This is a genomic window from Thalassobacter sp. 16PALIMAR09 (assembly GCF_000765485.1).
GTDB lineage: Bacteria > Pseudomonadota > Alphaproteobacteria > Rhodobacterales > Rhodobacteraceae > Thalassobacter > Thalassobacter stenotrophicus.
Window position 1 is genome coordinate 1 of the sequence record NZ_JHAK01000006.1, and the last position, 57,175, is coordinate 57,175.

The following is a 57,175-nucleotide window of genomic DNA, read 5'->3' on the forward strand; positions in this document are numbered from 1 at the left end:
CATCAGGGAGACGCGCGCGGCACAGCCCCCCTCTTCCCACAGTATGCCCGTCCAAGAGGAAGCGATGCGGCCTCGGCCATGCTCATGAAGCGGTTGAGAACCCAGATCAACGACAAGAAGATCACCATCCACTCCCTGCGTCACCGCATGAAAGACAAGTTGCGCAACACGGGCTGTCCTGAGGCCATCTCCCTGGCCATCCTCGGCCACAGCACCAACACCGTCGCTGCAAACTACGGCTCAGGCTATGCGCTGGACATCATGCGAGAGCATATGGAGCGGGTGTGGTAGCCCCCCATACACTTAATTATCAGCCCTAAAAAACGGGCGCGTTGGGGAGGTGCCCTCATTTCATAAGCCTAAGGAATTGAACCCAATTAGAAACCCTTCCATCAAGCGTGCCTTTCAATGCTGATTGGTCTCTCCTCATTGGAGTGATTTGTGATGTGCTAAAAACCAAACCGCGTATGTTGATCTGTTCCTCGCCCAGCCACTACTCTGGACCCGCAATCTCTGAAAAGGAATTCCGTCAAGTCCTTGCTTCGATCATGTCGGAAGCGCTCATCTGTTTTGATGAGGCTTATGTCGAGGTCGTCGAATCTTCAAACCGGTTCAGCGACCTCGTAATTCTCAAAGATTCCGGGAAGCCCTTCATTGTTCTGCGCACGTTTTCGAAGGCTTATGGATTAGCAGGTGTTCGGGTCGGTTTTGGAATCATGACCGAACCTGCGTTGATCACGTCATTGATGAAAACCCGCACTCCGATCGGCGTTAGTGCGATGGCCGCCTGAGCAGCAGCGCAGTCCATCGACGATGTCGATCATTTTGGCCCATGTTATGGGGCAGGTGACAAACGAACGGAGGCGCGTGACTCCATTATTCCGCCGATCTACGACAAGGTTATCGTCATCACTTTATTCACATCACTTGTAATTGCTCTTGAACAGTTATGCCACTGATCTACCGCGTATTTCCATGCCTGCTATGGGTGTATTTGGCGTTGCACTGTCGCTATTTCTGAAGTTAGCAACAATCCAGCATACGATCGCTGGCAGGAGGCACGAAAGCAGTGGGACAACATCATTACTAACGTCCAAATTCTAGATCGACATCTATACGCTTTCCTAGACGAGCGCGCAGAAAAGAAGCGGATCCTGTCACACCTTGTCGCATTCGCGCATCTTCACTGTGCATTCCTGAACGGAGATAACGTAAGAGCAGACATTGTCGACTGGATCGACGATGACCTTGCCAGCGTATTGGTCGCGAATCGCAACCCGGCAGATGTAGTCTTGTGTACTGTAGTCGATCAGGTTGGAGCCTTAGCTAAAGAAGGCGCACTTAACGGTTTCGGCCAGAGGACAATCTCAAAATTTCTATCCTTGAGTGAATTGGCGCACGCCGCGAATGAACGGATATTCACAACCTCGATGCCATTTGTGTTTTCGCTTCTCATCCATCTCACGATTTATCTCTACTGTGGGCTTCTGTCCTTCATCCTGATCGGTCCGACCCACTGGCTTGCAACACTGTTTGCCGCAGTTGGCGCCTATATTTTTTGGGCTTGCAGGCCGTCACAAATGAGCTGGAATGGTCGTTTTATGTTACACTCATAGACTACCATTAGTGCACTGTGCCGCACAATTGAGATTTCTGTGTGTGAAACAATCGACAGTCCTGCACCAGAAGATCAGTTACCGGATTATGGCGTCTTGCGCCGAAGTGCAGCCCACTATGGTAGATATTTCTCAACAAACGATCACACAATGTTTAAAAAACTTGGATCACGCTTCAGCCCCAAAAGTTCGGCCTTGCCCGTCTCCCCTGAAAAGTCCGGTGTTTTGAGTGAGCCTGAGCCTCAAGAAGTAGATAGACGATGAAGAGACGCCGCTTCACTAAGCAACAAGTTGGACGTTCGAATGCGCTAACACAAGGTAACTATTGCGCCGCCGACACTAAGCATCGGGTGAGAAAAGCCCTATCGCTTGCGAACTAGAGCTTGCTCAAGCGGGGCGGCCAAAGGGTTTTGTGTCGCAAAGCAGCGCCTTGAGTTCAGGGCTACGGCAGCGCCGCTCAGACTGGTCACGGTGAGACCCAAGCCTCAAGAGCAACTCGCTCATCTGCTGGCTGTACGCCCGAAAAATCAACGCCCGGATGGCGCGTGACCCCGCCATCAACGTGTCTATCCCCTCCCGTGTAACCACGATCGCCTCTATTTCAGCATGCGGGATTTCAGCAGGTTCAAAGGCCTCAAATTCCATCAAATACCCCGTCGAAAGCACGCATTGGGCAGCCTGGTGACTGCAGGAAAGCACCAATGCCGCCCCGCCAAAATCCGCGTCATCCACCGCTTCCGGCACCAGCGTCAAAAGCCACCTGTCCCGCGCAAACGGCCGCGTAATCACCCGCCCCATTCCAATCGAAACACGTGGGGCGCAGGCACCAAAAACCTCAGTAACTGTGGCAGCCAATCTAGAGGACCGAGGGGATTGATCATGCCACATAGTGGGTCGTGCCTTCGAATTACATCGGCCCAAGTATCGCGGTTCCACCAGGCGAAACCTTGATATTTATCAATCTAGAATGGGCGATGTGCAGGCAGACAAAGCATATGAGCCAGAGGCGATCATGTTTGCAAATGCGGTAAAGCTATTCTCGATTAACAATTTTGACATCAAGATTGCTCCCGGCTGGGTGCTGATTGCTGCCCTCATCACTTGGAGCCTTTCGCACCAATACTTCCCACAAACACTGCCCAACGCGCCGCCTGCTGTGCATTTGACGATGGCGATCTGCGCAATGCTTGGGCTCTTTGCCTCTTTGTTGCTGCATGAGTTGGCTCACTCCGTCATCGCTCGTCACTTAGGGATAGAAATCAAAAGCATCACGCTCTTTCTATTCGGCGGTGTAGCCGAAATGACCCAAGAGCCGCGCTCAGCACGCGCCGAGTTTTGGATAGCGGTGGCAGGGCCAGCGATGTCATTCTGCCTTGCGTTTGGATTTTGGATAATTGGGGCATTTGCGGCAGGCACCAACGCGTCCGAAGCGGTTATAGCGGTCCTGTCATACCTCGGAGCCGTTAACCTTGTACTGGCGCTGTTTAACCTTTTGCCCGCCTTCCCTCTTGATGGCGGACGCGTCTTGCGCGCGGTGATTTGGCACCAAACCGATGATGCGCTCAAAGCCACACGCATGGCCACGCAATCCGGCACGATCTTAGCCTACGTGCTCATGTGGCTTGGCGTTATGGCACTGTTTCGCGGGGCGGTTATCTCTGGGCTATGGACCATCCTGATCGGCACTTTTGTGCTGCTCGCAGCACGCGCAAGTTTGGCGCAACACCTACTTAAGTATGCATCAGATGGCCGGACTGTTCGCTCATTCATGACCCACAACCCGACCACTGTAAGCCCCGATGCAATGTTATCCGACGTGATCCATGATATCGTTTTAGGCGCGCGCAAAAGCTTTGTTCCTGTAACTGAAACAGGGGTGTTATTGGGTCACATAGATATGTCTGTCATTGCGGTAATTGACCGTGAAAACTGGGCGAATACGCGCGTCGGTGACGTTTTCGTCGGGCTCGATCCAGCCGTCATGCTCGACCCCGATTTAGCCATCTCACAGGTTACGGACATCATTACCCAAACCGGGCGGCGCAAATTTATGGTGGTCAAAGATCACGAACTTTTGGGTGTGTTAACCATGGCGGATCTGGCGCGCCATATGACCACCCAAACCCCAAATACCTCCACAAGCGTGAAACACTCCAAGATTGAAAAATGAACGATTTCGGTTTGTACTTGGTCGGCGTGTTGGGCGGATCGGGACAAAGGGATAATACTGTGAACCAGGCCAATAAGGACGAACTCACGCAGACGGATGCAGTCCTAAAGGCCATTATGGACGCCGCCGTTGATGCTATGGTGGTGTCGGATCGGGTCGGTAAAATCCTTAGCGTTAACCCTGCTGCAATTAAGATGTTTCAACATACAGCTAACGAAATGCAGGGGCACAACGTTCGTATTTTGATGCCTGACGGACTGGCTCATTTACACGACGGGTTCATGTCAGACCACATGACCACCGGCGAAAAACGGATCATTGGTTTAGGCCGCGAAGTTGAGGGTAAGCGGAAAGACGGTACCGTTTTTCCCCTGCACCTATCAGTGGGCCGCACAGGTCACGATGGTAATGAAATTTTCATCGGCATTATGCATGACCTCACACAACGCAAATCTACTGAAGCCGCACTTTCTCGATCACAGCGACTAGACGCTATTGGTCAAATGACTGGCGGCATTGCCCATGACTTTAACAACATCTTAACAATCGTGACCGGCAACCTTGAGCTACTTGAAATGCGGAACAAGGATGATCGTCAAACAGCCCTGATCCGTGATGCGCTCGAGGCCGCTGAACTTGGCGCCGACCTGACCCATCGGTTGCTGATGTTTGCGCGCCGAACCACCCTGCATCCGGTGAAATCCGACCTAAGTGAGATCTGCATCGACGCACTGCACCTGCTCGAACGGACCTTGGGCGCAACTTATCGGATCAGTACAGATTTTGCGGCAGATGCAGACCCCGTCATGATAGATCCAACGCAACTCCAATCAGCGTTGATGAACCTTGCGCTCAACGCACGTGACGCGATGCCCAACGGGGGAGAATTGATGGTATCGGTTGCCAATGTCACGATTGACGACGATTACATTGCCCAAGAAACCGACATAAAATCAGGTCATTACGTGCGGCTTTCCGTCATTGATAACGGAATTGGCATGCCACCCGAGGCTCAAAGCCGTGCCTTTGAGCCATTCTTTACCACCAAATCTGATGGCAATGGGACAGGGCTTGGCCTTGCGATGGTTTACGGATTTGTGCGCCAATCGGGTGGCCATGTCACTTTGTATAGTGAGCCCGGGCATGGCACCAGTTTTGGCCTCTATTTCCCCTCTGCCCACGCGGCGGCAGCAATAGAAACCGCGCCTAAACCCGATACACCACTCGCGCCTTGGCATGGCAACGGAGAGCGCATTTTGGTCGTCGAAGACAACGCATTGGTGCGCAAAATCTCGATTGAGCGTATCCGCGATTTGGGCTTCGCAACCGAAGAGGCCAGCTCGGGTGATGAAGCTTACCAAATGCTTAAAGGCGGGGTTGCCGTTGACTTGGTATTCTCAGATTTGGTGATGCCCGGTGCACTGAACGGCTATGATCTCGCCGCGCGTATCCGCACAGAATTTCCAAAGCTAAAGGTCCTGTTAACCTCTGGCTACGCCAGCGATGCAGTTACGGGTTCAATGTCGGGCGCTACACCGCAAGAAATCCTTCACAAACCTTACCGCCAAGCGGACCTGATCGAGCGGCTTCATGCCTTGCTCGGACCTAGCTCGGGGGCGTGAACCTCCGTAACCGTGCAGGTCAGCGTATAGCCCACACCGCGCACCGTTTTGATCAGCTTAGGGGTCCCGGGATCACGCTCAATCTGTTTACGAAGCCGCGCTATCTGGTTGTCAATCGTGCGATCCATGGGCGTCCAAGAAGTCCCGCCCGTTAGATCCAACAACTGATCACGCGACAGGACCCTCTTGGGCCGCTCAAGAAATATCATCAACAGCTTAAAGTCACCAACTGTCAGATTACATTCGATATTATTTCGATCCAGAAGCTCCAGTTGCTCCGGTATTGCGGTTAGCCCATCAAAACGAAACTGCAAAACACGATCCGCCGAAGATGCTTCGGCAGAGGACACAGGCGCAGCATCCGTACGCACTGACCGCCGTAAAACGCTCCGAATTCGGGCAGTTACTTCGCGAATATGGAACGGTTTGGTAATGTAGTCATCCGCCCCAACCTCAAGCCCGACAACCCGATCAATTACATCATCCTTGCCTGACAGCATCACAATCGGCACCGCAGACGTACGCCGTATTTCGCGCGCCAGATCAACACCGTTATCTTTACCAAGATTAATATCCAGCGTGATCAAGTCGATGTGACCCTGCGCTAGCGCCTCATGGACGCCGGCCGCCGATGCGGTTTCACACACTGCGAAACCGTCGCCCTCTAACACGTTTCGCAAAAGCGTCCGTATCTTGGGGTCATCATCCACAATCAGAATTGTCGGATCACCCATGTTCATATCTCACAATGCATAAAACGGGTCGCGGGGGGGCCTTACCTGCGCCCCAAAACCGATGACCCAACGTTACAAAAAATTACAAAAAGCTACATATATAAATTAATGCATATTACACTCGTTAACCAATGTCACTCCGACACGAGCGCGGAGGACACATTGATGTACGTCACAATTCCTGATCCCGGCACGATCGCCGCCCCCCTTGCCCCCTTGGCCAGCAGTACTCCAAAACCGGCTGAGGCCCGCCTGCGCCCCGGCGCGTTTTTGTACTATGAGGGCGATAAAGTGGACTGGCTCTATCAAGTCACCAGTGGGGTTGTCCGTCTGACCCGGCTGCTTGCAGATGGGCGGCGGCAGGTTATCGCCTTTGGCTATCCCGGCGATATCATTGGGTTTCCCGCTGATGGTCAACACCACACCGATTGCGAAACCCTTACGGATGCCCGCTTGCAACCGTTCCGCCGTGCACACCTTGAAACCGGCGAAGGCGACCCTGTGCTGCATAGCGCACTATTGCAGGCCGCCCTGCGCGAAATCAGCGCCATGCAAGACCACTTCATGATGCTTGGGCGAAAATCGGCGACCGAAAAGCTGGCGTCGTTTTTATGTGTGTTAACAGATCGTGTCGGGGAGGACTTGGGCAACTATCGTCAGGTCAAACTACCGATGTGTCGGTCTGACATCGCGGATTTTCTCGGTTTAACGACCGAAACCGTCAGCCGCACGTTCACGCAACTGCGCAAAAGCAAGATCATCGCGATTGATCAAAGCCATACAGTCATCATCCAAAAACCCACTGCCCTTCTAGGGCTTTCGCTGGGTGACCTAGACTAACACACGGATTCTTAGCCTTACGGCACCACCGTAGGGCTGTTTTCACGTGCCGGGCACAGGCCATAACGCGCGCAAATCCTGCGGTAGACAGGCGCGAATATCCTCAATCTCACCGGGGCTTAGGCGCGCGTTCAACAGATCAAACACACAGCGGATATCCTCACGCCCGCGATATTCACTGCTGTCGGTCATTAACGTATCAATCGCGGTGATAAACGCACGGCCCGAATGCTCTTTGAAAAGGGTCCGTTTCGGCGCCCAACCCTCGAACAGGAACCCCCGCACAAACACGGGCATCTGGGCCGAAAACTGCGCCAGCTCATCGCCCGGCAGATGGTCACGCACACGTTGCAACGTGACCCGCAACAGCCGCAATGCATTCCGTTTTGAGGCCCAGTCCAACCGCTCTGCCAACTCATTGATCCATTCATGGGTCAGCTGCACGCTGTGGTCGATCACTTCCAACCCTTGCGTTGTCATAGTCCTGTCCTTTCTTGGTTTGATCCGTCCCCACTCGGCCCGGCATCAAGGTCCGAGGCCTTCATAATCCGCCGACACGCGGCCCGGGTCATCGCGCCGACCCCCAGTAAAACAAGCGTGTAATTGATCACCCAGCCAACAAAGGGGATGAAATTCAGTAGCGCGACCACACTCAACGCCGCCGCAAAAACCAACAGGCGCGCAGTGCTGCTTGGGTCTGCCTCGCGGCCAAATCCGGACCAAATCCGCATGGCCACGCCATATGTCCCAAGCGCGTAGCCCAAAATCCACGCCACCACGATGGCCAACAAAACGACCGGCACAAACGGCAGGCCCACCACCGTTAACGCGGTAACGGGCACCAAGCCGCACAACACGGACAGGCCCCCAACGCCCAACAATATCGACCGTCCCAGCGCATCTGATACGCTACGGCGCAGGCGCGACACCCGCTCAGGCATAAAGCTGAGCATCACCGCCCCCAGCGCAACAAAAAACAGCAGCGAAATCACGAAACCCATCACCATCGAGGCAAAGGGTGGCACCCCGGGCAGGTCTTGGCCGAACTCGTCCCACTCCTCCCACATGTCCGCGTGTGAGAGACGTTCAAACACGACCCGCTCTGCGGCGGCCACGCGGCCGGGCACCGTGATGCGGTCCGGGGTCGAATACGTCAGGGCACCGCTGATGACAGCATCCGCGCCAAACGTCAGGGTCTGCGCCATGATCCGAACGTCGCCCGCAATGGCGGCATTCACGATCACGTCGCGGCCCGTGACCATTAAGGCCCCCTCGATTGGCCCCTCAATCGTGACCGAATTGCCAAACAACCGAACGTTTCCTTGGGTGATTGCCTCGCGCTCCGTGCGCAGCGATAGCCCCGCGACCGTGAGGTCTTGGCCCACGTTGCCCCGCACCACGACGGTCATGCCGGCGGCGTAAACATCCCCCGCAACATCCGTCCCAATCGACAGATCCAGTCCAGCGACATGCAAATCCTGCCCCGCCTCGCCGCTCGCCTCAACCGTGCGCCCAGAAACAAAAGTATCACCCGGACTGCGGATTGCCTGATGCACCTGCCCGCCCGCAATATAGGTGTCACCGCCATGCGTGATGCTCGACACCTCGCTGCCATCCGCACGGGCCACAGCGGCCCCGACCATCAGGGCAATCGCCAAGACAATGCTCCCGGTTTTGGCATGTTTGGTCATCTGATCGCTCCTCGCAGCCCGCACATAGGAGCACCCTACGCGACCCGGCCCGACCCCAATTGATAGGGATCAATCAAGGACGCCCACGCGCTGTTAACCTTTTGCGTAAACCCCAAGCCGCAAAAAGGAGCACGCCATGCGACCCAAGACCATTCTCGTCTGTCTCACTACGGCCGAGCAGACCGCGACCATTCTAAAAGTCGCCGTGCCCCTTGTCCGAAAACACGGAGCGCATCTTGTGGGCCTGCGCACCGTAGAAGCGATCTTGGTCTATCCCGGCATCGCCATGCACATTCCCGAAGACACGTTTTCGGCCTTTCGCAGTAGCCAAAACAAAGAAACCGCCGAAATCGAAGATATATTCGAACACCACACCAGCCCCGAGGATTTCGTCAGCGAATTTAGGGTTGTACGGGCCGATACCCGCTCCGCCACCGACCGCATGATCGAAAGCGCCCGCGCCGCTGATCTGGTGATTATGGCCCAAGATGGCCAAGACACAGACCCCCGCGATATGCGTCAGATGCAGCGCGACGTGATCCGCGAATGTGGGCGGCCGGTGCTGGTAATCCCCGCTGATTATCAAGGCCCCGAGATCGGCGAAAAGATCGTCCTTGGCTGGAGCGAAACCCGCGAAGCCGCGCGCGCCGCACATGATGTCCTATGCATAGCCGAGCCTGATGCGCGCCTGACCGTGCTAAGCGTGGGCCGCACCGCTGAGGACCTGATGGCCGCCGATGACGCCATCGCCATTACCGAAATGTTCGCGCGCCATGGGTTGCGCCCAACCCTAGAACATCGCGATCCCTTGGGCCAAAGCATCGCATCGGTCCTCGGCGCCGTGGCCTTTGAAAAAGGCGCTGACATGATCGTAACAGGTGCGTTCGGCCATTCTTCGACCTATGATTTTGTGATCGGCGCGACCTCGTATGAACTGCTGCGCGATCACAAAGTTCCCATCTTGTTCAGCAAGTAGCGGGCGGGATTTCGATGTCCGACCAGATCGGCAAATGGTCCGAGGCGATCTTGGCCAACGGCCCTTCCTCAACCCCGGCGTCGCGCAAAATGACACCCGGCGTCATCGCAAACCTGTCCAGCGCCGCAATAGGACGCCGCGCATGGAACGACCGGCCCGGACTGTGGGTGTTGAACCGCGCGGCCAAGGGTTCGAGCCCTTTGCTCACCGACCATTCGTTAAAATCACCGCCAATGATGCAATGGGTATCATCAGCCGTGGCCGCAGTCAGCGCGGCCAACTGCGCACGACGATCTCGCCGTCGCAGCCCCAAATGGGTGGCCACAAGCGTCAGCCCCGGCCCCACGTTCAGCCCCACGCGAACCGCGCCGCGTGGCTCCAACCCCGGCAAAGACACGCGCTGCACGTCACCCGCGCTCAGCCCCTTGCGCACCAAAACCGCATTGCCGTGCCACCCAAGGCTCAGCCCATTGTCGCACACCTCAACCACGTCAAAATCAGTTTCCGCTGCAATCATCTCTCGCGATAGCGCGGGCGGCCGCAGCCCCAGCCGCCGATCCGCCTCTTGCAAGACCACAACATCCGCCCCCAAAGTATTAAGAACCGCGCAGGTCCGCTCGGGGCGACGTCGTTGATCAAGCCCACGGGCCTTGCGCATATTATAGCTGGCGATACGGATGAAATGTGACGACATCCCACATAAATAGTGTCTAACACGTGCGATTTTAACACCTACGGAGCGATTTACCCCCATGAAAGTGATCCCAAATACCAGCAGTACAATGCTGACCATCTGGACACTTTTACTGTTAACTGGGTTAATTTCTTTGGGCCTAGCGCGCTGGTCCCTCGCCTTCGTCAGCCTCACCACCCTCAGCCTCGCACTAGTCCCCCCGCTACTCGCAGCCCGCTGGTCCCTGACCCTTCCACTACCCTTTTTGCTGTTCACCACGCTGTTTTGCTTTGCCTCCATCTTCCTAGGCGAGGCGTTTGATTTCTACGAACGTTTGTGGTGGTGGGACCTCGCGCTCCACGGCTCTTCGGCGGTAGGATTTGGCCTCATGGGGTTCTTGTTCGCCTTCATGTTGTTCGAAGGCGACCGCTTCGCCGCGCCCCCCTCCGCCATCGCCCTCATCAGCTTTTGCGTTGCCATGACCGTCGGCGCCACATGGGAAATTTTTGAATTCACGATGGACGCAGGCCTTGGGATGAACATGCAAAAATCCGGTCTTAGCGACACGATGGGCGACCTCATCCTCAACGCATTCGGCGGTCTGATCGCTAGCGTCACAGGCTATCTCTATCTGCGCCAAAGCCCGGCGGGCCTGTTGGGGCGCGGACTGTCACAGTTCATAGAGGTAAACAGCCGCCTCTATCGGAAATACAAAAATCGCCTGAAATAGAGCCTACTTTATGGAATTTCATACCGCGCAAGCCGCCGACGCGCCGCATCCCGTTCCTCTATTAACTCCAACACAAGCGCCAGACCCGGCGCGTTGATCCCCAGATCACGGCTCAACCGACCGGCCTTTTTCGCACGCACGATACTCGCCCCCACAAACCGCCAATTCCCGCGATGACTGCCCACGGGGGTCAACACGCCCTCCTCTACCAACTCGATAACCCAATCTTCATCTGCATGAACAAACCGGCACAGATCCGGCAGCGATAGCGCGTCCGCCGTCTCCCTCCGTCGTGTGGTCTTCTTCATCCACTTCTCTCCTACTTGGGCGTCAACACCCGCGGTCCAATCCGTTAACCCTCTTCCGATGCCACAGCCCGACCCAAGGTCTATTGATCTTTGTCAGTCCCGGCCCGCGCGCCCGTGTCACGCTCCATTCATGATTTGGCCACAGCCGCCCCCAGAACGGAGACCACCATGAACAGCCGCACCCTTCTTTTCGTGATGAACAGCGCGACCCGAGACGCCGAGATTGCCGCCATGGCGGAGATGACAGGCCGCGACGGGACGCACCTTGTGTGCCTGTTGGTTGATCCCACGCCCGCCCTGCCCGCCTATGCCTACGGCATCCCGCCCTACGGCGCCGTCAACATCCCCGACAACTGGCAGCTACAGGTCCAACAGGCTCATAACAAACAACAAACCCGCGTGGATGAGGTCGAAAAACTGCTCGCGCACCACGGGACTTCGGGGCAAGTCATGGGCACGCTGACCGCCTCTCTACACGTCAAACATCAAGTCGCCCGGTGCGCCCGCGTCAGTGATGAGGCCGTCTTTGCAAACAACCTGCGCGAAACACCCCACCTTCTGCGCGAGGCGATATCTGGCGTGCTGTTCCACTCGCCCATCGGGTTTCAGGTCAACGCCAATACCGCCCACAAACCCACCCGCGTGTTCATCGCATGGGATAGCAGTCCCTCCGCGGCTGCGGCCGTCCACCGCGCCCTGCCCTACCTTAAGAATGCTCAAGAAGTGGTTATCGGCTGCATTGATCCCATCATGACCCCCGAACATGACGGCCAAGATCCCGGCACCGATTTGGCCGCATGGCTCAGCCACCATGGCTGCACCGTCACCGTTTCTCAGTATCCCAGCGGCGAAAGATTGATCTCAGATTGTATCCAAGACCGCGCCCGCGAAACCGGCGCCGACCTGATCGTTATGGGCGCCTACGCCCGCGGCCGCATGATTCAGACTGTGCTGGGCGGGACCACGCGGTCGATGGTTGAACAAACTGAAATACCAGTGTTTTTCGCGCATTAACTCGAGTCTATCCCGGGGGATGCCCTGCCTCAGACAGGTCAGTCCCCGGCACTTCAATCGGCACGTCTGGCGTGGGCATTTCCGGCATTGCCGGAGGCGCGATGGGCACTTCGGTCTGCGGATCCTCGCGCGATGGCGGCATCGGGGTCGGGTCATCCGGCATAGGCGCCTCCTTGGGCGGACCCTCCGGAGCTTGGTTCATTAAGATTTCACACAGATGGGTTAACGCCATGTCCTGTCCTTTCTGCTGTCAGCCCATCGTGCTGCCAAAAGGACAAATGCGATTGATCCGCATCAACCGTGCCTAAACACCGCTTCGGCTGCGCCACCCCAAAAGGTTAAGACACGCAAACAAAATGGCCGCCACGCAAACGATCGACGGACCCGCGGGCGTGTCGAACACATAGGCGCCCTGCAACCCGGCCACCGCCGAGATCGCCCCAATCGCGGCGGCAATCCTCGCCATAGCCTCAGGCGTGCGGGCAAGCCCACGCGCCGCAGCAGCCGGAATGATCAACATCGCCGCAATTAACAAAACCCCAACGACCTTGATCGCGACCGCCACGGTAATCGCCAGCGAAATGGTTAAGATCAGCTGCTCGCGTTTGGGGTTCAGCCCGCTCGCGTAGGCCAATTCCTCATTAAGGGTTGAGGTTAACAACGCCGACCACCGCCACAATATCAGCCCGACAACAAGCGCAGCGCCCCCCCAGATAACCATCAAATCCAGCCGCGAAACCGCAAGGATATCGCCGAACAAATAGGCCATCAGGTCGATGCGCACCCCCGATAGGAACGACACCGCCACCAACCCAAACGCGAGGGCCGAGTGCGCAAGAACGCCCAACAAAGTGTCCATCGCATAGCCACGTCCGGCCAAATGGGTCACCATCAACGCCATGATCAACGCGACCACCATCGCCCCTGCAAACACCGAAATTTGCAAAGCCAACGACAACGCGATGCCCAAAATGGCTGCGTGGGCCGTTGCATCACCAAAATACGCCATCCGCCGCCAGACGACAAAACACCCCAACGGGGCCGCGGCAAACGCCACCCCAACCCCCGCAAGCGTCGCGCGGGTCATAAAATCATCCAACATTATTCAGCGGCCTCATGTTCTTTTGAATGCGCATCTGCGTGCGCGTGGTCATGCCCACACTCATCGCCATGCGTGTGATCGTGATCATGACGATACAACGCCAAGGCCCCGCCCGTTCCGGTCCCGAACAGCGCGCGGTATTCGGGGGCCGAGGCCACAACCTCTGGAGCACCCTCACAACACACATGCCCGTTGAGGCAAATCACCCGGTCCGACGCGCTCATCACGACGTGCAACTCATGGCTGATCATCAAAACGGCGCAGCCCGTGTCGCGGCGCACTGTCTCAATTTGCTGGTAAAACGCGGCTGACCCCGGCTGGTCCAGACCCTGCGTCGCCTCATCGAGCAACAAAACATCGGGATGGTTAATCAACGCCCGCGCGAGCAAAACCCGCTGAAACTGCCCGCCCGAAAGCTGCGACATCTGCCGCTTCAACAAGCCCGGAACACCTGCCGTCTCTAGCGCCGCTTGGCACGTCGCGCGCGGCACCCGATCGGTCAGCTGCATGAACCGTTCAACCGTAATCGGCAGCGTCGGATCGATATGCAGCTTTTGCAGCACGTAGCCGATTTTCAACCCCGGACGCAAAGCAATCTGTCCCGCCGCGGGCGTTGCCGCCCCAATAATTGCGCGCAAAAGGCTGGTCTTGCCGGACCCATTCGGCCCCACAATCGTGACGATTTCACCGGGTTCAATGGCCAGCGAAACGTTGCGCAAAACCGTGTTCGCCCCATAGCGAACCTGCAAATTTTCAACCGAAATCAAGCTCATACTCGGGGTTTATCCTTACACGCGGGGCAAACCCCTTCGGCCTCTAGGACCGTCTTTTCAATCTCAAACCCAGCCGCCTGCGCCGCTGCCCCCAACGCGCCGCGCGTGGGCCCTGACTGCGCCTCTGCCACGGCGTCACACAATCGGCAAATCATAAACGCAGGCGAATGCCGCTCATTGGGATGCGCACAGGCGACAAAGGCGTTCAACCGCTCAATCTTGTGAACAAACCCATGCTCGGCCAGAAAATCCAACGCCCGATAGGCCACCGGCGGCTGAGATCCAAACCCCGCATCCCGCAACAAATCCAAGATCGCATAGGCCCCAAGCGCCCGATGCTCGCGCAACAACAACTCCAACACCTTGCGACGCACCGGGGTCAGGCGCAGACCCTCTGCCGCACAGCGCGCCTCGGCGGCTTCCAACGCACCGCTCACACAGGCCGCGTGATCGTGCGCTTCAAATCCCAATGGGGTCGCGGGGCTTGATGTCATCGGGCGGGCCTCTCTTGTCATGTTATTATATATCATTTATACGACTCGCAACGTTATACAATCACACAGAGGCCCTGATGTCCAGAATCCGCCCCGCCCTCGCGCTTTGTCTCACATTGATCGGCGGCACAGCCATGGCCGACGCCCCGCGCGTTGCGGTTGATATCGCTCCGGTCCACTCCCTCGTGGCGCGGGTCATGGCGGACATCGGCACCCCCGATCTGATCCTGCCCCCCGGCGCGTCGCCCCATGAATACAACCTCCGCCCGTCCGAGGCATCCGCCCTCCAAAACGCGGATATTGTGGTGTGGATGGGCGAAGATCTCGCGCCATGGATGGACCACGCGGTCGAAACCCTTGCGACCAATGCAAGCGTTCTGACCCTGCTAGAGGCGGACGTGACCACCCGCCTCGATGTCCGCGAAAACGCCCTGTTTGAGGCCCACAGCCACGATGATCACGACGACCACGGGCACAAAGAGGACGGCCATGATGACCACGGTCATGACGATCATGCGCACGATGATCACGGGCACGACGACCATGCAGATCACGCCGCACATGACGATCACGATGACCACGCGGATCACGACACCCACGATCACGCGGAACACGACGATCACGCACACGGCAGCCATGACCCCCACGCTTGGCTTTCACCCGCAAACGCGGGCGCATGGCTGAACCTAATTGCGGCGGAACTCTCTGCGGCAAACCCAGAAAACGCGGGCACCTACTTTGCCAACGCCGCCGCCGCCCGCGCCGAGCTGGACGAGCTAAGTGCCGAAATCAGCGCCACCCTCGATCCGGTTCGCAACCGCAACTTCATTGTCTTTCACGATGCATATCAATACTTTGAAGCAGCCTTCGACTTTCCTGCCGCCGGGGCCATCTCACTTAGCGACGCAACAGACCCAAGCCCCGCACGCATCGCACAGGTCCGCGACCGCGTCCGGGACCAAGACATCGCCTGCGTTCTGACGGAGCCACAATTCAACCCCGGTATCCTTGCAACCGTCCTCGATGGGACCACCGCAAAAACTGCCGTCAGCGACCCGCTTGGCGTCGATCTGACGCCGGGGCCTGCGCTTTATCCGCAGCTTATTCGCAACCTTGCGACTGCACTGGCCAGCTGCCTTTAGACTGTCACGAAACTTTCACTCGACTGGTATCTATATTTCCATAAAACGGGAAATATGGATACCACGCTCGCCACCCGCGCCCTCTCGACCCTCGGCCACCCCGGCCGATTGGCCGCGTTCCGCCTGTTGATGCGGTTCGCGCCCCAAGGCGTCCGCCCGACCGAAATCGCAACCGCGCTTGCGGTCAAACAAAACACCCTGTCTCATCATCTGTCCGATTTGGTGGCCAGCGGTCTGGCAAACGTCGACCGCGATGGCCGGTCGTTATTCTATTCCGTCAACATAGAGGTCGCCGAGGCGCTGCTCAGCTACCTCGCGCTGGACATGGGCCGCGCACGGCCGGACCTGATAGCCCCCATTCAGGCCAGCCTCGCGGCCCCGTCCAACGGCCCTTGGAACGTCTTGTTCATCTGCTCCAAGAACTCCGCCCGGTCTATCATGGCTGAGGCCCTGTTGCGCGATCTTGCCCCCAACAGCCCGGTCCAAATACGCGCGGCCTCTGCGGGGACATTGCCCAACAGCACGCTTAACCCATGGGCCGTCGAAACACTGGCGCGCAATGGGCATGACACGTCAAATTTGCGCGCCAAACACATCGCCGAATTCCAACAACCAGACGCGCCGCTACAAGACTTTGTATTCACCGTCTGCGACGCCGCCGCTGCACGCGATTGCGCACCGTGGCCACGCCACCCCTTTACCGCACATTGGGGTGTCCCCGACCCGGTATCAGACCCCGCATCAAATACCACCGACACTGACCACGCCGCCATTTTCGCCCAGGCTTACGCGCTCCTGCGGCACCGGATCACGGCGTTTCTCAACCTCCCCTTCACCGCACTCAGCCCGATCTGCCTCCAAACGCATTTGGACGCCATCGGCACAGACGCTCCTAAACAAGGTTAATCCCATGACCCGCATCGCACTCAACGGCCTCGGCCGCATCGGAAAACTCGTTCTACGCGACCTCATCGACACTGGCGCAGGCGGTGAGATCGTCTTGCTGAACGATCCCGTCGGTGACGCCGAGCAACACGCCCTCCTGCTTGAATTCGACAGCGTCCATGGCCGCTGGTCCCGCCCCGTTACGCACACCGATACCGGCCTCACGATTGATGGCCGCACCATACCCCTCACCCATGAAAAAACCATTGAGGCCCTGCCCCTTGAGGAGATGAACATTGACCTCGTGATCGACTGCACCGGCGTGTTCAAAACCTCCGCCAAGATCGCGCCCTACTACGCCGCGGGGGTCAAGCGCGTGGTCGTCAGCGCCCCGGTCAAGGACGGCGACGCCCTGAACCTTGTCTACGGCGTGAACCACAACCTGTTTGACGGCACGCAACCCCTTGTCACGGCGGCCTCTTGCACGACCAACTGCTTGGCGCCCGTGGTCAAAGTGATCCACGAAAACGTCGGGATCAAACATGGCTCCATCACAACGATCCACGATGTGACCAACACCCAAACCATCGTGGACCGCCCCGCAAAAGACATGCGCCGGGCGCGCTCCGCTCTTACGAACCTGATCCCCACAACGACCGGCAGTGCAACGGCCATCACCCTCATCTACCCCGAGCTTAAGGGCCGCCTCAACGGCCACGCCGTACGTGTGCCGCTGCTTAACGCCTCCCTCACGGATTGTGTGTTTGAGCTGAACCGTGAAACCACCGCCGAAGAGGTCAACCAACTGTTCGCCGACGCCGCAGAAGGCTCTCTCAAGGGCATCTTGGGCTATGAAACCCGCCCCCTCGTATCATGCGATTTCACGAATGACCCCCGTTCCGCGATAATCGACGGGCCGTCCACGATGGTGATCAACGGAACCCAGCTCAAGCTTTATGCGTGGTACGATAACGAGTGGGGCTATAGCTGCCGCTTGGGCGACATCACACGCATGGTTGCTGGCGCGCTATGACACCCGCTGCCGCCAATCCGCTGCGCGCCTACACCGCCGTCACAGCCGCCTATTGGGCGTTCATGCTATCGGATGGCGCGCTGCGAATGCTGGTCCTTTTGCACTTCAACGCCCTCGGCTTTTCGCCGGTGCAACTGGCATGGCTGTTCCTGCTCTATGAGGTCGCGGGCATGGTCACAAACCTCTGTGCGGGCTGGTTGGCGGCCCGGTTCGGGCTTGCGGCCACGCTTTATGCTGGGCTGGCGTTGCAAATCGGCGCGCTGGTGGCCTTGGCACAGCTCGATCCCGCATGGTCCATCGCGGCCTCCGTCACCTTTGTGATGGCCGTCCAAGGCGTGTCTGGCGTCGCAAAAGACCTCGCCAAGATGTCCTCCAAATCCGCCGTCAAATTGCTCGCCCCCACCCAGAACGGAGGCCTCTTTCGCTGGGTCGCCGTGCTCACCGGATCCAAAAACGCGGTCAAAGGGGCCGGGTTCTTCCTAGGAGCCGCACTATTGGGCCTCGCAGGGTTCCAAGCGGCCATCTGGGGCATGGCGGCGGTGTTGCTCACGATCCTGATCGCAGTCGCCGCATTCCTGCCCCCTGGCCTGCCCGGCCCGAGCAAACCGACCAAAGCCCGCGGCGAATGGCGCTCCAGCGACGCACGCGTGAACCGGCTCAGCCTTGCCCGCATGTTTCTGTTCGGCGCCCGCGATGTGTGGTTCGTCGTGGGCCTGCCGATCTACTTCCAAAGCGTGCTCTCCGACGGAACCCCCGATGGCCGCCGTGAGGCGTTCTTCCTTGTCGGCGGCTTCATGGCGTGCTGGATCATCGGCTACGGCGCGGTCCAAGCCCTCGCCCCGCGCATCCTCGGCGGACCCACACAATCTGAGGCGACAATCACCCGCAAAGCGATCACATGGGCGGGCGCGCTCGTCCCAATCCCATTCGCTCTCGCGGCCCTCACGCTCACAACCGACGGCCATGCGCCTTGGCTCACCGCAACTCTCGTCACTTGGCTCCTGATCTTCGGCTTTGTCTTCGCAGTGAACTCCTCGGTCCACTCCTACCTCATCCTCGCCTTTGGCGCGGCTGAACGCATCACCCGTGACGTAGGCTTCTACTACATGGCAAACGCGGCCGGGCGGCTCATCGGAACCCTCCTATCCGGGGTCAGCTACCAACTCGGGGGCCTCTCCGCCTGCCTCGCAACGGCGGGCCTGATGGCACTGGCCAGCTGGCTAGCCGCGCGCCGCCTACTCCTCCGCCAATAGCCGCTCAATCTGAGCCAATAAAGTCTCTAACGCAGGGTTTTCCAGCGCCCTGCCCTCGATCCGAATGGTCGTCACACGGCCCTTGCGCGCAGCACTCATGGCCATCCCATTGCCCGAGCGGGTCACCGCATCCGCCTGCTTGCGCGGGCGCCCCGACCGCCGCGGTGCATCTAACGCAGGCCCCAACGCATCGAGCGCCTTATTCAGCAACGCAACTTCCTGATCGGGGGTATCCGCCAAGCCGTTAATCACGATATCGCGCAGGTGCTCTTCATGCCCCTCGCGCAGCGCATTCGCTATCCGTAGACCCAGCTTTTCCGTGATCAAATCCGCAAAATGGAGAACGTCCCCCAATTCTTCAAAGATCACCGCAAAGGACCGGATCTTCGACCGCTTGGCCTTACTCGCGACCGGGAATAGCGCGTTAACCGCAGCTTCAGTATTGGTAAACACGCCCTGCTGAGCAGCAATCACCGCAATCCGACCCCGCTCATAATGGCTCAGCTGCGCGCGGATCTCGTTTTCCTCGACCATCGCGACAAACGGCCCGCCCAAGGCCTCGGGCGCGCGTACAATCGCTTTAATCGTTGACCATCTCGCGTCGCCCGTGGCCTCGCTGAGACAGTAGCAGAGTGGGATATCCTGGATGAAAAGGGCCAGCAAGAATGAGGCGTCTCGGCGCTCCTATCTTAGGCCAAACTCAAAGGGGGTGTCTGCGAATGCGCCTACCCCCCTGCCCTCGCTCAAAAGCTTCACGATCCCAAAGTCTTTGCCTTAATCAACCTTAACATTCAAAGACACTTCACGTCCGGTCATGCGCTATTTCTCTACGAAAACTGCTATCGGTTAATTCGTACAGGCTCGATTGGTTGGTGGGATCTAGGCCTTTTTCGCCGCCTTATGGCCGTGGGCGATAGCCATTACTATGAGACGTTCAAACACCTTAATGCCGAGATCATTAAGCCCTCGGTCGCAGAAGTGAACAAAATGTCCAACCTTATAATCACACCAGAGCTACGAAAAACGGGACGTGGAGTTAGTCATATTCGATTCAAAATTGCTAAGAACCCTCAGCTTTCAATCCTTGATCTAGACGATAGCGAGGGCCTTAGAAATTCTGATGTATATCCTAGATTACGTGGCCTTGGGGTGACTGATCGTCTTGCAAGGCAATGGATTAAAGAACATGGCGAGGGGGCGTGCGTAACGCAGCTGCCTATTTGGCTCGGTCGCTTGTAGGTTCAGAGCAGGTTTCGCCGCGAAACCAGCCAGCGAAACCTGTTTCTGAACGTAGTGCTAAAATCGGCGGCATCCCAATCTCCAACCAGGTGCGACGCCGATTAACGTCTACTTAGCTGTCGGCTTGAACGCTCCACTCGAACAAACTTTGAGCGCCATGGTTCGATGTCAGCTTTTAATCTTGATGCTATTTAGGCATAGTGGAGGGAACTTTGCCTCGGCCTATTTGATGGGATTGGGGGCAGGCCGAGTTCGAAGTTTACCAGCCGAGTCGCGCATCGGTTCAAGTAGTCGGGGAACTTGCCTAGCAACGCTTCTTCATTCTCCATCTTTTGCAACGGCAATGTGAATTTTCGTTTGAGAGCATCTTCATTTTTGCGGGCTAGATAGGCGCGGCTGTTAGCCGAGCTTTAGGCTGAAACCATCGGTTGGTGGGCCAGCTGGGATGTAAGTAGTCTTGCGATGCGTTAAATTGGTCAGCGCGCGAAAAGTGTTTGGCGCTGTTCAGTGCGGGGCTCAATCAGATGCAAAGATATGAGCAATGAAATTCTGCATCGAAGATATCATGCGGATAAATAACCCTAGTTTTCATGTCTGGCGCAGATTGTTGCGTTTGTTGAATATTTCTGGACAGGCTATCCAGTAAAGTTGTGATTGCTTTTCATTCTTTCCATCACCTTTGTAGTGTTAGGACACATCGGATAGGGCAGGGTGCAATTGAGGAAGCCGACGGACGGTCACTTGCGATCGGTGACCAAGTCGTTGGTCGTGCCTCGAGCTCATCTAATTTTGAAAAAATGTCGAGAAAACCGGTGATTGTAAAAATAACTTTCACAATCGCTAAGGTTTATCTTTGTTTTTGGAAACAGTCAGCTTACGTTAGGTCAACTCATTAATGTGGTTCTTTCAATTTTAAGTCGCCGTCCGACGCTTTGTAACCTGTGGGACGGAGCTTGTGGGATGGTTTGTGTGTGGTTTGTGAGTATCCAGAGGGCGCGAATTGGACGCTTGATCCATGATTGATGTGGCGCTGATCCTTTTGCGCGATCGGTTGAATGCATATTTTTCCGACCGATTTGAAGTTAGTGAAGATCTTGTTGTGATGGCCCCGCTGAGCGATGCGGAGGGCAACCCGACGGCTGAAACACGCAATCGCCTAGCTATATCTGTGACAATTATCGTAGAGGAAAAAACGCCGCGTGGGGCCGCACGTGGTATCCGCACTGCGTTGGCGAGCATGCAGCCGCTGCATTTGGATGTCTACTTTATGCTCGCTTCGGGCCACGATCCTGAAATTTATGGCGAGGGCATTAAGTTAATTTCGAAGGCGTTAATGTTTTTCCAAGCTACGCCGCTTTTGACCCCCCAAAACACGCCTGAAATGCCCATTGGAATAGATCAATTGTCGGTTGAGGTGGTACACCTGCGGGTCGAGGAGGTTGGGCAATTGTGGGGCAATATGGGCGGTCGGTATGTGCCGTCGGTCATGTTCAAAATGCGCTTGGTTTTGATTGATGCAGCTGCAACCGCACAGGTTCTACCCTTGGCGGTGGAGCCTACGGCAGCCCTGCGGCCTGAGCCGGGAGGGTAGGGGATGTTTCAAGAGGTTTTGCGGCTCGTGCTGCGGCACGGATATTACGATCCGGAACCTATTCCTGTGACGGTTGTGCCAGACGCCGCAGGGCTTTTCATGGCGAGTGGGTTGGTGATCCGTGCTTCGGATTGGGGGTGGCATATCTTGACGGATCGGGATGATTTTCCGGAGGAAATCACCTTAGATTTAGTGGCGAAGCGGTCCGATTTATTGACCGTTACGCAAGGTGCACAATGGCAGCGGGTGCCGATCATCGAGGCTTTAATTGATGATGATTTCCCAGTGTTAGACACTAATTCACCGCCAACTTTGCCCCGCGATCCGAAAGGCGCGTTGGTGTTGGCGCAATTGCGCGTGGCTTTGAATGAGGTCGCGCGCGTGATCGAGCTGCGGTTCATGCCGATATTGGCCCATTGGGCGTATCACATTGTGGGCGAGGGGGCCGAAGTGAGCGAAGTTTACGATCCAGACGGGGTCGTCGAATTTGCGGCGTTGCCGTCTACCACTTTGCCAGATGGTCGCCAGGTGACGGTGCTGTGTTCGACCAGGGCACTGCCTGCGCGGGCGCGCGCACCGTATCGATTTACGTTGCAAATCCCGGGGCCTTTCGGTCCCCAAACGCTGATCCCGGTTCTGCCCGCGCCAGGGCCTGATTTTGTATCTTTGGCTGATCCTGGCTCTGCCACGCCGCGTGTTCAGTCTAATATTTATGTCTCAATCGTTTAGGGGTGTCTTTAGACATTTTGGGCTTTTTTGAGGAGCTTCTACTGATTAATTCAGGCGCAGATGGAGTGCCTTTTTCCGAATCTTCAAAGGTGTTGGGGCGGGGGGGTAGGTGGCGCAGTGTTTTTATTTTAGTTAAATTGTTTTAATCAATAGGCTGATGCGTCGACCTTAGCGGGTCCGGTCCGTCAAAGAGATCGAATTTTTGTTCGAATCATGATGAGAGTGACGGTCGGAATCGTCTATAAAAAGGCTATTTAGCGCTTTGCCAGCGCACGGGATGCAAGGGTCGTCTTGTGGTGATGAGTCTTAATATTAAAGCAAAAAGTATCTTCTTGTTTTGAGGCTGTTGGAGACATTTCATCTAGATGTGCGTCTCGTACGAAATCACCGACCGTTCGAACCCATCTCACATATACAAACATTTTTATGCTATTGATATCACCACCGTCTTTTCGGGGAAGGAAGCCCGCTACAGCACACCTTTCGAAAAGGTCTTCTACTTAGGTTTGAGTTCTGCTTAACTACTAATGGGTCCAGGCGTATGAGCTAGCTCTTGCAACAAGGTCACGCCATAGTCCGACCGTGACTACGGTCTTAGCAGCTGTGGCAACACGGCCTACTCTCGTGAATAGATTTATGCTGAGTTGAAGTCTATATTTTTTGGCCAATAGCTTGGATTTGGTACGCATAGGCTCGAGCTAGAACCATCTTTTTTATATCACTTGCTGCGTGTGCTGCGCTCAGAGAAGTAGGCGATCTTACATCCGGTGCCACGCATTTGCTGGCTATCGCCCTGCTACTTGGTGGCTTCAGTATCTACGGGCAATTTAGCAAAGGTGTAAGCTTTTTCCCACAGGTCGAGCCTAACTTTATGCAGGTGCAGGTTCGCGCGCGCGATAATTTTTCAGTCTTCGAACGCGACGCATTGGTACGGGCCATCGAAGTCCGGATCATAGGCTATGGCGAAATCACCAGTATTTGTGCACGTTCGATGATGGTCTCGAGTCAAGGCAAAGAAGAAACCATCGGCACGCTTCTACTTGAATTGCCCCCATGGGATACGCAGCGCACGACCACCGAGATTGGCGAAGACCTCTGCAATCTATCGCTGATATCGCAGGCGTTCTGCTGGGCCTGACCGTAACAGGCCGTGCGATTGGCATTGCCATGGACGGCATCGGCGTCATCGCTTTGGCGGGAATCGTGGTGAACAACAACATCGTACTGATCGACACCTACAACGACCTCAAGAAGGCAGGACAAGCATACTTAGAAGCGGCCCTGCGACTGGTGCACAGCGTCTACGGCCTGTAATACTGAAATCGGTCACGACAGCTCTTGGCCTCATGCCAATGGTAATTGGTGCAAACCTCAATTTCTTCACCGGCGAAATCGTTTATGGCGCACCGTCAACGCAGTGGTGGACTGAACTGTCATCTGCGATTGCAGTTGGGTTGGTGATCGCTACAATCCTAACACTGGTGGTGACGCCCACTATGCTGATGTTGGGTGAAAAGCGGGCAAAACGAAGTGTTCCAACAGCAGGTGTTCAAGCATGAAAACCTATACCATCAGTGTCTTTGTTGATGATCAAGACAGGGCCGAGAAGTTCTGTGGTTCACCGTGAAGAACAACGTGCCACTTGGCGAACATCGTTGGCTGACCGTGATATCTGGTGAAGACGTGGACGGACCTGAACTCCTGCTGGAACCAAGCGATCACCGTGCTGTGAAACCCTACAAAGACGCTTTGGTCGCCGATGGCATCCCAGCCCATTCGTTTCAGGTCGCCGATTTGGATAAAGAACGAGAAAGGCTGGGTCAAAATGATGTAAAGTTTGTGGTAGCACCAATGAATGCCGGACCAGTACGAATGGCCGTACTTGATGATACCTATGGTAACCTAATCCAGCTTGTTGAAATGAAACATCCTGAACCTGTTTAGTCAAAAAGTAGTCACTCAATCTGAAACACTGAACGCCGCTTTGTCCGCATAACTACCCTCTGGGTAACACGCAGCCAATTTCAGAAAGCCGTCCCTAAAGTCGTATATTCTGTTGCAGCACCAAGCACCCTGGTTTCATGCTAGTCTCGTATGACACAATAAGCAGAGGTCTACATTGGTGCAGCTTACATGACGTATAATCTACCTAAATTGGGACCGCTTTCGGGACCATTTCGACGGAAAGGCTGTATTATAATCTCTTAATATTAAATAATAAACCCACGCGTTGAGTGTCCTCTTCTGGGCACCACATCGCAGGTTGTATTTCCAAGAAATCGTTGAGAATAAGCGGGTTGGGCTGGTCTTGGGACCAGTTTCGGGACCGCTTTTAGGACCACTTCGTCGAGATTGGCTTCTGAAGCGGCACGGATGAGCTTATAGGCACCCTCGAGAACTACATCACGACCCTCGTTGACCACCACTCCTCACGCTCCGCCAACAAGCTCGCCTATTCCCCCTAATCCGCAGTTATCTCTAACACCCAGAAGCAGGTGCACGTACCATGCCGGGACTATGCATTCACTTAGTGCGTGCTGGGACTGGAAATGGTTCGAGCCGCGCCCGCTAAAGCTGCCCACAACACAGCCCCGTCCAGCTCCTCATGGCGAGAGGTCGGACGGAGGGCAAGTAGGGCAGACAACGCCTACTATTCATGCAAGTTACCAAGGCATTTAGAGAAAAGCCCAGCTGGTTTAGGCCCCCAATATCAAACATCATCTAAATGGTTGGGCAGCCGAAGCTCCCCGAATTGTCATCAAAACGCCGACTTAAAGCTCAAAGCCAAAGAACCAGCCGAATAGTCTGACCCCGCAAAACTACCCTGTAGATCAAGCAGTATAGACGCATTGTCTGTCAGTCGTTGCTCAACCTTAAATGCGAGGTTCATTCGCGTCTCGGGCTTCGAAAGGCCTGTCGTTTCATAGTAAAAACCCGGGGCGGCAAGAGAGGACGACACAAAATCACGTTCTGCTGAGTAATCATGTGCGATCGACATTAACCCCGTCATCATGATTGTCTCGCCACGCTCTGGCTCAAAACCGTTAGCGAACATTAGCCCAACCTCTAGCTCGTTGCTGTAGGTCGTTTCTTTTTCATAGTGGTTGCCCCAAGTCGTATCATCCTCAGAGAACGCAAAACGCGTTTGACGATCAAATCGGTAACTGGCGAATGGAGTCATAAGGTCTTGCGTGTCATATCCAACCTCCACCTGCACACCCAGAGATTTAGTCGACAAAGCGCCTTTGACAGGGCGCCCCATCGCAAGGCGCTCGTGGCTGAAGTCACCAAACCCAAGCGAAACGCCGCCATTCACATAAGCGCCATTTGGCCGTGTATGCGAAAGGGTCGAAACCACATTGACCTGCCTAAAATCACCACCTGACCATCGGTTCTCGGGCGCATAATTGCCGGCGGTCCTATTTAGAATGAGACCAAATTGGTTTCCGTCATCCAACTCAAAGGCGCTTCCCAGAGAGAACGAGCCAGCATGGAGCCGCACGGAGCCTTCGTTATAGGTATGCAAGGACCCATCCTCATAGCCACCGAGGTTTGTGATCGACATCCCTTTTGCCTCGAGCCAAAGTTTTGCCGCACGCTCGCAGTCCGCACGCATCTCTGGTGCCAGCTTGGCGCAGTTTTGCAACGCACGCGCATTATTGGCAGCTAGGTCAAAAAACTTTGATCGACTTTCTAGACCAACATGCTGCGCAGTAGCCGTCGCCTCACCTGTGAGCGAGTCCAGAGCCTGACGGTAAAGCGTGTTGTCGGTGATCGCGAGCAAATCAAAAGCAATCGGCTCAAAGGCTGGCACGCCATGCGTTTGGATTTCATTCACCATTTGAGCATAGGACAATTGGTTTGGCGTCAACCACGATGGTGCATAGTCGATCGTGTAATCCAGCATCAGAAAATCACGACTGGGGCTCGCGTTATCTTCAATGTGAAGACTTGGTGTGAAGACCACCGTGTCCGAACCGCCACCTGTAGCAAAGGTAGGAAAGATCGAAATGCCATCGTCAGTGATTTCTGATGCTTCGAGCAATTGGATCGAGAAGGAGCCCGGTTTGCCTGCACCTGTGGTCGGTTCAAGCGTCACAAAACCGTCCAAAGCGGCCTGCCCTGTCACATTCACAAAATCCGCATAATCTGTAAGCCCGCTGCCTGTCGCAAAGTTCAAATTAGTGAGCATTTGCCCCGTTGAATTTTGATCGAAATTACCGGTCAAAGTCGTCGTAGTGCGAGCCGTCCGGGTGTTGATTATAGCGTCTTGCCCACCATCATTCATGACGGAGCCAAGACCACCAAGGGAGATGTAGGCATTGTTAGTAAACGTATTGCCCGCCCCCAGAAAAATCACACCACCAGATTCATAGAGAGAGCCGCTCTCATTGAGAAAGCTGTTGGCGCCTGTGCCCATATTAATCGAACCTGTAATGACACCGCCATTTACGTTTCTGATTGCATCATCACCATCCGTCGCGGTGATCGCGTAGTCCATCACTGTACCAGATGTGGCGATTGTTGCAGTGCGTTCGGAATTTCGGTTGTCGTCGTTGGTGATTGTGTTGGCGCTACCGCCTACAAAAGCCAGAGCAGTTCCTGTTTGCGCCCCTGTGACCATACCGCCGTTGGTGAAGGTTAGGTTGCCGCTCGTCGTGGTGCCTTGGCTATCCATCGTAATTGCTGTCGCCGAGGCTGCTGAAGCCTCAATCGAGCCATCGGTTACCATAGTGACCCCACCCGATTGCCCAGCGCTAGACAGAGAGGCCAATGCAACCGTTGAGCCGCTTGTATCACTGGTGATCACACCATTACCGTTATTAAAAGTAACAAGACCAGCATCACCAAGGACACTCCGGCTTTCGCCGAAGACCGCTGCCACGCTGCCAGCGTTTTCCACGGTCACGGAACCTTCATCATTGATAACAGTCACATTACCTGAGCTGCCATTTTCCGACATGCTTTGTGCGTACACGCCCGTGGACGCGTTGCCTGTGGTCGCAATGCCGCCACCCGTATTGTCGACAGTCACGTTCCCTGATGTCCCCGCACTGCTCGTCGCAAGGCTGTAGCTTCGGCTGACGGCTGCAAGGCCCAGCGCATCATCACCAGACGTTGTAACATCGGCCGTGTTCGTCAGTGATACCGCCGCCGCATTTGCATTAGATGCAACGCTTTGCGCCATGACACCGCTGGATTCGTCGCCCGAAGTAACGATGTCACCCGAGTTATCGACTGTGACCGCTCCACTGCCCGCAACCTGAGCGCCAACCGGTAATCCAGTGCGGAAAACGAGGTTAGGGTCATAGGTCGTCAGCCCATAAACACCGCCCATGCTAAACGCGAGGATGGCATCTGAACCGGCACCCGCAGTACCAAGTGCACCGGAGTTTGTGACACTAACCGCACCACCGGAACCGCCTGTTAAATTGTCTGTACCGATCGTGGTCCCGTTCGTCCCAGCGCTACCGGAAGCGCCCTGCGACCATAATAACGTCAGCCTACAAAAGCCTCCTTGAAAAACGCCGCCGATACAAGAAACAGGGTTGGTCGCTAAACTGGCAAGACTCCCGCTTGCGCCACCTGCTCCTGCGGCACCAGCAACACCAAACGTGCCGCCCGTACCCCCGATGGCACCAAGGCTCTCAGCCAAAATCGCGTTTGCACTCTGTGCGCCCGTAGTTGTGACCGCCTGAGCGTTTGTCACAGACACAATGCCGCCATTGCCCCCCGCGCCACCGTCGCCGCCAGCTCCACCAGTGCCGCCCGTGCCGCCACTGCCAACAAGCCCAGCCAAACCTGCATAAAGCGCGTCAGCATTTGGGGCTACAGCTCCCGGTGCACCGCCCGTGCCCCCTGCGCCGCCAGTACCACCGGTGCCACCCGCGCCGCCAACACCGCCACGGCTAACACCGTGGATAGCAATATCCGTGGTCGCAATAAGACCTTCAGTATTTGTATTCAGTAGTGTGACTGCTCCACCGTCACCACCACGACCACCAACACCGCCGGTGCCACCTGTATACCCAGTCCCACCGGCACCGCCATTCGAGACAACTGGATTTACAGTAACTATAGCAGCGCCAGAACCAGCCCCCCCCGTACCGCCCTGTCCACCTGTACCACCGAAGCCGCCAGTACCACCAACACCACCTTGTGATAGCGCGATCAATGCCGTGTTTGTAACCGACATGTCTTCGCTCGTATTCGAGAGTGTCACCCCGCCACCGGCGCCACCGATACCTCCAGTACCTCCTGTGTAGCCAATGCCTCCACGGCCACCAGCTTGACCATTTTCAACTGCCGTCCCGATACCAACACTCATGGCCACGCCAAGCCCGCCGGTGCCACCTTGGCCACCTTGGCCGCCGGTGCCGCCGGTGCCACCTTGGCCACCAATGCTCTGCGCGATAGCTCCATCCACGACATCGACCGTCGCGACATCAAGCGAAACTACTACGCCACCCCCGGAGCCACCTGTGCCACCGCTTCCGCCCTGACCGCCCTGGCCTCCAACACCACCAGTATTCCCTGCCGATGAAAAGACACCCGGGTATAAGTCATCTGCTTCCACTGTCGCAGCTGCCGCCCCACCATCACCACCTTGGCCACCGGTACCACCTTGGCCGCCTTGGCCACCTTGGCCACCGGTTGAGAGCATATTGATCAGTGTGCCGGCCTCGGCACGTACAACATCGCTAAGGGCAAACGAAATGTCACCGCCGTCACCGCCAACAAGACCGTCACCACCAGTCGCGCCTGAAGCCCCTGCGCCACCAATACCGCCGTTAATGAGCAATACGTCCGTGTCCGGAATTGTTAGAGGGGGAAAGATAATGGCCATAATTCTAGGAACAGTATCCGTAACCGCCGCGCCGCCAGCGCCACCCTGGCCACCTGTGCCACCGATACCTGCGTCACCGCCCTGGCCACCCGTAGTGGAACCGCTAAACGCTAGCCCGGTTGAAGTAATCAAGATATTTTCAGGGTTACTTGAAAAGCCTGAGCCGAGCGCCTCGCTAATTGCTGTGCCGTCCGAACCTGCCAAACCTGCCTGACCATTCGGGATAAGAGACGACACATCAATGACAGACAGTCGAACAGTACCAGCGCTTACAAACGAAACGGTTGTCGAAGCATCAGCCAGAGCAATACCTGAGTTGGAGGTCGACGAAAGAGTAGGACCACCATTTACTGTGAACTCTGCGTCTTGCGACTGAATACCAAGCGGCGTTTCGATAACACGCCCCAAAGGCGTCGGTGGATCTGTCGTGTAATCGAAGTCATCAAACTCAGTTTCGGCAGGCGTCTCAAATAGCAGTTCTTCGACCGGATTTGTGGCCGGAGAATTATCGGGATCAATTGTTTCACTTACCAGTGTGAAGTCATTCCCTGCACCGACTGCACCTGAAACGGAAATAAACCGAAATTCCGTGTCTGCACCGGTATCATCTGGAACCACACCCAACTCAGCACTAAAGCCAGTGACAGCGTCAAGCCGATCGGCAACATCCTGCAAGGTAGAGCCTGCCACAAAGCTAAGTGTCTCCGCAGTGCCCCCGCTAGGAGTTAAAATCAGGTCAAATGCCGCTCCGCCATTGACTACATCATTTGCTCTCAACCCACCATTACTGCCATCATTAGCTTCAGTGGACCGGATCATGGCGCTTGCGAGTTGAGATACAACAATATCGTAAACGCCCACATTGGCGGACCCCGAGTTATCGATTGAAACAACCTGATTGGAATCGAGCGTCACTTGCGTACCGGATGCACCACCTGGCGCAGCCCCACCATTGGTTGCCGGCACGGACCGATACGAACCAAAACTATAGAACTCGGCGCAGGCCTCACCCCAAGTCATTTGTTCACAAACGTAATATCCAGGCAGTCCAGTCACACCAGCAGGGCCAGTGCTAACAGCACCAGACTGCGCGGCGGCCTCGCTCGGTGTAGTTGGAATGTAGACTTGGCTTGTCGTGATATCTTGGGCAGCAGCCGCTGAACTCAAACCGATCAGTACGAGTGCAGAGCACATATTCTTTTTAGTCGTCATCAAGCATGCTTCCCAAGCCGGCTCTCACAACGCAAAGCGAACGCCCCCTTGGACAGGGTGCGTTTTGAGTTTGCGAAAATGTGAGAAAAATTTTGCGATTAAGCGCGGCTGTAACCAGCCAACATCGGCCCAGAGAGACAATATTTTGGCACTTCTGTCAATCGACTGACAAGAAATGATCAAGAACGGTTAACGGCCATGACATGTCATCAAGTTCGGACAACGCTCTCGCTCGCCAATGGGAGCTGTCATGACAAACTGCGCTAGCTTGTGAAACCGCATGTGTCATGAAAATCATGGCTGGCACACGGTGCTTCTCAATAGCCTTTAGTTCCTACTTACTTCAGTTCCTACTTACTTCGATTTCTTAGGTGCGGAGCATATCGGAGTATTGCTTGCAGCCGCATCGCTTCGCATATGCTGGTTACCATATGACTAAACTGACACTTCATTTCAAAAAAAACAAAATTTTCAATGGGTTCTCCAGTAGTTTGAAAAAAACGTAATTGATGACCTCGTACAGCCACGTGTGAATCCGGCGGTTATTAAAGTCCGCTCTTCGACCGCAACGACGCCCATAACCCCAAAAAACCAAGCCGCCAAATGCTCACAAGTCCCCACACGACAGCTCAAAACACATAGGTGTCATCCGCAGATGGTTGTCGTATAAGCGTCACGCATTCTTGGAGATGATGATGACGATTACCCTGCACCAACGCGACCTTCCCGATGATCTGGACCTTGGCCCTGAGGTGGCGATTGACTGTGAAACTATGGGGCTCAACCCCCATCGGGATCGGCTGTGTGTTGTGCAGCTTTCGAGCGGGGATGGCACGGCCCATCTGGTGCAAATCGCCAAAGGCCAGACCGAAGCACCCAATCTGTGCCGCATGCTAACCGATCCCAATGTGACCAAACTGTTCCATTTTGGACGCTTTGACATTGCCGCGATGTATCATGCGTTTGGCGCGCTCACGGCACCTGTTTATTGCACGAAAATCGCCAGCCGCTTGGTACGGACGTATACGGATCGCCACGGTCTAAAGGCTTTGCTGACGGAATTGCTGCAAGTCGACATCTCAAAGATGCAGCAAAGCAGTGACTGGGGTGCCGCGCAGTTGACCGAAGCACAGATGGCCTATGCTGCGTCCGACGTGCTGTATCTGCACCGCCTGCGCGACGCACTGAACGCGATGATGATCCGTGAAAATCGTATGGACCTCGCGCAACAGTGCTTTGACTTTTTGCCCACTCGGGCGAAACTCGACCTGATCGGCTATCCTGACACCGATATTTTTGCGCACTCCTGACCCCGGCAACAAGGCCAACAACATGTCCACCCTAACGCGCCACACAAAGGTCGTCCGCGCCGCGCGCGTGGTCCTGCCGTTGTTGGCGCTGGCATTGCTGTCGAGCCTGTTTTTGCTAACCCAAACGCCCAACCCGGACGCGGCTATTCCCTATGCGGAGGCCGATGTGCAACTGCTGGCGCGAGAACAGCGACTGACCGCGCCGCGCTTTGCGGGCGTGTCATCCGATGGCGCGTCCTTTTCTATTGCCGCTGACTTGGCGCGGCCTGACCCCACTGACCCTCGCATCCTTAGCGCGGATCGCTTGTCCGTTGCGATTGACGGGCTAGAGGGAGGCAACACTCTGTTCGTCCAAGCCCAGCGCGGCCAGATGGATACAGGTGCTCAAACGCTTCAACTGGCACAAGAGGTCGGGATCCGTAGCTCCCTCGGATTGTCACTACAAACAGATCAACTGATGGCGGATGTAGCGGGCTTGTCGCTCTATGTGCCGACGCCACTGACAGGGCGCGGGCCTTTCGGTGAATTAACCGCTCAGAGCATGCGTCTAACGCGGGACATCGCCACAGGTGATCAGCTTCTGCTTTTCGAGGGGGGTGTGACCCTGCTATACGCACCGGAATAGGTTTGGAAATTGTACATGAAGATCACCGCTCTCTCGACGCTTGCCTTTGCGCTTTTGATGCCCGTTATCGCCTTGGCGCAGGGCATATCTGTGGGCTTTGGCGGTGGTGGTCACGATACGGATGCACAGGTTGAGATCGCGGCAGATAGCCTTTCAATCGACCAAGCCACCGGCCGTGCCACGCTGTTGGGCAATGTTCTTGTCGCGCAGGATACGCTGCGGCTTACGGCGGACGAGGTCATCGTGGACTACGCAGACCAAGACGGCCGCCGGACGATCCAAAGCCTGTCAGCCGCGGGCGACGTGTTGATCGTGGCAGGACCTGATGCGGCCGAAGGTCAAACCGCTGTCTACACCATCGGATCAGGTGAGATTGTGATGACCGGCAAGGTTCTGCTGACCCAAGGCGATAACGCGCTGGCTGGTGAGCGCCTTGTGGTGAACCTCGCCTCTGGCGCTGGCACGGTTTCGGGCCGTGTTCGGACGGTTCTTCAGGTTTCGGAATGACGACAAAACCGAACCTGACTGCGGCCCCCGGGACAGGTGGGCTCAAGATTGAAAATCTGCGCAAAAGCTACCGCAAACGGCCTGTCATCCGCGACGTTTCGATGGAACTAGCGCGGGGTGAAGTTGTTGCTCTTTTGGGGCCCAACGGGTCCGGCAAGACCACGTGCTTTTACTGCATTGCGGGGCTTGTGACCCCCGACGCCGGGCGCGTCACGCTCGATGGGGCTGATGTTACGGTGCTGCCCATGTACCGTCGTGCCCGCGCCGGTGTGGGGTACCTGCCACAAGAAATGTCCATTTTTCGCGGCCTCTCTGTCGAAGATAACATAATGGCCATTCTTGAAGTGGCTGAGCCCAACAAGAAACGTCGCCGCGACCGGCTAGAAGAGTTGTTGGCCGAGTTCCATATCGAACCTCTGCGCCGGGCATCTGCAATGGCGCTCTCGGGGGGGGAACGTCGCCGCGTAGAGATCGCTCGCTGCCTTGCGGCGTCGCCAAAATACCTGCTACTGGACGAACCCTTTGCCGGGGTCGATCCCATTGCAGTTGGTGATATTCGCGCCCTAGTCGCTCAGCTCAAGACGCGCGGCATTGGGGTATTGATCACCGATCACAATGTCCGCGAAACACTCAAAATTGTGGACCGCGCCTATATTTTGCATGACGGCAAAGTCATCATGAGCGGCAGCGCATCTGAAGTCATTCAAGACCAAAACGTTCAACGCGTTTACCTGGGCGATAGCTTTAACGCGTAATCCAGTCCGCCCCAGCGGACATTTCATCAAACCATCAGGTTTCAATTGACATCGGGCATCTTGAAGCGTCCAATCAATGGTATGAAGCCCTGTTGTGCCCTTCGCATTTCCATGCGTGAACCGCTGGATTGCTCTCAACAGACCGCCGCGCAGGTAATGCGCCCGGTGCTTCATATTTTAACCAAATTGCAAGGTTTGACGCGTTAGCATACGCGTCCTTTGCGTGACTTTCTGGGAGGTTTCATGCGTTATCAAATCAGCGGAAAACAAATCGACATCGGCACTGCGCTTCAAACGCACGTGGAGCAAGAGCTGGGAGGAATCGTCCAAAAATATGCGGAACGACCTACCGATGCCCTCGTTGTCTTTTCCCGAAATGCGCATGAATACGTCTGTGAATCGACCGTACATCTCTCCACCGGGTTGACCGCACAGGCAAAGGCGCATGCAACTGAAATCTATGCCGCATTTGATAGCTGTGGCGAAAAAATGGAGAAGCAGTTGCGCCGCTATAAGCGCCGCCTCAAGGACCATCACCGCGAACGGGCCCAGCCGGTTGAACTCTCGGGTGCCGCGTCGTATATCCTCGCTAGCCAAGAGACCAACGATGAGGATGAGCCTGAAACGCTGACGCCTCTGATCGTTGCAGAGATGGAAACCAAGATCCCTTCGTTGTCGGTCGGTGAGGCCGTGATGCAAATGGAACTTGCGGGAGCGCCTGTTCTAGTGTTCCACAATGAAAAGCACGGCTCGATTAATGTCGTGTACCGCCGTGAAGACGGCAATGTGGGCTGGGTTGATCCTAAGTCCGAGAGCTAACAACTTCGAGGTTCGCCTCGGGTGGGAGAGAACGTCCAATGCAACTGGCAGATATCCTGTCGCCCAACGCCGTTCAGGCGGTTGGGAAAGTCAGCAGTAAAAAACGTTTGTTACAAACGCTAGCCGAAGCCGCGAAAGCGGCCCACGGCGTGTGCGCGGATGCAGCTCTCTCCCACTTGATCGAGCGGGAGTCGCTCGGCCCGACGGGTGTGGGCGGTGGCGTTGCGCTGCCGCACGCGCGTTTACCTGAGCTTGATCGCGTTGTTGGGGTGTTTTTGCGCCTTGAACAGCCTATCGATTTCGATGCTGTTGACCGCAAACCCGTGGATATCGTTTTCGGCCTGTTCGCGCCTGAAGCATCAGGTGTTGAGCATCTCAAGGCTCTGGCGCTCGTGTCCCGCTCTCTGCGGAACCCGTCGCTTTGTGCGAAGCTCCGCTCAAACGGTGATCCAAGTGTCCTGTACACTCTGCTGACAGAACCCGAAGCGAGCCAAGCAGCTTAATCTAAGCTTCGGACTATTAAGGCTAATTTAACGCCATCAAGGGACTACTGAGCAGCCCGGCGCATGGATAGTGATGCCTGGAGGAACTCGGCCAGTTCGTCCTGTAGATCTTCACGCGCAAGGCCAAACGCTACGGTCGCCTGCAAAAATCCCGCTTTTGAACCACAATCGTACCGTTGGCCCGTAAAGCGGTAGCCGAAAACGTTTTGCTCACCCTTAATCTCTTGGGCAATCGCATCCGTGAGCTGAATCTCACCCCCAACGCCGGATTTCATCTGATTTAGGTTCTTCATGATCTTTGGGCTCAGGATGTAGCGCCCTATGACCGCAAGGTTGGAAGGCGCTGTCCCAGCGGGGGGCTTTTCCACCATTCCGTTTACCGAAACGTGGGTGCCCATGTCTTCTTTAACATCCAAAACACCATAGGAAGACGTCTTTGCCGCCGGAACCTCCATGGCGGCAACCATGTTGCCCCCGGTCTCTGCGTAAGCCTCAACCATTTGTTGCAAACAGGGTTTTTCAGCTGCAATGACATCGTCCGGCAGTATCACCGCAAAAGGTTCATCCCCAACAAGCCGCCGTGCGCACCAGACTGCGTGCCCAAGGCCCAGCGCTTTGTGCTGACGAATGTAGGCAATAGCCCCACTATCCATGTTGGTCTTTTTCAGCTCTTTCAGAAGAGCATCCTTGCCCTTTTTACGCAGGTTCGCTTCCAGCTCCGGAGAGTGGTCAAAGTAATCCTCAAGCGCACCTTTGCCGCGAGACGTTACAAAGATGAACTCCTTGATCCCCGCCGCGCGAGCTTCGTCAATCGCGTATTGGATGAGCGGTCTGTCCACCAAGGTCATAATTTCCTTAGGGACTGACTTTGTCGCCGGCAAAAAGCGCGTCCCCAAACCCGCAACGGGGAAAATGGCCTTAGTGACTTTCCGTTTCATTATGACACCTAATTACAAAGCTAAAACACAGCATAAATTTTCTATTGGCTAATAAGGCCATAGGGCGAAACTATGACAACGTAGCGACAATAGAAAGAGTTCGCTTTGAATGACACGATTATGAGGCGGGTTTCAGCTTGACGGTCGGTGCGTACGCAATGAAGTGCGGATTCTCAAACGCAGCCTTACCATACCGAAGTGGCGTGTGATCATCGAAACGCACAACCTTGCCTCCAGCCCCCGCAAGAACGGCGTGACCTGCGGCGGTGTCCCACTCCATCGTGCGGCCAAGGCGCGGATAAATATCCGCCTCACCGCTCGCGATCAGACAGAACTTGAGCGATGATCCCGCACTCTTGCTGTCAGCGACTTCGTACTTCGCGATGTAATCCTCAAGCGCCTGATCCCGGTGCGACTTCGACGCGACCACAAACAACGCCGAATTGTCCGAGTTAGAGACGCTAAGCGGTGTCAGGGCACCCGGAACATCAAGATCGAATGGCCCCGTTTCCTCAACCGTCTGACCACTGCCATCCGTATAGAACAGCCGCCCACGCGCAGGCGCATAAACGACCCCACGCAATGGAACACCCTTTTCCACGTATGCGATGTTAACCGTAAAATCCCCCCGCCGATGCACGAACTCTTTCGTCCCATCAAGCGGGTCAACGATCAGGAAAGTGTCACCCATTTCTGAGTGAGTCTCATCCTGTTCCTCGGTCACAAGCGGCACATCAGGGAACGCGGCGCGCAGACCGGCGGAGATCAGCGCATCGGCCTTTTCATCGGCTTCGGTCACCGGACTTTCGTCAGATTTTGTTTTCACTTCAAAGGTATCTGATTCGTACACGTCCATAATGACGGCACCAGCTTGCAGCGCGAGTTTCCTCATAGCGACCATCATTTGGTCAAAATCCATCTTTAAGCCTTTCTTCAAACCGCTTCTGCGGACGTTCATTCAATCTTGACGGTGTTTAGCGTAGGCTACCACCCAAGCCAAACCGCAAACGGACGCAAGGCGCCCATGTTCACGCACTCTCGCAAGACCTCATCACCTGCCGTGGCGCTCCAGATTCTGGAGTTGGTTTACCATGCAACCGTCGCAAAGGTGCGTAGCTCACATGGCAACGCACTCATCGGCCTCGGCATTGAGATTTTGCAAACCATCATCTTTTTGGTCGCCTTCTACTTGATGTTCACTGTTTTGGGCATGACTGGCAATGCGATCCGGGGGGATTTCCTTCTATACCTAATGACAGGGATCTTTCTGTTCCTGACCCACACCAAAGCGATGGGCGCGATCCTCAGCTCAGAGGGACCCGCCGCCCCAATGATGAAGCATGCGCCGATGAACACGATCATCTCGATTTGCTCGGCCGCGCTCTCGTCGCTTTACCTACAGATGCTCTCAATGGCGGTCGTGATGTTTGGCATTCACACATTGTTCAATCCGCTCGACATCTACGACCCGATCAGCGCGTGGCTCATGTTCATGCTGGCTTGGGGGTCTGGCGTCGCAATTGGCATGTGCCTTCTGGCGGCAAAACCGTGGGCGCCCAATTTCGTGATGATCCTGAACACTGTTTATGCCCGGCTCAATATGATCGCATCTGGGCAGATGTTTGTCGCAAACACCCTGCCAGGCTTCATGATCAGTTGGTTTAGCTGGAATCCACTTTTCCACGCCATCGATCAGGCCCGCGGGTATACGTTCATTAACTATGAACCGCACTTCACCAACTGGCAGTACCCGCTCTACTTCACGCTAGGCTTTGTTTTGCTTGGGTTAATGGGCGACTTTTTCACACGGCGTCATGTCTCCGTGAGCTGGTCTGCTGCGCGCTAAGTAACGACCCGTAAGGTCAGGTTAATGCGTCCGCCCCTCGGCAACAGTGTTGAGGTGTGTGGCGCGACCCGGTCAATGCCGTGATACGCCAAACGCGCGTCACCAGACATCACGCATACATCACCGGAATGCAGCCAAATGCTTTCGGTGGATCCGCCCCGCGTCGTATTCCCCACGCGGAACAAGGCATCATCCCCCAATGAGATCGACACAACAGGCTCATTCAAGTCCGCTTCATCGCGATCTTGATGCAAACCCATCCGCGCATCACCATCATAAAAATTCACCAAACAGCACTCAGGCCGACGCGAAGACCCCGAGACCTCATCCCAGATTTGCATAACGGACGCAGGAATTTCCGGCCAAGGCGAACCCAACGGATGGCGCCGCACGTAGCGGTAGCCTTTTTGATCCGAATACCAGCCAAATTTACCCGCTGACGTCATTCTTACGGACATTTCTTTGCCCGCCCGCGTCTTGGGCCGGAACAACGGCGCGCTGCGCGTTATGTGCCGAATGTCATCCAAAAGCGCCATTTGAGACGGGCCAAGCAGAAAATGCTCATACACATCAATGCCGCGCACGCTGACCGTTGGGCTATATGTTGGGCGAACCAAAACACTCATAAACTGTACATGGTGTGAAATGACTCAAATTCCATGCAATTTTAAGTGTCACTCGATCATTCTGATCGTCTCGGGCGCTTGCGGCAGGCCCCGCACGTCCTTATATACCCTGCGAAGCGCGGGATGAGCCACATTTTCGTGACCCCGTTTCGCGTTCGGGATCATGGGGAAGGGGCTGCTAACAGACCTGCTCCGAATTGTATCGCCTAAGTAAGAAGGAATTGTCCTATGGCAAAAGTCATTGGTATCGACCTCGGGACCACGAACTCCTGCGTCGCAATCATGGACGGCTCCCAGCCTCGCGTTATTGAGAACGCGGAAGGGGCCCGTACTACACCCTCCATCGTCGGCTTCACCGAAAGTGAACGCCTTGTCGGCCAGCCCGCCAAGCGCCAGGCCGTGACGAACCCAGAAAACACCGTCTTTGGTGTGAAGCGTCTGATCGGCCGCCGCGTCGATGACGAACATCTGGCAAAAGACAAAAAGAACATGCCCTTTGCTGTCGTAAACGGCGGCAATGGTGATGCATGGGTTGAAATTCGCGGTGAGAAATTCTCCCCGTCGCAAGTGTCTGCCCTCATCCTGCAAAAGATGAAGGAAACCGCCGAGAGCTACCTTGGCGAAGAAGTGACACAGGCAGTTATCACCGTGCCCGCGTACTTCAACGACGCACAGCGTCAGGCGACCAAAGACGCCGGCAAGATCGCTGGCCTCGAAGTGCTGCGCATCATCAACGAGCCGACAGCAGCCGCGCTGGCCTATGGTCTCGACAAAAAAGAAACACGCACCATCGCGGTCTATGACCTTGGCGGCGGTACGTTCGACGTGACCATCCTCGAAATCGACGATGGCCTGTTCGAAGTGAAATCCACCAACGGGGACACATTCCTCGGCGGTGAAGACTTTGACATGCGTATCGTGAACTACCTCGCGGATGCGTTCAAAAAAGAAAACCAAGTTGACCTGACACAGGACAAGATGGCTCTGCAGCGTCTTAAGGAAGCTGCTGAAAAGGCCAAGATTGAGCTGTCCAGCGCCAACCAAACCGAGATCAACCAGCCCTTCATCTCGATGGGTGCCAACGGCCAGCCGCTGCACCTTGTGATGAAACTGACCCGCGCCAAGCTGGAAAGCTTGGTCGGTGATCTGATCAAAGCATCGATGAAGCCTTGCGCCGCCGCGTTGAAAGACGCCGGTATCTCTAAGGATGAGATCGACGAAGTGGTTTTGGTCGGCGGGATGACCCGTATGCCCAAAGTCATCGAAGAAGTGTCCAAGTTCTTCGGCAAAGAGCCGCACAAGGGTGTGAACCCTGATGAAGTTGTTGCAATGGGCGCCGCCATTCAGGCCGGTGTTCTGCAAGGCGACGTCAAAGACGTGGTTCTGCTGGACGTGACGCCGCTTTCGCTGGGCATCGAAACGCTGGGTGGCGTGTTCACCCGTCTGATCGATCGCAATACGACGATCCCAACCAAGAAATCGCAGGTTTTCTCGACCGCTGAGGACAATCAGAACGCCGTGACCATCCGTTGTTTCCAAGGGGAACGTGAGATGGCTGCGGACAACAAAATCCTCGGTCAGTTCAATCTCGAAGACATCCCACCCGCGCCACGCGGCCTGCCGCAGATCGAAGTCACATTTGACATCGACGCTAACGGCATCGTCTCCGTGTCCGCCAAGGACAAAGGCACTGGCAAAGAGCAGAAGATCACGATCCAAGCTTCTGGCGGCCTGTCGGACGAGGACATCGAGCAAATGGTGAAAGACGCCGAGGCAAACGCCGAAGCAGACAAAGATCGCCGCGAGCTGGTGGAAGCCCGGAACCAAGCCGAAAGCCTGATCCACTCCACCGAGAAGTCCATCGAAGAGCATTCCGATAAGGTCGACCCCACAACTGTGGAAGCGATCGAATTGGCAGTTGCCGCTCTGCGCGACGACCTCGATGACGAGAAAGCCGCCGCATCCAAGATCAAAGGAGGCATCCAAAACGTAACGGAAGCCGCCATGAAACTGGGTGAAGCGATCTACAAGGCGCAAGCCGATGCCGAAGGCGGCGAGGCCGAGCAATCCCCCGCAGATGCGGATGGTGGCCCGGATGAAGAAATCCTCGACGCTGATTTCGAGGACCTCGACGACGACAAACGGGCCTAAAGGCCTTCGCACATTGGGGCTCGGCTCGTCCATCGGGCCGAGCCCCTGCGTGTCTCTGAGAGGACACTAATATATGGCAAAACGTGACTATTACGAAGTTTTGGGCATCTCAAAGGGCGCTGACCCTGATGAGATTAAAAAGGCATTTCGGCGCAAAGCCAAAGAACTGCACCCAGACCGCAACTCTGACAATCCAAACGCTGAATCTCAGTTCAAAGAGGCCAATGAAGCCTACGATGTTCTGAAAGACGCCGAGAAGAAGGCTGCGTACGACCGTTTTGGTCACGCTGCATTCGACGGTGGCATGGGCGGCGGCCCACGTGGCGGTGGCGGCGGCGGGCAAGGCGACTTCGCCTCTGCTTTTTCCGACGTCTTCGAAGACTTGTTCGGCGACTTTATGGGCGGCCAACAGGGTCGCGGTGGGCGCCAACGCGCCACGCGCGGTTCTGATCTGCGTTATAACCTGCGCATCACACTCGAAGATGCCTTCGCCGGATTGCAACAAAGCATCACCGTTCCGACCTCAATCAGCTGTGATACGTGTAGCGGGAGTGGGTCCGAAGGCGGATCTGAGCCTGCGAACTGTCCAACATGCTCTGGCATGGGCAAAGTCCGCGCGCAGCAAGGATTTTTCACAGTTGAACGTACCTGCCCCACCTGTTCCGGCGCGGGTCAAATCATCAAGAACCCCTGCAAATCCTGTGGCGGTGCCGGACGTAAGGAAAAAGAGCGGCAACTGTCGGTCAACATTCCTGCGGGCGTCGAAACCGGAACGCGCATTCGCCTAAGTGGCGAAGGCGAAGCCGGTTTGCGCGGCGGTCCTGCGGGCGATCTCTATATCTTTATTGAGGTTCAGGATCACCCGATCTTCCAACGTGATAACACCGATCTTTTCTGCCGTGTGCCGGTTTCTATGGCGACTGCAGCCATAGGTGGCGAAGTTGAAGTACCGACAATCGACGGTGGCCGGTCGCGCGTAAAGGTGCCCGAAGGTTCGCAATCGGGCAAACAAATGCGCCTCCGTGCCAAAGGTATGCCCGCCCTGCGTGGCGGTGGTGCCGGTGACATGTACATTGAACTGGCAGTCGAGACGCCCGTGAACCTAACAAGCCGTCAGCGCGAATTGTTGAAGGAATTCGCGACCATGTCCGAAGAAAACAACCCGCAAGGCGCGACATTCTTCAACAAGGTCAAGAAGTTCTGGGATGGAATGACCAGCTAAAGCCCGATCACTCGATCTACATCTTCCTTTGAGGGCATCGCATCTGCGGTGCCCTTTTTCGTGACTTGCAAAGCCGACGCAACTATCGCCCTGCGCAAAGCGCCCTCTTTGGAGGCACCGCCATCCAACGCGGCAACCAAAGTACCCGCAAAACAATCGCCCGCGCCCGTTGTGTCGATGGCCGTCACTGGATGGGCAGGCAGGTGCGCGATACCGATCCACTCTGCGCCCTTTGCACCGCGGGTCACAACTCGGTCGGTTTCAATATTGCCCAATTCAGTCTCTAATGAAGCATTTTCCAGCGCATTCACTAGTAACAAGTCAACGAACGGTAGGATTTCTTGCACTGATTTAGCATCAAACGGAGCAGCAGAATAAACCACACGCAACCCTTTAGCCTTCGCCTTACGGGCGGCTTCTACAGTTCCATTTGTTTCATTCTGAAGCAAAAGTGTGTCGCCCCGCTGCGCGTCAGCAAAGTCCGGATCCGGGATCATCATATTGGCACCCGGGTATACGAGGATCGCATTCTCTCCGGCAGCATCGACTTGGATAATCGCATGCGCAGTCGGTGCATCGACGCGGGAAATACGTGAAACATCGACGCCAAATTCAGCTAACGCTTCGACAGCCCAATCGCCATCTGGGCCGACGGCGCCGATGTGACAAACATCGGCGCCAGCACGAGCAGCGGCAACAGATTGGTTCGCCCCCTTGCCGCCCAATCCCTTAGAATGGTTTTGGGCCATCAAGGTTTCCCCCGGCTCGACTAAATGCGGAACCGTATAGAAATGGTCCGCATTTATCGAGCCAAGGCACCAAACGGTCACCCGCCCACCTTGCACGCTGCCATCAACGCCATGTTCAACACATCGTTAACCTTGGATACGGCAGAGGTAATCTGGATTGGCCGTTCAATCCCAGTCAAAATCGGACCGATCACCGTGGCGCCCGCCATTTCTTGCATCAGTTTCACCGAGATTGATGCTGAGTGCCGCGCCGGAACGACCAAGACGTTTGCCGGTCCCGTTAACCTTTGAAACGGGTATTGCGCCATAATGTCGGGGTTAAGCGCCACATCGACAGTCATTTCGCCTTCGTATTCGAAGTCCACCTGCCGCTCATCCAGGACTTTGCAAGCATCGCCCATCTTCGCCGCACGCTCAGACACTGGGTAACCAAAGGTTGAGAAACTGGCAAACGCTACCCGTGGATCCAAACCAAATCCACGTGCAACACGAGCACCTGCCGTTGCGATTGTGGCCAAGTCTTCGGCGTCGGGCCATTCGTTAACCAAGGTATCGCCGATCATAACGATCCGACCGCGATGCAACAGCGCGGTAATGCCCACGGCATTCTTGTTGTTCTCAACGTCGAATACGTGCTGAATCAGCCGCATAACATGCGCCGATTTTCGCGTGGCACCCGTAACCAAGCCATCACCATGATCATGCGCCAGCATCAACGCCGCAAAAACATGGCGATCGCGGGTCACCAGCCGGTGCACATCCTGCCGATCATAACCTTTACGCTGCAATCGTGCGTAGAGGAATTCTTTATACGTATTAAGATGCTCGGTGTTGCGCGCGTTAACGATCTCTAGCTCACGCGCCGCGTCGCCCAAACCAACTTCGGTCAACTTGGCACGTACATCATCTTCGCGCCCGACAACTCGCGATTTGCCAAAGCCGTTACGCTGATACGCAACAGCCGCCCGAAGAACGCGAACGTCATCACCCTCGGCAAAGATCATGGTGGCCTGCGCAGCCCGGGCGCGCGCGTTGATTCCTTGCAGAATGCTGGCGGTTGGGTCCATCCGCTGACGCAGAGATTCCGTGTATCCCTCTAGGTCGACAATCGGCCGCCGCGCGACGCCTGTATCCATACCAGCCTTCGCAACAGCAGGTGGAATGACGTGAATCAAACGCGGATCGAACGGTGTGGGAATGATATAATCGCGTCCGAATGACAGCTTACGCCCATAGGCCATAGCCACCTCATCGGGCACATCTTCACGCGCCAAGTCGGCCAGAGCACGTGCGCAGGCGATCTTCATATCGTCATTGATCGCGCGTGCATGAATATCCAAGGCACCGCGGAACAGATATGGGAATCCAAGTACGTTGTTGACTTGGTTAGGATAATCGCTGCGACCTGTGGCGACGATAGCATCCATCCGAACTTCGTGCGCTTCCTCCGGAGTGATCTCTGGATCGGGGTTCGCCATCGCGAAAATCACCGGGTTGTCGGCCATGGCCGCTACCATTTCCGGGGTCACCGCGCCTTTGGCCGACACGCCAAGGAAAACATCCGCACCGTTCATCGCATCCTCAAGGGACCGCGCATCGGTGGCTGCTGCGTGTGCAGATTTCCACTGGTTCATACCCTCAGTGCGGCCCTGATAGATCACACCTTTCGTGTCACAAACGAGGCAATTGTTATGCTGCGCACCCATCGCCTTCAGCAATTCGATACACGCAATCCCCGCAGCACCAGCCCCGTTAAGGACGATCTTAACATCCTCAATTTTCTTGCCAGAAATCCGCAGAGCGTTGATCAAGCCAGCGGCACAGATCACAGCTGTCCCATGCTGATCATCGTGAAAGACGGGAATATCCATCTCTTCTTTAAGGCGCTGCTCAATCATGAAGCATTCCGGCGCCTTAATATCTTCAAGGTTAATACCACCAAAGGACGGACCCATAAGACGGACAGCGTTAACAAAGTCATCTACGTCTTCGGTGTCGAGCTCAATATCGATGGAATTCACATCCGCGAACCGTTTGAAGAGCACGGATTTGCCTTCCATCACGGGCTTTGATGCCAACGCCCCAAGGTTGCCCAAACCCAAAACCGCCGTCCCGTTGGAGATCACGGCAACCATGTTACCCTTGGTCGTATAGTCGTAGGCAAGGCTGGGATTAGCTGCGATTTCCTCACAAGGGACAGCAACGCCCGGCGAATATGCCAAGCTTAGATCGCGCTGCGTCGCCATTGGTGTTGATGCGTTAATCTCAAGCTTGCCCGGCGTTGGCTCTAGGTGATAGGCGAGCGCCTCTTCGCGGGTAACTTTTGTTTTGCTAGCCATGTTTTCCTCCACTTTTGTCCAGTCTTAGCCGGGTCTGATGCCGGTGCCAATTGCGCCTTTGTGACCAAGCCGATACGTTCGCGCGAGGGTTCAAACTGGGGGGCGCGCCTATGTCGAACGTCACGCCGATGATGGCGCAATATCTGGAGATCAAGGAGGACGCGCCCGACGCGCTCCTGTTCTATCGGATGGGCGATTTTTACGAGATGTTCTTTGATGATGCCGTCGCCGCGGCAGAAGCGCTGGATATTGCGCTGACAAAGCGCGGCAAACACCAAGGCGCGGATATTCCGATGTGTGGCGTGCCCGCGCATTCTGCCGAGAACTACTTTTTGACGCTTATCCGCAAAGGGTTCCGCGTCGCTGTATGCGAGCAGTTGGAAACCCCAGAGGAGGCGAAGAAGCGTGGCTCAAAATCCGTCGTAAAGCGCGGAATTGTACGCCTGGTCACCCCCGGAACCCTTACGGAAGACAGCCTGCTAGAGGCGCGGCGTCATAACTATCTCGCTGCATATTGCAGTGTTAGAGACGATTCTGCGCTTGCGTGGGTCGATATTTCCACCGGGGCATTTCATGTCACGCCCTGCCCGCCAGTTCGGCTGGGGCCAGAGTTGGCGCGGCTGGGGCCGCGCGAAATTGTTGTCGCCGAAGGACGTGAAGAAGAGGTCCGCGAAACGGTTGAAGATGCCGGTGCTGCCCTTACCACAGTCGCACGATCCGCTTTTGACAGTGACGGTGCAGACAGCCGGTTGTGCGCGCTTTTTGGCGTCGCGACGCTTGAGGCGTATGGAAGTTTTAGTCGCGCCGAATTGGGTGCTATGGGCGCGGTGGTTAGCTATCTGGACCTGACACAGCGCGGGCAGCTTCCGCTTTTACGCCCGCCAGTCAAAGAAGCCACCCAACGCTTGATGCAAATTGATAGCGCGACGCGGCGCAACCTTGAACTCACGCATAGCTTGTCTGGTGGGCGCGCCGGATCACTTTTGGCATGTATCGACCGAACGCTAACCGCGGGCGGTGGGCGGTTATTGGAACGTCGCGTTTCTGCACCATCCACGCAAATTGATGTAATTAACGCGCGACTTGATGCGATCACTTGGGCCAATAGCAATAGCAATCTGACCCAAACGCTGCGCGACGCCCTGCGCAAAACACCTGATATGGACCGCGCCCTATCGCGCCTTTCGCTGGATCGTGCCGGGCCACGCGATCTTGCTGCAGTACGGGACGGGCTGCACCAATCACTACGCATATCAGAGGCGCTATCAGCCGAAGCTATGCCTGATTTAATTAAGGAAAGCGTTGACGCCCTGACCGGGCATTCTGGGCTTTTGGATCTGTTGGACGATGCGTTAGTCGCAGAACCACCCTTGTTGGTGCGCGACGGTGGGATGGTCGCCCCTGATTATAACGCCGAGCTTGATGAGGCCCGGTCACTGCGTGATGAGGGGCGCGGTGTTATTGCCGCCATGCAGGCTGATTTTGTCTCTAATACAGGGATTTCTAGCCTGAAGATCAAGCACAACAACGTGCTTGGCTACTTTATCGAGGTTACTGCAACCCATGCTGACAAAATGCATGCCATCGATACATTCATCCACCGGCAGACAACCGCAAACCAGGTTCGGTTCACAACGGTCGAGCTATCAGAACTAGAGACCAAAATCCTTAACGCGGGCTCTCGCGCGCTTGAGCTGGAAAAACGCATCTATGAAACGCTGCGACAGTCGATCTTAGAGGCTTCGGACGGCGTATACCAAGCCGCTCGCGCGCTTTCAGAGCTGGATGTCACGACCGCGTTGGCTGACTTGGCCACAGGCGAAAACTGGAATCGCCCCGAGATCACGCGTGATCGTGATTTTGCGATCATCGGCGGGCGTCATCCGGTTGTAGAGGCCGCACTCAAAAGCCAAGGCGCCCAGTTTGTTCGCAACGACACACAACTGACGGCCACTGAGACCGCCTCAATTTCGTTACTGACCGGCCCGAACATGGCAGGTAAATCGACGTATCTTCGGCAAAACGCTCTGATCGCTCTCATGGCGCAAATCGGCAGCTTTGTTCCTGCCGAAAGCGCCCGCATTGGCGTGGTGAGCCAGCTATTTTCACGCGTGGGCGCATCGGATGATCTGGCGCGTGGGCGATCCACCTTTATGGTTGAGATGGTCGAGACAGCCGCAATCCTGAACCAAGCAGACGACCGCGCGCTTGTGATTTTGGATGAAATTGGCCGCGGGACAGCGACCTACGATGGGCTTTCCATCGCGTGGGCCACGCTCGAACACTTGCATGACGTTAACCAATGTCGCGCGCTATTTGCCACGCACTACCATGAAATGACCCAACTTGCCGCTAAACTGCCGGGCGTCGAGAACGCCACGGTCGCGGTTAAGGAATGGGAAGGCGATGTTATTTTCCTGCACGAAGTCCGACTGGGCGCGGCGGATCGCAGTTATGGTGTGCAAGTTGCCAAGCTGGCTGGCCTGCCGGAAAGTGTTGTTGCTCGGGCACGTTTGGTCCTGGAGGCGCTGGAAAAAGGCGAGCGGGAGGGCGGAAACCAAAAGGCGTTCATCGACGATCTGCCGCTTTTTGCAGCTAAGCCCGTGCCCCCGCCAGCACCACAAACAAAAAGCGCAGCCGAAGGACGGCTGCGCGATGTTTTGCCAGATGAGCTAACCCCAAAAGAGGCGCTTAACCTGATCTACGAACTGAAAGCGCTCGCTAGCGATTAACCAGCGGGCGTCGACGACACGCCGACCTGCGCAGGGCGCAAAAGGCGGTCGTGCAGCATAAAGCCTTCGGCCATTACCTGAATGATGTCACCGGCTTTAGTGCCCGGAACGGGGGCTTCGAACATGGCCTGATGCATTTGTGGGTCGAATTTTTCGCCCATTTCAGGGCTCAGGATCGTGATCCCGTGCTTTTCAAACACATTAGACAGCTCTTTCAGCGTTAGCTGAATGCCTTCGATCACGCCGCCAACCTCATCTCCGGCCGCATCAAGCGCCCGCTTGAGGTTGTCATAGACGGGCATCATATCGCGCGCGAGCTTGGAGCCGCCATATTGCTCTGCCTCACGGCGATCGCGCTCAGACCGTTTGCGCAGGTTCTCAGCATCGGCCAAGGCGCGCATAAAGCGGTCTTTGTAATCATCACGCTCAGCAATGATCGCATCCACATTTGGTCCCGGCTCTTTCGGGCCCTCAGCCATCGCGGCATCGAGGTCGAAATCTTCCTCAACGGCTTCGGGGTCATCCAGAAACGGCTCTTCTCTCGGCTCAGCCATAACTCACCTTTGTCTGTTCGCGTCGGAAATCAGCTTTCCAACCAATTGCGCCGTGTAGTCCACGATCGGCACGATCCGTCCATAATTCAGCCGGGTCGGTCCAATCACGCCAACGGCGCCGATAATCTTTCGATCAGCGTTCATATAAGGACTAACGACCAAAGAGGAACCCGAAAGTGAGAACAACTTGTTCTCTGAACCGATAAAAATGCGCACACCTTCGCCGTCTTCGGCCAGCTCCAGAAATTCGGAGATATCGCGCTTGCGCTCAAGGTCGTCGAACAGCACTCGGATGCGTTCCAGATCCTCTGGGGCGCTTTCACCCAACAGGTTTGCGCGACCTCTGACGATCAGGCGTTCATCCCGATCACCAGCCTTGTCCCAAACTGCGATCCCGCTCTCGACCAGCTCTTGCGCAAGGACATCAATTTCTTGCCGCCGCTGGGATATCTCGCGCGCCATCATTCCGCGCACATCACTTAGAGTTTTGCCCTCAATCAGCGCATTCAAAAAGTTGGCCGCTTCGCGCATAGAACTGGGTGTTTGGCCTGCTGGCGGCTCAAAAACGCGGTTTTCGACGTGTCCATCGGCAAAAACCAGCACAACCATCGCGCGGTCTGCGGCAAGGCTGACGAACTCAATATGCTTGATCGGGGCTTCGTGTTTCGGCGCAAGAACGAGGCTGGCACCTTGGGTCACGCCCGAAAGAGCGGAACCCACACGGTCCAACAGGCCGCTGACATTACGTTCGGGATTATCGACCGTGGCGTCGATCTTTTCCCGGTCATCATCCCCAAGATTGCCAACCTCAAGCAGGCCATCAACGAACATGCGCAGGCCCTGTTGGGTAGGGATACGGCCCGCGGATACGTGAGGGGCTTCGATCAGGCCCAAAAACTCGAGGTCCTGCATGACGTTGCGTATGGTTGCCGCGCTGACCTTTTCCGAAAGGCTCCGCGTCAGCGTCCGCGATCCCACGGGCCCGCCTGAGTCGAGATAACCTTCTACCACCCGGCGAAATACTTCGCGGGAGCGGTCATTCATTTCCTCTAGGATATGGGCGCTGTCTGTCATGGCCTACCTGATCTAAGGAGCGCGCGGCCGTCCGTCAATTCCCTTGCACGTATGCTGTGCGCGCGGCAAACAGGGGCCAACGCACACGAAAGGATATCCCCATGCGCCCATCCGGCCGCGAACTGAACCAAATGCGCCCTATTGAGATCGAAGTCGGTTTCACAAAACACGCCGAGGGCTGCTGTCTTATTAAGGTCGGCGATACCCATGTGCTGTGCACGGCCTCACTAGAAGAGCGCGTGCCACCCTTTTTGCGCAACACAGGTCTGGGCTGGGTGACGGCTGAATACGGTATGCTGCCCCGCGCGACCAATACGCGGATGCGCCGCGAAGCTGCATCGGGCAAACAATCCGGTCGCACACAAGAAATTCAACGCTTGATCGGGCGGTCCCTGCGGGCTGGTGTTGATCGCAACGCATTGGGTGAGCGGCAAATCACTGTTGATTGCGATGTTATCCAAGCGGATGGCGGCACGCGCTGTGCAGCGATCACAGGTGGTTGGGTGGCCCTTCGCCTGGCGGTGAACAAGCTGATGAAGGCCGGCGACATTGTAACCGACCCAATTACGGATCACGTCGCGGCCGTTTCCTGTGGCGTATATGCCGGGCAAAGCGTGCTGGACCTTGACTACGCCGAGGATTCCCAGGCCGGAACGGATGGGAACTTTGTGATGACCGGCGACAGCGGTTTGATCGAAATCCAAGCCTCAGCCGAGGGCGCAACATTCTCCAAGACGCAATTCGCAGAGTTGATGGCGCTGGCGGAGCAAGGCGTTGCCGATCTGGTCACAGCACAAAAGATCGCCACGTCATGAGGCAGTTCGAGGGGGACGCACTTCTGATTGCCACACACAATACGGGCAAGCTTGAGGAAATTGCGGCCCTCTTGGCGCCCTATGGCATCAAATGCACATCAAACGCCGATCATAATCTGCCAGAGCCAGATGAAACCGAGACCACGTTTGTTGGTAACGCGCGGATCAAAGCACACGCCGCAGCCCGCGCCACCGGTTTGCCCGCGTTAGCAGATGACAGTGGGTTAACCATCGATGGTCTTGGTGGCGCGCCCGGCGTTTATACTGCCGATTGGACGGAAACCCTGCAGGGACGCGATTTCGTGATCGGAATGACCCGCGCGTGGACCGAGCTGGAGGCCGCGAATGCCCCCTATCCGCGGACTGCGCAATTCAATTGCACACTCGTTCTTGCATGGCCCGACGGTCATGACGAAGTTTTTCCGGGTGTCATGGCCGGGCAGATCGTCTGGCCAATGCGCGGTGATCAAGGCCACGGGTACGATCCAATTTTTCAACCCAACGGGTATTCGGAAACGTTTGGTGAAATGGATCGCTGGGAAAAGAACCAGATCAGCCACCGTGCAGACGCGTTTAAGAAGCTTCAGGCGATTTTTGCTAGGCGCGGTATTAAATCATGACCAAACGGTTAATCTCCAGCGGGTCGCCGTTTGAGGCTGAAGTGGGCTATTCCCGTGCGGTTGTTCAAGGCAATTGGTGCTTTATGGCAGGGGTCACGGGGTTTGATTACACCACCATGACATTGCCGGATACCATTGCGGCGCAGGCGCGGCAGTGTTTTGTGACCATCGATTCCGTTTTGAACGATGCCGGGTTTGCACGAGCCGACATCGTGCGCGTTACACACTACGTTACAGACCGTGCTTTGGTTGACGAACTTAAGCCAGTCCTGAGTGAACATTTGGGCACCATCCGACCTGCTGCAACGATGGTGATCGCCGATCTAATGACACCAGAGATGTTGTACGAAATCGAAGTTACGGCCTTTAAGGGATGACCCAAACACCCGGTGGTTTTGGGCTATACCTGCATTGGCCGTTTTGTCAGGCAAAATGCCCGTATTGCGATTTCAACTCCCATGTTTCTGCCAATATTGATCAAGCCCGCTGGCAAGCTGCATATCTGAGCGAGCTAGACCGCGCTGCAGCAGAGACGAAAAACCGTGTGTTAGAGACTGTTTTCTTTGGCGGCGGCACACCATCATTGATGGATCCGTCGCTGGTGAACGCGATTATCGAGCGTATCCGCCAAAACTGGCCAATGGTGAATGATCCTGAAATCTCGTTAGAAGCCAATCCGACGTCGGTCGAGGCTGGACGCTTTGCCGGGTATCGTGATGCCGGGGTTAACCGGATATCGATGGGCATTCAGGCGCTGAATGATACAGACTTGCGTCGACTGGGGCGCATGCACTCAGTTAAGGATGCAAGAGCTGCCTTTGACACAGCAAGAAACCTGTTTGATAGGGTCTCTTTCGACCTGATTTATGCGCGGCAAGATCAAACGCTTGAGGATTGGAAGGCAGAGCTGACGGAAGCGCTGAACATGGCAATTGACCACCTTTCGCTTTATCAGCTTACGATCGAAGATGGCACAGCGTTCGGAGCGCGGCACGCTGCTGGCGGCCTGAAGGGTCTGCCGGATGATGACACGTCCGCCGATATGTACCTGCTTACCCAAGAAATCACTGCTGATGCAGAACTTGGCAGTTACGAAGTCTCTAATCACGCACGCGAAGATGCCCAATCGCGGCACAACCTGATCTATTGGCGTGGCGGTGACTACATTGGCATTGGTCCCGGCGCCCATGGCCGACTGACGCTAAATGGTCAAAAATTCGCAACGGAAACTGAGCTGAGTCCGCTTGGCTGGCTCCTGAACGTTGAAAAAAAGGGAAGCGGAGAAACGCTGCGTGACCTGGTGCCCTCTTCTGAGCAGGCTCTTGAATACCTCATGATGTCCCTTCGATTGAGTGAGGGCACAGATCTTGTCCGGTATAGAAATTTGGGCGGCAAGCTCGCGCAGAATGCGGCACAAGACTTAGTTCAGCTTGGGCTTATAGAGATTGACGAAACCCGTTTGCGCGCCACTTCTCAAGGCAGGCCGGTTCTTAACGGCCTTCTTAGGAACCTGATTGCTGAGTAAGTATGCGCATCATTTGGATCATTGGCGGTTTGGTTTCACTCGGCCTGGGTATCCTCGGCATACCGCTTCCATTGTTGCCGACGGTCCCATTCCTATTGCTCGCAGCATTTTGCTTTTCGAGGTCGTCTGATCAGTTGCATGGATGGCTGCTCGCGCACCCAACGCTTGGGCCACCTATTCACAATTGGCGCCAGTCGGGTTCAATTTCTCGATCAGCAAAAATTACATCAACAGCAATGATTGCGGCATCCCTAGGGGTCGCGCTTTATTGGCAAATTTCGTTGATCATAGTATTGGTACAAATGACCGTTCTGGTCGGAGTATCCTATTTTATCTGGTCTCGACCGGAGGCATGATTGTCAAAAGACGGCATAGCTCATCTAATTGATCCAATGACTTATATGAGATTGTAATTGAACCAGTCTCACTGTCTGCGACGTGGTCGATATCAACGTTCATCCCAAGATTTGCGGATAAATCATCCTCTAACGCCTTTGTATCCGCATCCTTTTGCGTTGCGGACCTAGCTTTGCGTGGCGCGGATTTCGCAGAACCAGCAGGCTTTGCCTTAGCCAGTTTTTCGGTTTCACGTACCGATAATTTTTTAGTTAAGATCGCGCGCAACAATTCCGTTGGATTGTCCGCAGTCAACAGCGCGCGACCATGGCCGGCTGTAATTTCACCGGTACTCAGGACGTCCTGAATAGCATTAGGAAGTGACAAAAGGCGCATGGAATTTGCGATGTGGCTGCGACTTTTGCCAAGTGCCGTTGCAAGCTTTTCCTGCGTATGCCCAAACTTCTCCATGAGCTGACGGTAGCCTGCGGCTTCTTCAATCGCATTCAGGTCAGCCCGTTGAATGTTTTCAATGATGGCGACTTCGAGAACCTCGATATCGTCAAAATTGCGAACAACAACAGGCAGTTCGTGCAGCTGAGCGGCCTGAGCGGCACGCCAGCGGCGTTCGCCCGCTACGATTTGATAGGATGTTGGATCGCCAGGTAGTGGCCGAACGATAAGTGGCTGGATAACGCCCTTCTCTCGAACCGAATTCGTTAGATCGGTGAGGTCATTTTCTGTGAACTGCCGGCGGGGCTGATCAGGGTTAGCATAGATACGTTCAATCGGAACCGTTTCGAACCCTTTGCGTCCTTCCACCTGTGAAGGCGTTGCGGCTTCGACGTTCACGTCTGCCATTAAGGCGGACAAACCACGACCCAAGCCGCGTCGATCTCTTTTTTCAGCCATCGGTCCCCTACCCTTCGTGCCGCTTTAGCATTTCAGACGCTAGCGATTTATATGCAATCGCACCCCGCGAATTTGGATCATAATTCAAAACTGGTTGTGCAAAGCTTGGCGCTTCACTCAAGCGCACATTTCTTGGAATTACAGTACGATACACCAAATCACCTAGGTTTTCACGGGCATCATTTTCGACCTGAATACACAAATTATTTCGCTTATCGTACATCGTAAGCACTACACCGTCGATGCGCAGTGCAGGATTAGCTCCATCGCGAACATCACGGACAGTTAACAAGAGTTGGCTCAAGCCTTCTAATGCAAAAAACTCAGTTTGTAGTGGCACCAGAACAGCCGTGGATGCAACAAAAGCATTTAATGTCAGAAGGTTAAGGGACGGTGGGCAGTCAATAATCACATAGTCAAATGCCTCAATCGCTGCGCCAGAGAAAGCATTTTTAAGCCGTAGTATGCGTCCTTCTGACTTCCCTAACTCAATATCAACAGAGCTAAGATCCGTCGTTGCAGGAGCAATTACAAGGTTCGGAAAATCCGTGATTTGAGCTACATCTTGTAGCTTTGCTTCCTCGATCAACAAGTCGTAGGTGGTTACAATGCGATCATCTAGTGCAACGCCCAATCCGGTCGATGCATTGCCCTGTGGGTCAAGATCAACAATTAGAACGCTTTGCCCCCGAGCTGCAAGAGCTGCACCAAGATTTATCGACGTTGTCGTTTTTCCAACGCCACCTTTTTGGTTAGCAACGGAAAGAATAACCGGTCCATCATTTGGCACGCTGAATGTCCTTTATGGCGAAGATTGCCGCAGTTGGGTCCGTTATACTGGGGATGGTCCTAACGTCAAAAAACCAAGTTTCACGTGCCTGCTCAAGCTCATTTTTATGAGAGCTACCTTTTGGGAAAAAAGCTGTACCATCTTGATTTAGATGGATTTCTGCATAGCCTACAAGCTTCTCCAAAGTATCTAGCGCGCGCGCTGATAGCACGCTTGCATGTTGAGCGGGTATTTTCTCAATCCTCTCACTCAAGACTTTAGCATTAAGCTCAAGCTCACGAATAACCGTCCTTAGGAAGACTGCCTTGCGTGTGTCGCTTTCTACCAAGATAAATGAAACGTCAGGGTGCGTATCAGAAAGCATGGATGCTATCACCAGCGCAGGAAATCCACCACCAGAGCCCAAGTCCAGCCACACACCGCTATTTGGCGCAAAAGATGCAAGTTGCCCAGAATCTAGAAAGTGACGTAGCCAGATGTCCTCAAGCGTACTGCTTGCAACAAGATTTATCCTGGGGTTCCACTTGGTAATTAAGGCTTCGTATTTATCTAGCCGGTCAATTGTTTCACGTGAAACACTCAAGTGTCGCTGAAATTCGTCCTTACTCATGCTGTTCGCTTAAATCTCTGTTTAAGGTGAGACAGGATCAATGTAAGTGCTGCAGGTGTCATTCCATCAATACGAGCCGCCTGCCCCAGCGTCTCTGGTGTCACAAGCTGCAACTTAGATTTCAGTTCGTTCGAAAGCCCATCAATGTCAGAGTACGAAAAGTCTCGTGGTATACTCTGAGCCTCATCGCGCCACAAAGCTTCTACATCTTGTGCCTGACGGTCAATATAATTGGCATATAAAGCATCACGCTCCATCTGTTCGCTGATTTCTGCGTCAGGTTTCAAATGCGGCCAGATTTCCTGCAATCTGCCGAAATCTATATCTGGGAAAGAAAGCAGCTCAAATGCGGAACGTTTTTTTCCATCTTCCTTAACGTCCAAGCCTGCTGTCCGCGCAGCCTTGGGTGTTAGACTGAGAGAACCAAGCTCAGACCGAAGTTGATCCAACTTTTCTCTCTTCGTTTCAAATCTGGCGCGCCGCTCCTCTTTCACGCACCCCAGATCTATCCCAATCGGTGTCAGCCGCTGATCTGCGTTATCTGCACGTAAGGACAATCGAAACTCTGCACGTGAAGTAAACATACGGTACGGCTCGGATACTCCCCGTGTAACCAAATCATCAATCATTACACCGATGTAGCTTGCAGAACGACTAAAGGTCACCTCTTCTTTCTGCATCACTTGGCACGCTGCATTCAGCCCTGCGACCATGCCCTGTGCAGCAGCTTCTTCATACCCGGTCGTCCCGTTAATCTGACCGGCTAAAAAGAGCCCGCTTAACGCCTTTAACTCCAAAGTCGGCCGTAACGCTCGAGGGTCGACATAATCGTATTCAATTGCATAGCCTGGCTGCAAAATCTCTACGTTTTCCAGACCACAAATCGATTTTACATATGCCTCTTGCACATCAACAGGCAACGATGTCGAAATTCCGTTTGGGTAGATTGTATCGTCGTCAAGTCCTTCTGGTTCAAGGAAAATTTGATGCGATGTCTTGTCTGCAAATCGAACAACCTTGTCTTCAATCGACGGACAGTACCGCGGACCTACCCCATCGATATGTCCACCATACATTGCTGAGCGTGACAGATTATCTGCTATAATTTGGTGTGTTCTCTCATTTGTATGGGTAATCCCACAGGATATCTGAGGACAAGCGGCTTTATCTGACAAAAATGAAAAGAGTGTTGGGTCTGTATCGGCGGGCTGCATCTCCAGCCCGGTCCAATCGATTGTCTTCCCATTCAATCGAGGTGGTGTTCCTGTTTTTAATCTTCCTAGAGGAAGATCAAGGTCATCCAAACGTTTCGCCAGTGCTTGAGATGGCGCATCGCCCATACGACCGCCCGGGCGTGAGACGTCACCAATGTGAATAACACCACGCAAGAATGTTCCAGTTGTTAAAACCACAGCACCAGCTTGGATTTCACTATCGTCCGAAAGCTTAACCCCCGCTGTACGACCATCCATTATAAGAAGGTCAGCAACTTCTCCAATTACGATTGAGAGGTTCGGCTCTGCCTGAAGCTCTGTTTGAATAAACTGTTGATACCGCGCACGATCAGCTTGCGTACGTGGACCCTGCACCGCTGGACCTTTACGACGATTTAAAAGTCGAAATTGGATACCGGATGCATCTGCGGCCCGCCCCATCAATCCATCCAATGCATCAATCTCGCGAACAAGGTGCCCTTTGCCAAGACCACCGATTGCTGGATTGCAGGACATTACACCAATGCCTGCTTGCGACATTGTGATCAAAGCTGTCTTGGCACCCATGCGAGCAGATGCATGCGCAGCATCTGCACCAGCATGTCCACCGCCAACGACAACAACATCGAAGTCCAATTGTTTCACGTGAAACACTCCTACTTTCCTAGACAGAAGCTCGCAAAGATTTCATCTAACACATCTTCCACTCCAACGCGACCGATCACTGCTCCAAGCGATTGAACTGCACCGTAAATCTCCGCCGTCAGAAGCTCAGACGGCATATGCAGAAGGTTTTCTTGCACAAGGCACAACCTGGAGTAACTCTCACTAAGGGCTACTCGATCTCTCTCTCGACTAATCAAACCGATATCAGCCGTTAAATCACCCAGCCGATCAGAGATTTCTGACAAAAGCTCATTGAGTCCCGT

The 57,175-nt window shown here is 55.3% G+C and carries 54 protein-coding genes and 3 pseudogenes (1 of these 57 cut by a window edge); 33 read left to right on the forward strand and 24 right to left on the reverse strand.

Going from position 1 to position 57,175, the window contains the following annotated elements; all coding sequences use genetic code 11:
• From PM04_RS18095 to PM04_RS17695, 3 genes and pseudogenes are all read left to right on the forward strand, one after another.
• Window positions 1–291 (forward strand): annotated as a pseudogene (locus PM04_RS18095) (integrase); the annotation flags it as partial.
• A 107-nt stretch (window positions 292–398) separates the two neighbouring features.
• Entirely contained in the window at window positions 399–791 is a 393-nt protein-coding gene (locus tag PM04_RS12270) for an aminotransferase class I/II-fold pyridoxal phosphate-dependent enzyme (protein WP_052068479.1), read from the forward strand.
• 222 nt (window positions 792–1,013) lie between these two features.
• Entirely contained in the window at window positions 1,014–1,616 is a 603-nt protein-coding gene (locus PM04_RS17695; RefSeq protein ID WP_255347914.1) for a bestrophin family ion channel, read from the forward strand.
• Window positions 1,617–2,003: 387 nt separating this feature from the next.
• On the opposite strand, the gene PM04_RS12275 is transcribed toward PM04_RS17695, so the two are convergent.
• Window positions 2,004–2,471, reverse strand: a complete 468-nt coding sequence (locus PM04_RS12275) for a hypothetical protein (RefSeq protein ID WP_152594040.1) — start codon at window positions 2,469–2,471, stop codon at window positions 2,004–2,006.
• Between the two features lie 121 nt (window positions 2,472–2,592).
• On the opposite strand from PM04_RS12275, the gene PM04_RS12280 reads away from it, so the two are divergent.
• A complete protein-coding gene (locus PM04_RS12280) occupies window positions 2,593–3,786 on the forward strand; it encodes a site-2 protease family protein (protein WP_234702876.1) in 1,194 nt (397 codons plus the stop codon).
• Entirely contained in the window at window positions 3,783–5,408 is a 1,626-nt protein-coding gene (locus PM04_RS12285; RefSeq protein WP_081946116.1) for a PAS domain S-box protein, read from the forward strand. The genes PM04_RS12280 and PM04_RS12285 overlap by 4 nt, the downstream gene beginning before the upstream one ends.
• Here the strand turns inward: PM04_RS12285 and PM04_RS12290 are convergent.
• Window positions 5,375–6,142 carry a response regulator gene (locus tag PM04_RS12290; protein WP_038007249.1) on the reverse strand — a complete coding sequence of 256 codons (768 nt, stop codon included), beginning with the start codon at window positions 6,140–6,142 and terminating at the stop codon, window positions 5,375–5,377. The genes PM04_RS12285 and PM04_RS12290 overlap by 34 nt on opposite strands.
• A gap of 165 nt (window positions 6,143–6,307) precedes the next feature.
• On the opposite strand from PM04_RS12290, the gene PM04_RS12295 reads away from it, so the two are divergent.
• Window positions 6,308–6,982, forward strand: a complete 675-nt coding sequence (locus PM04_RS12295; RefSeq protein ID WP_038007252.1) for a helix-turn-helix domain-containing protein — start codon at window positions 6,308–6,310, stop codon at window positions 6,980–6,982.
• A gap of 42 nt (window positions 6,983–7,024) precedes the next feature.
• On the opposite strand, the gene PM04_RS12300 is transcribed toward PM04_RS12295, so the two are convergent.
• Both PM04_RS12300 and PM04_RS12305 read right to left on the reverse strand, forming a co-directional pair.
• Window positions 7,025–7,462 carry a DUF2267 domain-containing protein gene (locus PM04_RS12300; protein WP_038007254.1) on the reverse strand — a complete coding sequence of 146 codons (438 nt, stop codon included), beginning with the start codon at window positions 7,460–7,462 and terminating at the stop codon, window positions 7,025–7,027.
• Entirely contained in the window at window positions 7,459–8,673 is a 1,215-nt protein-coding gene (locus tag PM04_RS12305) for an EI24 domain-containing protein (protein ID WP_038007258.1), read from the reverse strand. Before PM04_RS12305 ends, PM04_RS12300 begins: the two co-directional genes overlap by 4 nt.
• A 136-nt stretch (window positions 8,674–8,809) precedes the next feature.
• Between PM04_RS12305 and PM04_RS12310 the strand changes: the two genes are divergently transcribed.
• A complete protein-coding gene (locus tag PM04_RS12310) occupies window positions 8,810–9,649 on the forward strand; it encodes a universal stress protein (protein ID WP_038007262.1) in 840 nt (279 codons plus the stop codon).
• Here the strand turns inward: PM04_RS12310 and PM04_RS12315 are convergent.
• Entirely contained in the window at window positions 9,639–10,343 is a 705-nt protein-coding gene (locus PM04_RS12315; protein ID WP_038007266.1) for an endonuclease/exonuclease/phosphatase family protein, read from the reverse strand. The genes PM04_RS12310 and PM04_RS12315 overlap by 11 nt on opposite strands.
• A 58-nt stretch (window positions 10,344–10,401) precedes the next feature.
• Here PM04_RS12315 and PM04_RS12320 point away from each other — a divergent pair, with 58 nt between their 5' ends.
• On the forward strand, window positions 10,402–11,052 hold the full coding sequence (locus tag PM04_RS12320) for a hypothetical protein (RefSeq protein WP_081946114.1): 651 nt from the start codon (window positions 10,402–10,404) through the stop codon (window positions 11,050–11,052).
• An 8-nt stretch (window positions 11,053–11,060) separates the two neighbouring features.
• Here PM04_RS12320 and PM04_RS12325 read toward each other — a convergent pair whose 3' ends face one another.
• A complete protein-coding gene (locus PM04_RS12325) occupies window positions 11,061–11,360 on the reverse strand; it encodes a chaperone modulator CbpM (protein ID WP_038007269.1) in 300 nt (99 codons plus the stop codon).
• A gap of 168 nt (window positions 11,361–11,528) precedes the next feature.
• Between PM04_RS12325 and PM04_RS12330 the strand changes: the two genes are divergently transcribed.
• The gene (locus tag PM04_RS12330) at window positions 11,529–12,374 is read left to right on the forward strand and encodes a universal stress protein (protein WP_038007272.1); all 846 of its coding nucleotides are present in this window, start codon (window positions 11,529–11,531) and stop codon (window positions 12,372–12,374) included.
• A 7-nt stretch (window positions 12,375–12,381) separates the two neighbouring features.
• Here the strand turns inward: PM04_RS12330 and PM04_RS17900 are convergent, their stop codons facing one another.
• The 4 genes from PM04_RS17900 to PM04_RS12345 all read right to left on the reverse strand — a co-directional run bounded on the left by PM04_RS17900 (window position 12,382) and on the right by PM04_RS12345 (window position 14,743).
• Window positions 12,382–12,606 carry a hypothetical protein gene (locus tag PM04_RS17900; protein WP_038009689.1) on the reverse strand — a complete coding sequence of 75 codons (225 nt, stop codon included), beginning with the start codon at window positions 12,604–12,606 and terminating at the stop codon, window positions 12,382–12,384.
• Window positions 12,607–12,678: 72 nt separating this feature from the next.
• Window positions 12,679–13,476, reverse strand: a complete 798-nt coding sequence (locus tag PM04_RS12335; RefSeq protein WP_038007275.1) for a metal ABC transporter permease — start codon at window positions 13,474–13,476, stop codon at window positions 12,679–12,681.
• Window positions 13,476–14,249 (reverse strand): metal ABC transporter ATP-binding protein, encoded by a 774-nt coding sequence (locus tag PM04_RS12340; RefSeq protein ID WP_038007278.1) that lies wholly within the window; start codon window positions 14,247–14,249, stop codon window positions 13,476–13,478. The genes PM04_RS12335 and PM04_RS12340 overlap by 1 nt, the downstream gene beginning before the upstream one ends.
• Entirely contained in the window at window positions 14,246–14,743 is a 498-nt protein-coding gene (locus PM04_RS12345; RefSeq protein ID WP_081946112.1) for a Fur family transcriptional regulator, read from the reverse strand. Before PM04_RS12345 ends, PM04_RS12340 begins: the two co-directional genes overlap by 4 nt.
• A gap of 77 nt (window positions 14,744–14,820) precedes the next feature.
• Between PM04_RS12345 and PM04_RS12350 the strand changes: the two genes are divergently transcribed.
• The 4 genes from PM04_RS12350 to arsJ are packed head-to-tail and all read left to right on the forward strand — an operon-like array spanning window position 14,821 to window position 19,056.
• On the forward strand, window positions 14,821–15,885 hold the full coding sequence (locus tag PM04_RS12350; protein ID WP_038007283.1) for a zinc ABC transporter substrate-binding protein: 1,065 nt from the start codon (window positions 14,821–14,823) through the stop codon (window positions 15,883–15,885).
• Between the two features lie 54 nt (window positions 15,886–15,939).
• The gene (locus PM04_RS12355; RefSeq protein ID WP_038007286.1) at window positions 15,940–16,791 is read left to right on the forward strand and encodes an ArsR family transcriptional regulator; all 852 of its coding nucleotides are present in this window, start codon (window positions 15,940–15,942) and stop codon (window positions 16,789–16,791) included.
• A gap of 4 nt (window positions 16,792–16,795) precedes the next feature.
• Complete coding sequence (locus PM04_RS12360) at window positions 16,796–17,803, forward strand: ArsJ-associated glyceraldehyde-3-phosphate dehydrogenase (RefSeq protein WP_038007289.1); 1,008 nt, start codon at window positions 16,796–16,798, stop codon at window positions 17,801–17,803.
• Complete coding sequence (gene arsJ / locus PM04_RS12365; protein WP_038007292.1) at window positions 17,800–19,056, forward strand: organoarsenical effux MFS transporter ArsJ; 1,257 nt, start codon at window positions 17,800–17,802, stop codon at window positions 19,054–19,056. The genes PM04_RS12360 and arsJ overlap by 4 nt, the downstream gene beginning before the upstream one ends.
• Here arsJ and PM04_RS12370 read toward each other — a convergent pair.
• Window positions 19,039–19,719, reverse strand: a complete 681-nt coding sequence (locus PM04_RS12370) for a hypothetical protein (RefSeq protein WP_052068478.1) — start codon at window positions 19,717–19,719, stop codon at window positions 19,039–19,041. The genes arsJ and PM04_RS12370 overlap by 18 nt on opposite strands.
• Here PM04_RS12370 and PM04_RS17700 point away from each other — a divergent pair.
• From PM04_RS17700 to PM04_RS12395, 5 genes and pseudogenes are all read left to right on the forward strand, one after another.
• Window positions 19,663–20,289 (forward strand): annotated as a pseudogene (locus PM04_RS17700) (replication initiation protein); the annotation flags it as partial. The gene PM04_RS12370 and the pseudogene PM04_RS17700 overlap by 57 nt on opposite strands.
• 1,021 nt (window positions 20,290–21,310) lie before the next feature.
• On the forward strand, window positions 21,311–21,886 hold the full coding sequence (locus PM04_RS12375) for a DUF4255 domain-containing protein (RefSeq protein WP_038007295.1): 576 nt from the start codon (window positions 21,311–21,313) through the stop codon (window positions 21,884–21,886).
• 3 nt (window positions 21,887–21,889) lie between these two features.
• On the forward strand, window positions 21,890–22,615 hold the full coding sequence (locus PM04_RS12380) for a hypothetical protein (protein WP_038007297.1): 726 nt from the start codon (window positions 21,890–21,892) through the stop codon (window positions 22,613–22,615).
• Window positions 22,616–23,354: 739 nt separating this feature from the next.
• Window positions 23,355–24,174 (forward strand): annotated as a pseudogene (locus PM04_RS18355) (efflux RND transporter permease subunit); the annotation flags it as partial.
• 64 nt (window positions 24,175–24,238) lie between these two features.
• Complete coding sequence (locus PM04_RS12395) at window positions 24,239–24,559, forward strand: VOC family protein (protein ID WP_234702875.1); 321 nt, start codon at window positions 24,239–24,241, stop codon at window positions 24,557–24,559.
• Window positions 24,560–25,373: 814 nt separating this feature from the next.
• Here PM04_RS12395 and PM04_RS18360 read toward each other — a convergent pair.
• Entirely contained in the window at window positions 25,374–30,674 is a 5,301-nt protein-coding gene (locus PM04_RS18360) for a hypothetical protein (protein ID WP_161785920.1), read from the reverse strand.
• A gap of 695 nt (window positions 30,675–31,369) precedes the next feature.
• Here PM04_RS18360 and PM04_RS12405 point away from each other — a divergent pair.
• From PM04_RS12405 to PM04_RS12430, 6 genes are all read left to right on the forward strand, one after another.
• Window positions 31,370–31,984 carry a ribonuclease D gene (locus tag PM04_RS12405; RefSeq protein WP_038007303.1) on the forward strand — a complete coding sequence of 205 codons (615 nt, stop codon included), beginning with the start codon at window positions 31,370–31,372 and terminating at the stop codon, window positions 31,982–31,984.
• A gap of 22 nt (window positions 31,985–32,006) precedes the next feature.
• Window positions 32,007–32,609 (forward strand): hypothetical protein, encoded by a 603-nt coding sequence (locus PM04_RS12410; protein WP_038007304.1) that lies wholly within the window; start codon window positions 32,007–32,009, stop codon window positions 32,607–32,609.
• Window positions 32,610–32,624: 15 nt separating this feature from the next.
• On the forward strand, window positions 32,625–33,116 hold the full coding sequence (locus PM04_RS12415) for an LptA/OstA family protein (RefSeq protein WP_052068477.1): 492 nt from the start codon (window positions 32,625–32,627) through the stop codon (window positions 33,114–33,116).
• The gene (gene lptB / locus PM04_RS12420; protein ID WP_038007305.1) at window positions 33,113–33,871 is read left to right on the forward strand and encodes an LPS export ABC transporter ATP-binding protein; all 759 of its coding nucleotides are present in this window, start codon (window positions 33,113–33,115) and stop codon (window positions 33,869–33,871) included. Before PM04_RS12415 ends, lptB begins: the two co-directional genes overlap by 4 nt.
• A 243-nt stretch (window positions 33,872–34,114) precedes the next feature.
• Window positions 34,115–34,690, forward strand: a complete 576-nt coding sequence (gene hpf / locus PM04_RS12425) for a ribosome hibernation-promoting factor, HPF/YfiA family (RefSeq protein WP_038007307.1) — start codon at window positions 34,115–34,117, stop codon at window positions 34,688–34,690.
• A 38-nt stretch (window positions 34,691–34,728) separates the two neighbouring features.
• Window positions 34,729–35,193, forward strand: coding sequence for a PTS sugar transporter subunit IIA (locus PM04_RS12430; RefSeq protein WP_038007309.1), 465 nt, complete (start codon window positions 34,729–34,731; stop codon window positions 35,191–35,193).
• Between the two features lie 44 nt (window positions 35,194–35,237).
• Here PM04_RS12430 and galU read toward each other — a convergent pair whose 3' ends face one another.
• Window positions 35,238–36,131, reverse strand: coding sequence for a UTP--glucose-1-phosphate uridylyltransferase GalU (gene galU, locus PM04_RS12435; RefSeq protein WP_038007311.1), 894 nt, complete (start codon window positions 36,129–36,131; stop codon window positions 35,238–35,240).
• Window positions 36,132–36,249: 118 nt separating this feature from the next.
• The gene (cysQ, locus tag PM04_RS12440; RefSeq protein WP_038007313.1) at window positions 36,250–37,050 is read right to left on the reverse strand and encodes a 3'(2'),5'-bisphosphate nucleotidase CysQ; all 801 of its coding nucleotides are present in this window, start codon (window positions 37,048–37,050) and stop codon (window positions 36,250–36,252) included.
• Window positions 37,051–37,155: 105 nt separating this feature from the next.
• On the opposite strand from cysQ, the gene PM04_RS12445 reads away from it, so the two are divergent.
• Complete coding sequence (locus tag PM04_RS12445) at window positions 37,156–37,977, forward strand: ABC transporter permease (protein WP_038007314.1); 822 nt, start codon at window positions 37,156–37,158, stop codon at window positions 37,975–37,977.
• Here PM04_RS12445 and PM04_RS12450 read toward each other — a convergent pair.
• Window positions 37,974–38,603, reverse strand: a complete 630-nt coding sequence (locus PM04_RS12450) for an alpha-ketoglutarate-dependent dioxygenase AlkB (protein WP_038007317.1) — start codon at window positions 38,601–38,603, stop codon at window positions 37,974–37,976. The two genes, PM04_RS12445 and PM04_RS12450, sit on opposite strands and share 4 nt — an antisense overlap.
• Window positions 38,604–38,831: 228 nt before the next feature.
• Between PM04_RS12450 and dnaK the strand changes: the two genes are divergently transcribed.
• Both dnaK and dnaJ read left to right on the forward strand, forming a co-directional pair.
• On the forward strand, window positions 38,832–40,754 hold the full coding sequence (gene dnaK, locus PM04_RS12455; protein ID WP_038007319.1) for a molecular chaperone DnaK: 1,923 nt from the start codon (window positions 38,832–38,834) through the stop codon (window positions 40,752–40,754).
• Between the two features lie 73 nt (window positions 40,755–40,827).
• The gene (gene dnaJ / locus PM04_RS12460; RefSeq protein ID WP_038007321.1) at window positions 40,828–41,976 is read left to right on the forward strand and encodes a molecular chaperone DnaJ; all 1,149 of its coding nucleotides are present in this window, start codon (window positions 40,828–40,830) and stop codon (window positions 41,974–41,976) included.
• Here dnaJ and PM04_RS12465 read toward each other — a convergent pair.
• Both PM04_RS12465 and PM04_RS12470 read right to left on the reverse strand, forming a co-directional pair.
• Window positions 41,973–42,806 (reverse strand): ribokinase, encoded by an 834-nt coding sequence (locus PM04_RS12465; protein WP_038007647.1) that lies wholly within the window; start codon window positions 42,804–42,806, stop codon window positions 41,973–41,975. The genes dnaJ and PM04_RS12465 overlap by 4 nt on opposite strands.
• Window positions 42,803–45,064 (reverse strand): NADP-dependent malic enzyme, encoded by a 2,262-nt coding sequence (locus PM04_RS12470; RefSeq protein ID WP_038007323.1) that lies wholly within the window; start codon window positions 45,062–45,064, stop codon window positions 42,803–42,805. The genes PM04_RS12465 and PM04_RS12470 overlap by 4 nt, the downstream gene beginning before the upstream one ends.
• A gap of 110 nt (window positions 45,065–45,174) precedes the next feature.
• On the opposite strand from PM04_RS12470, the gene mutS reads away from it, so the two are divergent.
• Window positions 45,175–47,796 carry a DNA mismatch repair protein MutS gene (mutS, locus tag PM04_RS12475; RefSeq protein WP_038007326.1) on the forward strand — a complete coding sequence of 874 codons (2,622 nt, stop codon included), beginning with the start codon at window positions 45,175–45,177 and terminating at the stop codon, window positions 47,794–47,796.
• On the opposite strand, the gene PM04_RS12480 is transcribed toward mutS, so the two are convergent.
• Together PM04_RS12480 and hrcA are read right to left on the reverse strand one after the other, a co-directional pair.
• Entirely contained in the window at window positions 47,793–48,350 is a 558-nt protein-coding gene (locus tag PM04_RS12480; RefSeq protein ID WP_038007328.1) for a nucleotide exchange factor GrpE, read from the reverse strand. The genes mutS and PM04_RS12480 overlap by 4 nt on opposite strands.
• Window positions 48,351–48,353: 3 nt before the next feature.
• Window positions 48,354–49,424, reverse strand: a complete 1,071-nt coding sequence (hrcA, locus tag PM04_RS12485) for a heat-inducible transcriptional repressor HrcA (RefSeq protein ID WP_038007330.1) — start codon at window positions 49,422–49,424, stop codon at window positions 48,354–48,356.
• Between the two features lie 101 nt (window positions 49,425–49,525).
• Here hrcA and rph point away from each other — a divergent pair, with 101 nt between their 5' ends.
• From rph to PM04_RS17715, 5 genes are read left to right on the forward strand one after another with little or no spacing between them, the layout of a single operon-like run.
• Complete coding sequence (rph, locus tag PM04_RS12490) at window positions 49,526–50,239, forward strand: ribonuclease PH (RefSeq protein WP_038007332.1); 714 nt, start codon at window positions 49,526–49,528, stop codon at window positions 50,237–50,239.
• On the forward strand, window positions 50,236–50,859 hold the full coding sequence (gene rdgB / locus PM04_RS12495) for an RdgB/HAM1 family non-canonical purine NTP pyrophosphatase (RefSeq protein WP_038007335.1): 624 nt from the start codon (window positions 50,236–50,238) through the stop codon (window positions 50,857–50,859). Before rph ends, rdgB begins: the two co-directional genes overlap by 4 nt.
• Window positions 50,856–51,236 (forward strand): RidA family protein, encoded by a 381-nt coding sequence (locus PM04_RS12500; protein WP_038007337.1) that lies wholly within the window; start codon window positions 50,856–50,858, stop codon window positions 51,234–51,236. Before rdgB ends, PM04_RS12500 begins: the two co-directional genes overlap by 4 nt.
• Window positions 51,233–52,384, forward strand: coding sequence for a radical SAM family heme chaperone HemW (gene hemW / locus PM04_RS12505; RefSeq protein WP_038007340.1), 1,152 nt, complete (start codon window positions 51,233–51,235; stop codon window positions 52,382–52,384). The genes PM04_RS12500 and hemW overlap by 4 nt, the downstream gene beginning before the upstream one ends.
• A gap of 2 nt (window positions 52,385–52,386) precedes the next feature.
• Window positions 52,387–52,740 carry a YbaN family protein gene (locus PM04_RS17715; protein WP_081946110.1) on the forward strand — a complete coding sequence of 118 codons (354 nt, stop codon included), beginning with the start codon at window positions 52,387–52,389 and terminating at the stop codon, window positions 52,738–52,740.
• Here the strand turns inward: PM04_RS17715 and PM04_RS12510 are convergent.
• The 5 genes in view from PM04_RS12510 to mnmE are tightly spaced (at most 7 nt apart) and all read right to left on the reverse strand, a layout consistent with a single transcriptional unit that may run on beyond the window.
• The gene (locus PM04_RS12510; RefSeq protein WP_038007342.1) at window positions 52,715–53,632 is read right to left on the reverse strand and encodes a ParB/RepB/Spo0J family partition protein; all 918 of its coding nucleotides are present in this window, start codon (window positions 53,630–53,632) and stop codon (window positions 52,715–52,717) included. The genes PM04_RS17715 and PM04_RS12510 overlap by 26 nt on opposite strands.
• Before the next feature lie 7 nt (window positions 53,633–53,639).
• Window positions 53,640–54,422 carry a ParA family protein gene (locus PM04_RS12515; RefSeq protein ID WP_038007345.1) on the reverse strand — a complete coding sequence of 261 codons (783 nt, stop codon included), beginning with the start codon at window positions 54,420–54,422 and terminating at the stop codon, window positions 53,640–53,642.
• Window positions 54,412–55,032 carry a 16S rRNA (guanine(527)-N(7))-methyltransferase RsmG gene (gene rsmG, locus PM04_RS12520; RefSeq protein ID WP_038007347.1) on the reverse strand — a complete coding sequence of 207 codons (621 nt, stop codon included), beginning with the start codon at window positions 55,030–55,032 and terminating at the stop codon, window positions 54,412–54,414. The genes PM04_RS12515 and rsmG overlap by 11 nt, the downstream gene beginning before the upstream one ends.
• Entirely contained in the window at window positions 55,029–56,900 is a 1,872-nt protein-coding gene (gene mnmG / locus PM04_RS12525) for a tRNA uridine-5-carboxymethylaminomethyl(34) synthesis enzyme MnmG (RefSeq protein ID WP_038007350.1), read from the reverse strand. Before mnmG ends, rsmG begins: the two co-directional genes overlap by 4 nt.
• Before the next feature lie 2 nt (window positions 56,901–56,902).
• A protein-coding gene (mnmE, locus tag PM04_RS12530; RefSeq protein ID WP_038007352.1) for a tRNA uridine-5-carboxymethylaminomethyl(34) synthesis GTPase MnmE crosses the window boundary here: on the reverse strand, window positions 56,903–57,175 show its 3' end. 1,002 nt of this gene lie beyond the right edge of the window; the window shows 273 of its 1,275 coding nt (coding positions 1,003–1,275); its start codon lies off the right edge, out of view; the stop codon is at window positions 56,903–56,905.

What these genes read in the sequence shown, in the direction of transcription:
- PM04_RS12285 (WP_081946116.1), top strand. Translation starts at nt 3,783, where the DNA reads ATGAACGATTTCGGTTTGTACTTGGTCGGCGTGTTGGGCGGATCGGGA.
- PM04_RS12290 (WP_038007249.1), bottom strand. Translation starts at nt 6,142, where the DNA reads ATGGGTGATCCGACAATTCTGATTGTGGATGATGACCCCAAGATACGG.
- PM04_RS12295 (WP_038007252.1), top strand. Translation starts at nt 6,308, where the DNA reads ATGTACGTCACAATTCCTGATCCCGGCACGATCGCCGCCCCCCTTGCC.
- PM04_RS12300 (WP_038007254.1), bottom strand. Translation starts at nt 7,462, where the DNA reads ATGACAACGCAAGGGTTGGAAGTGATCGACCACAGCGTGCAGCTGACC.
- PM04_RS12305 (WP_038007258.1), bottom strand. Translation starts at nt 8,673, where the DNA reads ATGACCAAACATGCCAAAACCGGGAGCATTGTCTTGGCGATTGCCCTG.
- PM04_RS12310 (WP_038007262.1), top strand. Translation starts at nt 8,810, where the DNA reads ATGCGACCCAAGACCATTCTCGTCTGTCTCACTACGGCCGAGCAGACC.
- PM04_RS12315 (WP_038007266.1), bottom strand. Translation starts at nt 10,343, where the DNA reads ATGTCGTCACATTTCATCCGTATCGCCAGCTATAATATGCGCAAGGCC.
- PM04_RS12320 (WP_081946114.1), top strand. Translation starts at nt 10,402, where the DNA reads ATGAAAGTGATCCCAAATACCAGCAGTACAATGCTGACCATCTGGACA.
- PM04_RS12325 (WP_038007269.1), bottom strand. Translation starts at nt 11,360, where the DNA reads ATGAAGAAGACCACACGACGGAGGGAGACGGCGGACGCGCTATCGCTG.
- PM04_RS12330 (WP_038007272.1), top strand. Translation starts at nt 11,529, where the DNA reads ATGAACAGCCGCACCCTTCTTTTCGTGATGAACAGCGCGACCCGAGAC.
- PM04_RS17900 (WP_038009689.1), bottom strand. Translation starts at nt 12,606, where the DNA reads ATGGCGTTAACCCATCTGTGTGAAATCTTAATGAACCAAGCTCCGGAG.
- PM04_RS12335 (WP_038007275.1), bottom strand. Translation starts at nt 13,476, where the DNA reads ATGTTGGATGATTTTATGACCCGCGCGACGCTTGCGGGGGTTGGGGTG.
- PM04_RS12340 (WP_038007278.1), bottom strand. Translation starts at nt 14,249, where the DNA reads ATGAGCTTGATTTCGGTTGAAAATTTGCAGGTTCGCTATGGGGCGAAC.
- PM04_RS12345 (WP_081946112.1), bottom strand. Translation starts at nt 14,743, where the DNA reads ATGACATCAAGCCCCGCGACCCCATTGGGATTTGAAGCGCACGATCAC.
- PM04_RS12350 (WP_038007283.1), top strand. Translation starts at nt 14,821, where the DNA reads ATGTCCAGAATCCGCCCCGCCCTCGCGCTTTGTCTCACATTGATCGGC.
- PM04_RS12355 (WP_038007286.1), top strand. Translation starts at nt 15,940, where the DNA reads ATGGATACCACGCTCGCCACCCGCGCCCTCTCGACCCTCGGCCACCCC.
- PM04_RS12360 (WP_038007289.1), top strand. Translation starts at nt 16,796, where the DNA reads ATGACCCGCATCGCACTCAACGGCCTCGGCCGCATCGGAAAACTCGTT.
- arsJ (WP_038007292.1), top strand. Translation starts at nt 17,800, where the DNA reads ATGACACCCGCTGCCGCCAATCCGCTGCGCGCCTACACCGCCGTCACA.
- PM04_RS12375 (WP_038007295.1), top strand. Translation starts at nt 21,311, where the DNA reads ATGATTGATGTGGCGCTGATCCTTTTGCGCGATCGGTTGAATGCATAT.
- PM04_RS12380 (WP_038007297.1), top strand. Translation starts at nt 21,890, where the DNA reads ATGTTTCAAGAGGTTTTGCGGCTCGTGCTGCGGCACGGATATTACGAT.
- PM04_RS18360 (WP_161785920.1), bottom strand. Translation starts at nt 30,674, where the DNA reads ATGACGACTAAAAAGAATATGTGCTCTGCACTCGTACTGATCGGTTTG.
- PM04_RS12405 (WP_038007303.1), top strand. Translation starts at nt 31,370, where the DNA reads ATGACGATTACCCTGCACCAACGCGACCTTCCCGATGATCTGGACCTT.
- PM04_RS12410 (WP_038007304.1), top strand. Translation starts at nt 32,007, where the DNA reads ATGTCCACCCTAACGCGCCACACAAAGGTCGTCCGCGCCGCGCGCGTG.
- PM04_RS12415 (WP_052068477.1), top strand. Translation starts at nt 32,625, where the DNA reads ATGAAGATCACCGCTCTCTCGACGCTTGCCTTTGCGCTTTTGATGCCC.
- lptB (WP_038007305.1), top strand. Translation starts at nt 33,113, where the DNA reads ATGACGACAAAACCGAACCTGACTGCGGCCCCCGGGACAGGTGGGCTC.
- hpf (WP_038007307.1), top strand. Translation starts at nt 34,115, where the DNA reads ATGCGTTATCAAATCAGCGGAAAACAAATCGACATCGGCACTGCGCTT.
- PM04_RS12430 (WP_038007309.1), top strand. Translation starts at nt 34,729, where the DNA reads ATGCAACTGGCAGATATCCTGTCGCCCAACGCCGTTCAGGCGGTTGGG.
- galU (WP_038007311.1), bottom strand. Translation starts at nt 36,131, where the DNA reads ATGAAACGGAAAGTCACTAAGGCCATTTTCCCCGTTGCGGGTTTGGGG.
- cysQ (WP_038007313.1), bottom strand. Translation starts at nt 37,050, where the DNA reads ATGGATTTTGACCAAATGATGGTCGCTATGAGGAAACTCGCGCTGCAA.
- PM04_RS12445 (WP_038007314.1), top strand. Translation starts at nt 37,156, where the DNA reads ATGTTCACGCACTCTCGCAAGACCTCATCACCTGCCGTGGCGCTCCAG.
- PM04_RS12450 (WP_038007317.1), bottom strand. Translation starts at nt 38,603, where the DNA reads ATGAGTGTTTTGGTTCGCCCAACATATAGCCCAACGGTCAGCGTGCGC.
- dnaK (WP_038007319.1), top strand. Translation starts at nt 38,832, where the DNA reads ATGGCAAAAGTCATTGGTATCGACCTCGGGACCACGAACTCCTGCGTC.
- dnaJ (WP_038007321.1), top strand. Translation starts at nt 40,828, where the DNA reads ATGGCAAAACGTGACTATTACGAAGTTTTGGGCATCTCAAAGGGCGCT.
- PM04_RS12470 (WP_038007323.1), bottom strand. Translation starts at nt 45,064, where the DNA reads ATGGCTAGCAAAACAAAAGTTACCCGCGAAGAGGCGCTCGCCTATCAC.
- mutS (WP_038007326.1), top strand. Translation starts at nt 45,175, where the DNA reads ATGTCGAACGTCACGCCGATGATGGCGCAATATCTGGAGATCAAGGAG.
- PM04_RS12480 (WP_038007328.1), bottom strand. Translation starts at nt 48,350, where the DNA reads ATGGCTGAGCCGAGAGAAGAGCCGTTTCTGGATGACCCCGAAGCCGTT.
- hrcA (WP_038007330.1), bottom strand. Translation starts at nt 49,424, where the DNA reads ATGACAGACAGCGCCCATATCCTAGAGGAAATGAATGACCGCTCCCGC.
- rph (WP_038007332.1), top strand. Translation starts at nt 49,526, where the DNA reads ATGCGCCCATCCGGCCGCGAACTGAACCAAATGCGCCCTATTGAGATC.
- rdgB (WP_038007335.1), top strand. Translation starts at nt 50,236, where the DNA reads ATGAGGCAGTTCGAGGGGGACGCACTTCTGATTGCCACACACAATACG.
- PM04_RS12500 (WP_038007337.1), top strand. Translation starts at nt 50,856, where the DNA reads ATGACCAAACGGTTAATCTCCAGCGGGTCGCCGTTTGAGGCTGAAGTG.
- hemW (WP_038007340.1), top strand. Translation starts at nt 51,233, where the DNA reads ATGACCCAAACACCCGGTGGTTTTGGGCTATACCTGCATTGGCCGTTT.
- PM04_RS17715 (WP_081946110.1), top strand. Translation starts at nt 52,387, where the DNA reads ATGCGCATCATTTGGATCATTGGCGGTTTGGTTTCACTCGGCCTGGGT.
- PM04_RS12510 (WP_038007342.1), bottom strand. Translation starts at nt 53,632, where the DNA reads ATGGCTGAAAAAAGAGATCGACGCGGCTTGGGTCGTGGTTTGTCCGCC.
- rsmG (WP_038007347.1), bottom strand. Translation starts at nt 55,032, where the DNA reads ATGAGTAAGGACGAATTTCAGCGACACTTGAGTGTTTCACGTGAAACA.